At 64.8% G+C, this 57,185-nt stretch carries 51 protein-coding genes and 1 riboswitch (2 of these 52 only partly in view); of the genes, 20 read left to right on the top strand and 31 right to left on the bottom strand.

Annotated features, from left to right (window positions below; translation table 11 throughout):
- A protein-coding gene (locus FYJ28_RS01600; RefSeq protein WP_055241251.1) for an Hsp20/alpha crystallin family protein crosses the window boundary here: on the bottom strand, positions 1-134 show its 5' end (the start). It extends 277 nt beyond the left edge of the window; 134 of the gene's 411 nt are visible here — the first part of the coding sequence; it begins with the start codon at positions 132-134; the stop codon falls past the left edge of the window.
- Positions 135-414: 280 nt separating this feature from the next.
- Here FYJ28_RS01600 and FYJ28_RS01595 point away from each other — a divergent pair, with 280 nt between their 5' ends.
- From FYJ28_RS01595 to glsA, 3 genes are read left to right on the top strand one after another with little or no spacing between them, the layout of a single operon-like run.
- Positions 415-1,797, top strand: a complete 1,383-nt coding sequence (locus FYJ28_RS01595) for a glutamate decarboxylase (protein ID WP_055241253.1) — start codon at positions 415-417, stop codon at positions 1,795-1,797.
- Positions 1,798-1,809: 12 nt separating this feature from the next.
- Positions 1,810-3,579: a putative glutamine/gamma-aminobutyrate antiporter GadC gene (gene gadC, locus FYJ28_RS01590; RefSeq protein ID WP_229780087.1), complete on the top strand. Its 1,770-nt coding sequence runs from the start codon at positions 1,810-1,812 to the stop codon at positions 3,577-3,579.
- Positions 3,576-4,529 (top strand): glutaminase A, encoded by a 954-nt coding sequence (glsA, locus tag FYJ28_RS01585; RefSeq protein WP_154578050.1) that lies wholly within the window; start codon positions 3,576-3,578, stop codon positions 4,527-4,529. The genes gadC and glsA overlap by 4 nt, the downstream gene beginning before the upstream one ends.
- Before the next feature lie 66 nt (positions 4,530-4,595).
- Here the strand turns inward: glsA and FYJ28_RS01580 are convergent, their stop codons facing one another.
- The 3 genes from FYJ28_RS01580 to FYJ28_RS01570 all read right to left on the bottom strand — a co-directional run bounded on the left by FYJ28_RS01580 (position 4,596) and on the right by FYJ28_RS01570 (position 8,224).
- Positions 4,596-5,369, bottom strand: a complete 774-nt coding sequence (locus FYJ28_RS01580; RefSeq protein WP_154578049.1) for an IclR family transcriptional regulator domain-containing protein — start codon at positions 5,367-5,369, stop codon at positions 4,596-4,598.
- 125 nt (positions 5,370-5,494) lie between these two features.
- Complete coding sequence (locus FYJ28_RS01575) at positions 5,495-7,327, bottom strand: bifunctional sugar phosphate isomerase/epimerase/4-hydroxyphenylpyruvate dioxygenase family protein (protein WP_154578048.1); 1,833 nt, start codon at positions 7,325-7,327, stop codon at positions 5,495-5,497.
- Between the two features lie 24 nt (positions 7,328-7,351).
- Positions 7,352-8,224, bottom strand: a complete 873-nt coding sequence (locus tag FYJ28_RS01570; RefSeq protein WP_055241262.1) for a shikimate dehydrogenase — start codon at positions 8,222-8,224, stop codon at positions 7,352-7,354.
- Positions 8,225-8,404: 180 nt separating this feature from the next.
- Here FYJ28_RS01570 and FYJ28_RS01565 point away from each other — a divergent pair, with 180 nt between their 5' ends.
- Positions 8,405-9,718 (top strand): MFS transporter, encoded by a 1,314-nt coding sequence (locus tag FYJ28_RS01565; protein ID WP_154578047.1) that lies wholly within the window; start codon positions 8,405-8,407, stop codon positions 9,716-9,718.
- Positions 9,719-9,775: 57 nt separating this feature from the next.
- Here FYJ28_RS01565 and FYJ28_RS01560 read toward each other — a convergent pair whose 3' ends face one another.
- Positions 9,776-11,437: an ABC1 kinase family protein gene (locus FYJ28_RS01560; protein ID WP_055241267.1), complete on the bottom strand. Its 1,662-nt coding sequence runs from the start codon at positions 11,435-11,437 to the stop codon at positions 9,776-9,778.
- 246 nt (positions 11,438-11,683) lie between these two features.
- Between FYJ28_RS01560 and FYJ28_RS01555 the strand changes: the two genes are divergently transcribed.
- Complete coding sequence (locus FYJ28_RS01555) at positions 11,684-13,927, top strand: glycoside hydrolase family 3 C-terminal domain-containing protein (RefSeq protein ID WP_154578046.1); 2,244 nt, start codon at positions 11,684-11,686, stop codon at positions 13,925-13,927.
- A 13-nt stretch (positions 13,928-13,940) separates the two neighbouring features.
- Here FYJ28_RS01555 and FYJ28_RS01550 read toward each other — a convergent pair whose 3' ends face one another.
- The 3 genes from FYJ28_RS01550 to FYJ28_RS01540 all read right to left on the bottom strand — a co-directional run bounded on the left by FYJ28_RS01550 (position 13,941) and on the right by FYJ28_RS01540 (position 16,833).
- On the bottom strand, positions 13,941-14,387 hold the full coding sequence (locus FYJ28_RS01550) for an acyl-CoA thioesterase (RefSeq protein WP_082413545.1): 447 nt from the start codon (positions 14,385-14,387) through the stop codon (positions 13,941-13,943).
- A gap of 107 nt (positions 14,388-14,494) precedes the next feature.
- Positions 14,495-15,541, bottom strand: coding sequence for an SDR family NAD(P)-dependent oxidoreductase (locus FYJ28_RS01545; RefSeq protein WP_195840575.1), 1,047 nt, complete (start codon positions 15,539-15,541; stop codon positions 14,495-14,497).
- Positions 15,542-15,747: 206 nt separating this feature from the next.
- Complete coding sequence (locus FYJ28_RS01540) at positions 15,748-16,833, bottom strand: ATP-dependent DNA ligase (RefSeq protein ID WP_154578044.1); 1,086 nt, start codon at positions 16,831-16,833, stop codon at positions 15,748-15,750.
- A gap of 72 nt (positions 16,834-16,905) precedes the next feature.
- On the opposite strand from FYJ28_RS01540, the gene folP reads away from it, so the two are divergent.
- Positions 16,906-17,859: a dihydropteroate synthase gene (folP, locus tag FYJ28_RS01535; protein ID WP_154578043.1), complete on the top strand. Its 954-nt coding sequence runs from the start codon at positions 16,906-16,908 to the stop codon at positions 17,857-17,859.
- Positions 17,856-18,626, top strand: a complete 771-nt coding sequence (locus FYJ28_RS01530) for a pyrimidine reductase family protein (RefSeq protein ID WP_154578042.1) — start codon at positions 17,856-17,858, stop codon at positions 18,624-18,626. Before folP ends, FYJ28_RS01530 begins: the two co-directional genes overlap by 4 nt.
- On the opposite strand, the gene lpdA is transcribed toward FYJ28_RS01530, so the two are convergent.
- The 4 genes from lpdA to FYJ28_RS01510 all read right to left on the bottom strand — a co-directional run bounded on the left by lpdA (position 18,623) and on the right by FYJ28_RS01510 (position 25,521).
- Entirely contained in the window at positions 18,623-20,023 is a 1,401-nt protein-coding gene (gene lpdA, locus FYJ28_RS01525) for a dihydrolipoyl dehydrogenase (RefSeq protein ID WP_055241281.1), read from the bottom strand. The genes FYJ28_RS01530 and lpdA overlap by 4 nt on opposite strands.
- Before the next feature lie 115 nt (positions 20,024-20,138).
- On the bottom strand, positions 20,139-21,644 hold the full coding sequence (locus tag FYJ28_RS01520; RefSeq protein ID WP_154578041.1) for a carboxylesterase/lipase family protein: 1,506 nt from the start codon (positions 21,642-21,644) through the stop codon (positions 20,139-20,141).
- Positions 21,645-22,293: 649 nt separating this feature from the next.
- Entirely contained in the window at positions 22,294-23,931 is a 1,638-nt protein-coding gene (abc-f, locus tag FYJ28_RS01515; protein WP_154578040.1) for a ribosomal protection-like ABC-F family protein, read from the bottom strand.
- 66 nt (positions 23,932-23,997) lie between these two features.
- Positions 23,998-25,521: a carboxylesterase/lipase family protein gene (locus FYJ28_RS01510; protein WP_154578039.1), complete on the bottom strand. Its 1,524-nt coding sequence runs from the start codon at positions 25,519-25,521 to the stop codon at positions 23,998-24,000.
- 224 nt (positions 25,522-25,745) lie between these two features.
- Between FYJ28_RS01510 and FYJ28_RS01505 the strand changes: the two genes are divergently transcribed.
- Positions 25,746-26,402 (top strand): SDR family oxidoreductase, encoded by a 657-nt coding sequence (locus tag FYJ28_RS01505; protein ID WP_154578038.1) that lies wholly within the window; start codon positions 25,746-25,748, stop codon positions 26,400-26,402.
- Between the two features lie 76 nt (positions 26,403-26,478).
- On the opposite strand, the gene galK is transcribed toward FYJ28_RS01505, so the two are convergent.
- The 4 genes from galK to FYJ28_RS01485 form a co-directional block, all read right to left on the bottom strand.
- Positions 26,479-27,621, bottom strand: coding sequence for a galactokinase (galK, locus tag FYJ28_RS01500; RefSeq protein WP_326831434.1), 1,143 nt, complete (start codon positions 27,619-27,621; stop codon positions 26,479-26,481).
- A complete protein-coding gene (galT, locus tag FYJ28_RS01495; RefSeq protein WP_326831433.1) occupies positions 27,618-28,751 on the bottom strand; it encodes a galactose-1-phosphate uridylyltransferase in 1,134 nt (377 codons plus the stop codon). Before galT ends, galK begins: the two co-directional genes overlap by 4 nt.
- 3 nt (positions 28,752-28,754) lie before the next feature.
- On the bottom strand, positions 28,755-29,567 hold the full coding sequence (locus tag FYJ28_RS01490; protein ID WP_326831432.1) for a lysophospholipid acyltransferase family protein: 813 nt from the start codon (positions 29,565-29,567) through the stop codon (positions 28,755-28,757).
- 95 nt (positions 29,568-29,662) lie between these two features.
- Positions 29,663-30,508: a class I SAM-dependent methyltransferase gene (locus FYJ28_RS01485; RefSeq protein WP_154578037.1), complete on the bottom strand. Its 846-nt coding sequence runs from the start codon at positions 30,506-30,508 to the stop codon at positions 29,663-29,665.
- Between the two features lie 131 nt (positions 30,509-30,639).
- On the opposite strand from FYJ28_RS01485, the gene FYJ28_RS01480 reads away from it, so the two are divergent.
- Positions 30,640-31,593, top strand: a complete 954-nt coding sequence (locus FYJ28_RS01480; RefSeq protein WP_154578036.1) for an alpha/beta fold hydrolase — start codon at positions 30,640-30,642, stop codon at positions 31,591-31,593.
- On the opposite strand, the gene FYJ28_RS01475 is transcribed toward FYJ28_RS01480, so the two are convergent.
- The 4 genes from FYJ28_RS01475 to FYJ28_RS01460 all read right to left on the bottom strand — a co-directional run bounded on the left by FYJ28_RS01475 (position 31,590) and on the right by FYJ28_RS01460 (position 35,498).
- Entirely contained in the window at positions 31,590-32,342 is a 753-nt protein-coding gene (locus tag FYJ28_RS01475; protein ID WP_055241299.1) for a glycosyltransferase family 2 protein, read from the bottom strand. The genes FYJ28_RS01480 and FYJ28_RS01475 overlap by 4 nt on opposite strands.
- 126 nt (positions 32,343-32,468) lie before the next feature.
- The gene (locus FYJ28_RS01470) at positions 32,469-33,092 is read right to left on the bottom strand and encodes a malonic semialdehyde reductase (protein ID WP_154578035.1); all 624 of its coding nucleotides are present in this window, start codon (positions 33,090-33,092) and stop codon (positions 32,469-32,471) included.
- A gap of 94 nt (positions 33,093-33,186) precedes the next feature.
- Positions 33,187-34,221 carry a non-homologous end-joining DNA ligase gene (ligD, locus tag FYJ28_RS01465; RefSeq protein ID WP_154578034.1) on the bottom strand — a complete coding sequence of 345 codons (1,035 nt, stop codon included), beginning with the start codon at positions 34,219-34,221 and terminating at the stop codon, positions 33,187-33,189.
- 59 nt (positions 34,222-34,280) lie between these two features.
- Positions 34,281-35,498, bottom strand: a complete 1,218-nt coding sequence (locus tag FYJ28_RS01460) for an MFS transporter (RefSeq protein ID WP_229780085.1) — start codon at positions 35,496-35,498, stop codon at positions 34,281-34,283.
- Positions 35,499-35,722: 224 nt separating this feature from the next.
- Here FYJ28_RS01460 and FYJ28_RS01455 point away from each other — a divergent pair, with 224 nt between their 5' ends.
- Positions 35,723-36,139: a VOC family protein gene (locus FYJ28_RS01455; RefSeq protein WP_154578033.1), complete on the top strand. Its 417-nt coding sequence runs from the start codon at positions 35,723-35,725 to the stop codon at positions 36,137-36,139.
- A 30-nt stretch (positions 36,140-36,169) separates the two neighbouring features.
- Here the strand turns inward: FYJ28_RS01455 and FYJ28_RS01450 are convergent, their stop codons facing one another.
- Positions 36,170-36,697 (bottom strand): ABC transporter permease, encoded by a 528-nt coding sequence (locus FYJ28_RS01450; protein ID WP_195840574.1) that lies wholly within the window; start codon positions 36,695-36,697, stop codon positions 36,170-36,172.
- On the opposite strand from FYJ28_RS01450, the gene FYJ28_RS17085 reads away from it, so the two are divergent.
- The 6 genes from FYJ28_RS17085 to FYJ28_RS01425 all read left to right on the top strand — a co-directional run bounded on the left by FYJ28_RS17085 (position 36,690) and on the right by FYJ28_RS01425 (position 41,854).
- Positions 36,690-37,211, top strand: coding sequence for a DUF302 domain-containing protein (locus FYJ28_RS17085; protein ID WP_195840573.1), 522 nt, complete (start codon positions 36,690-36,692; stop codon positions 37,209-37,211). The genes FYJ28_RS01450 and FYJ28_RS17085 overlap by 8 nt on opposite strands.
- A 48-nt stretch (positions 37,212-37,259) precedes the next feature.
- Positions 37,260-37,880, top strand: coding sequence for an L-threonylcarbamoyladenylate synthase (locus FYJ28_RS01440; protein WP_055241319.1), 621 nt, complete (start codon positions 37,260-37,262; stop codon positions 37,878-37,880).
- Between the two features lie 170 nt (positions 37,881-38,050).
- Positions 38,051-39,169 (top strand): alkaline phosphatase, encoded by a 1,119-nt coding sequence (locus FYJ28_RS01435; RefSeq protein WP_195840581.1) that lies wholly within the window; start codon positions 38,051-38,053, stop codon positions 39,167-39,169.
- Positions 39,126-40,382, top strand: coding sequence for a glycerophosphodiester phosphodiesterase family protein (locus FYJ28_RS17080; protein WP_229780082.1), 1,257 nt, complete (start codon positions 39,126-39,128; stop codon positions 40,380-40,382). Before FYJ28_RS01435 ends, FYJ28_RS17080 begins: the two co-directional genes overlap by 44 nt.
- Positions 40,383-40,508: 126 nt before the next feature.
- Complete coding sequence (locus tag FYJ28_RS01430) at positions 40,509-41,162, top strand: hypothetical protein (RefSeq protein ID WP_154578030.1); 654 nt, start codon at positions 40,509-40,511, stop codon at positions 41,160-41,162.
- Positions 41,163-41,596: 434 nt separating this feature from the next.
- Positions 41,597-41,854 (top strand): metal-sensitive transcriptional regulator, encoded by a 258-nt coding sequence (locus FYJ28_RS01425; protein WP_055241326.1) that lies wholly within the window; start codon positions 41,597-41,599, stop codon positions 41,852-41,854.
- A 21-nt stretch (positions 41,855-41,875) separates the two neighbouring features.
- Here the strand turns inward: FYJ28_RS01425 and FYJ28_RS01420 are convergent, their stop codons facing one another.
- The 4 genes from FYJ28_RS01420 to FYJ28_RS01405 all read right to left on the bottom strand — a co-directional run bounded on the left by FYJ28_RS01420 (position 41,876) and on the right by FYJ28_RS01405 (position 47,013).
- On the bottom strand, positions 41,876-43,933 hold the full coding sequence (locus tag FYJ28_RS01420; protein ID WP_154578029.1) for a glycerophosphodiester phosphodiesterase family protein: 2,058 nt from the start codon (positions 43,931-43,933) through the stop codon (positions 41,876-41,878).
- A gap of 41 nt (positions 43,934-43,974) precedes the next feature.
- On the bottom strand, positions 43,975-44,835 hold the full coding sequence (locus FYJ28_RS01415; protein ID WP_326831431.1) for an oxygenase MpaB family protein: 861 nt from the start codon (positions 44,833-44,835) through the stop codon (positions 43,975-43,977).
- Positions 44,836-44,969: 134 nt separating this feature from the next.
- Entirely contained in the window at positions 44,970-45,665 is a 696-nt protein-coding gene (locus FYJ28_RS01410; RefSeq protein WP_154578028.1) for a potassium channel family protein, read from the bottom strand.
- Positions 45,658-47,013, bottom strand: coding sequence for a TrkH family potassium uptake protein (locus FYJ28_RS01405; RefSeq protein ID WP_326831430.1), 1,356 nt, complete (start codon positions 47,011-47,013; stop codon positions 45,658-45,660). Before FYJ28_RS01405 ends, FYJ28_RS01410 begins: the two co-directional genes overlap by 8 nt.
- A gap of 245 nt (positions 47,014-47,258) precedes the next feature.
- Between FYJ28_RS01405 and FYJ28_RS01400 the strand changes: the two genes are divergently transcribed.
- Positions 47,259-48,458, top strand: coding sequence for an XdhC family protein (locus tag FYJ28_RS01400; protein WP_154578027.1), 1,200 nt, complete (start codon positions 47,259-47,261; stop codon positions 48,456-48,458).
- Here the strand turns inward: FYJ28_RS01400 and FYJ28_RS01395 are convergent.
- Complete coding sequence (locus FYJ28_RS01395; protein ID WP_229780081.1) at positions 48,385-49,497, bottom strand: DNA alkylation repair protein; 1,113 nt, start codon at positions 49,495-49,497, stop codon at positions 48,385-48,387. The genes FYJ28_RS01400 and FYJ28_RS01395 overlap by 74 nt on opposite strands.
- 181 nt (positions 49,498-49,678) lie before the next feature.
- Positions 49,679-49,987, bottom strand: coding sequence for a hypothetical protein (locus FYJ28_RS01390; protein WP_055241336.1), 309 nt, complete (start codon positions 49,985-49,987; stop codon positions 49,679-49,681).
- A gap of 253 nt (positions 49,988-50,240) precedes the next feature.
- Here FYJ28_RS01390 and FYJ28_RS01385 point away from each other — a divergent pair, with 253 nt between their 5' ends.
- On the top strand, positions 50,241-50,630 hold the full coding sequence (locus FYJ28_RS01385; RefSeq protein ID WP_154578025.1) for a hypothetical protein: 390 nt from the start codon (positions 50,241-50,243) through the stop codon (positions 50,628-50,630).
- 46 nt (positions 50,631-50,676) lie between these two features.
- On the opposite strand, the gene FYJ28_RS01380 is transcribed toward FYJ28_RS01385, so the two are convergent.
- The gene (locus FYJ28_RS01380) at positions 50,677-51,312 is read right to left on the bottom strand and encodes an MBL fold metallo-hydrolase (RefSeq protein WP_195840572.1); all 636 of its coding nucleotides are present in this window, start codon (positions 51,310-51,312) and stop codon (positions 50,677-50,679) included.
- A 331-nt stretch (positions 51,313-51,643) separates the two neighbouring features.
- Positions 51,644-51,817, top strand: a riboswitch (cyclic di-AMP (ydaO/yuaA leader).
- 3 nt (positions 51,818-51,820) lie between these two features.
- On the opposite strand from FYJ28_RS01380, the gene FYJ28_RS01375 reads away from it, so the two are divergent.
- Positions 51,821-52,726, top strand: a complete 906-nt coding sequence (locus tag FYJ28_RS01375) for a LysM peptidoglycan-binding domain-containing protein (protein ID WP_154578023.1) — start codon at positions 51,821-51,823, stop codon at positions 52,724-52,726.
- A gap of 327 nt (positions 52,727-53,053) precedes the next feature.
- The gene (locus tag FYJ28_RS01370) at positions 53,054-53,566 is read left to right on the top strand and encodes a CarD family transcriptional regulator (RefSeq protein WP_160317933.1); all 513 of its coding nucleotides are present in this window, start codon (positions 53,054-53,056) and stop codon (positions 53,564-53,566) included.
- A gap of 51 nt (positions 53,567-53,617) precedes the next feature.
- Here the strand turns inward: FYJ28_RS01370 and hrpB are convergent, their stop codons facing one another.
- The 3 genes from hrpB to FYJ28_RS01355 all read right to left on the bottom strand — a co-directional run.
- Entirely contained in the window at positions 53,618-56,245 is a 2,628-nt protein-coding gene (hrpB, locus tag FYJ28_RS01365) for an ATP-dependent helicase HrpB (RefSeq protein ID WP_326831429.1), read from the bottom strand.
- A gap of 79 nt (positions 56,246-56,324) precedes the next feature.
- Complete coding sequence (locus FYJ28_RS01360; protein WP_154578022.1) at positions 56,325-56,984, bottom strand: methionine ABC transporter permease; 660 nt, start codon at positions 56,982-56,984, stop codon at positions 56,325-56,327.
- 1 nt (position 56,985) lies between these two features.
- Positions 56,986-57,185, bottom strand: the 3' portion of a protein-coding gene (locus tag FYJ28_RS01355; RefSeq protein ID WP_154578021.1) for a methionine ABC transporter ATP-binding protein. 829 nt of this gene lie beyond the right edge of the window; 200 of the gene's 1,029 nt are visible here — the last part of the coding sequence; its start codon lies beyond the right edge, outside the window — the gene reads right to left on this strand; the stop codon is at positions 56,986-56,988.

Here is a 57,185-nt window from a genome sequence, read left to right as displayed (position 1 = left end):
TCTGCCCGAACTACCATCGCCCCGTTGTCCCGGAATTCCTCCACCCGGAAAGCGGGAACCTCCCAGTCGCCTTCGAAAAGGCGGCGCATGGGTTCGGGAAGTTCAAAGCGGTCTCGTCGGCTTAGTCCAGCCATGGTTTCTCCTCGGGCCTGCCGGGCGGATTGATGGGCTCACACTACGCGCCGCGAACAGCCTCCTCAACGGCTGCTGTCCAACTCTGCTTCCTTAGGCCGGACAAAGTTCCGGTGCCACTGGGCAGGCGTCCAGCACCGGGCAAATACGGGCCAGTTACCTAGTATTAGCATTTTCCCGCGCGTATAGTCTTACCTGCTTGGCGCCCCTGTGCGGACTCGAATAACGCCGTTCACTACGGATTTTCAGCCAGTTGGGACACTCCATAGAGAGGTCGGGCTCATGCCGCAAAACGAGTCACACGAATTCCTCACCGTCAATCCGCTCTTTGCCAGGCCGGGCGAGGCCACGGAGGCATCGAAGTATCACCTCCCGCAGTCGGAGATGGCACCGGAAACGGCCTACCAGATCGTCCATGACGAAACCATGCTCGACGGCAACGCAAGGCTTAACCTCGCGACGTTCGTCAGCACGTGGATGGATGACCACGCGAACCGGCTGTACGCCGAGACCTATGACAAGAACATGATCGACAAGGACGAGTATCCGCAGACCGCTGCCATTGAGCAGTACTGCTGGAAGATGCTCGCCGGGCTGTGGCACTCCCCCGACCCGCAGGGAACCATAGGCACTTCAACAATCGGCTCCTCGGAAGCCTGCATGCTTGGCGGCCTGGCACTGAAGCGTCTTTGGCAGCACCGGCGCCGTTCTGAGGGGAAATCGACAGAGAAGCCCAACCTGATCATGAGCTCGGCGGTACAGGTGTGCTGGGAGAAGTTCTGCAACTATTTCGACATCGAGGCCCGGCTGGTTCCGATCTCCGAGGAACACAAATGCCTGGACGGATTCGAACTTGAGAAGTACGTCGACGAGAACACCATTGGCGTCGTCGCAATCATGGGCGTGACCTACACCGGCATGTACGAGCCCGTAAAGCAGATCGCCGCGAAGCTTGACGAGATCCAGGCTTCAACCGGGCTGGACATCGCGATCCACGTGGACGGCGCTTCGGGCGGCATGATTGCCCCGTTCATCCAGCCTGACCTCGAATGGGACTTCAAGATTGAACGGGTCCATTCCATCAGCACGTCAGGGCATAAGTATGGGCTGGTGTACCCCGGCCTGGGCTGGGTGGTCTGGCGGGACCGGCAGTGGCTTCCGGAGGACCTCATTTTCTACGTGAGCTACCTCGGCGGCGACATGCCCACCTTCGCCCTGAACTTCTCCCGCCCGGGAGCACAGGTTGTCCTCCAGTTCTACTTGTTCCTCCGGCTTGGATTCGACGGGTACAGGAAGGTCCAGCAGGCTTCCCAGGACGTGGCGCTGTTCCTCTCCCACGGCATCAGCGAAATCGGTCCGTTCGAACTCTGGAACGACGGCTCCGACATCCCTGTGTTTGCCTGGCGTCTCAAGCAAGGCCATACCGACCGCTGGACCCTGTACAACCTGGCCGACCGGCTTAGGACCAAGGGCTGGCTGGTGCCTGCATATCCAATGCCTGACAACCTCAGCAACCTCACGGTCGAACGGATTGTGGTGCGCAACGGCCTCAGTATGGACCTGGCCGAAAGCCTGCTCAGCGACATTAGGACAGAGACGGCGTATCTGGAGAATCTCAGCGCCCCCATGCCCTCCGAACAGGAACATCCGGGATTCCACCACTAGGAGGTGAGCGGGATGAGCGATTCCACTGCATCGGCTGCATCGACTGGCCCGGCGGGCCGGAAGAGCCGGGCAAAGCAGAACGCCACCATTACCGTTGGCGCGCTCGCGGTAATGAACATTGTGGCCGTGGTCAGTCTGCGTGGCCTGCCGGCTGAGGCAGAGTATGGCCTCAGCTCGATTTTCTACTACGTTTTCGCTGCCCTGGTTTTCCTGATCCCGGTGTCCATTGTGGCAGCCGAACTTGCAACCGGGTGGCCGGAAACCGGCGGCGTCTTCCGCTGGGTCGGGGAGGCCTTCGGTCCTCGATGGGCTTTCCTGGCGATGTTCATGCTCTTCATCGAGGTGACCATATGGTTCCCCACCGTGCTCACCTTCGGCGCAGTGTCCCTGGCATACACGGGCACGGACCAGAACATCGATGCGCAGCTGTCGGGGAATAAGGCCTTCGTCCTCGCTGTCGTGCTGGTGGTGTACTGGCTGGCCACGTTCATTGCCTTCCGGGGTGCGGCGGCATTCTCCAAAGTTGCGCAGTGGGGCGGGATTGTCGGCACCCTGATTCCCGCAGCGATCCTGGTGGTTCTTGGATTCTCCTACTACTTTGCCGGCAACACCCCTCAGATCCAGATGGGATGGGGAGAGGTCATACCGGACTTCTCCAACTTCTCCAACGTTGTCCTGGCAGCCAGTATCTTCCTCTTCTATGCCGGCATGGAAATGAACGCCATCCACGTCAAGGACGTAAAGAACCCGACCCGGAATTATCCGCTGGCAGTGCTTATTGCCGCTGCAGGAACAGTCATCATTTTCGTCCTGGGAACGCTCGCCATTGCCTTTGTGGTGCCGCAGGCGGACATCAACCTGACCCAGAGCCTGCTGACCTCCTATAACGACATGTTCGACTGGGCCGGCATTGGCTGGGCCTCCCCGATCGTTGCGGGAATGCTGCTGATCGGTGTGCTCGCCGGGGTGGTTACCTGGGTTGCCGGTCCCTCCAGCGGCCTGCTGGCAGTGGGCAGGGCAGGGTACCTTCCACGTTTCTGGCAGCACACCAACAAGCACGGCATGGGAACGCACATCCTGCTCTTCCAGGCGTTTATGGTGACGGCCCTTGGCGTTGTCTACGTGGTCCTGCCCTCGGTTCAGGCGGCCTACCAGATCCTGAGCCAGCTGACGGTCATCCTTTACCTGGTGATGTACCTGCTGATGTTCGCCGCGGCGATCTACCTGCGCTACAGCCAGCCGAACCGGCCCAGGCCGTACCGGGTGCCCGGCGGTGACCTGGGCATGTGGATCTTCGGCGGCGTCGGATTCCTGGGCTCGCTAATGGCCTTTGTCTTCAGCTTCATCCCGCCGGACCAGATTTCCGTGGGGTCCCCGGAAACCTATGTGGGAATCCTGGTGGGCGGCGCGGTGCTGCTCATCATCCTGCCCATGGTGATTTACGCGTTCCGGAAGCCGCACTGGAAGGATCCGCAGGCCGAATTCGTGCCCTTCACCTGGCAGCTGGAACACAAGCACCCGGGGACGGTCAATGAATCCTCGGCACCCACGGCGGAGCTGTCCGCGAAATGGGAGGAGACATTCGACAGCACCGCGGAAACCGGAGCTGCCGGCGGCACCACCGCCGGGACACCCGCCGGGACACCCTCCGGCACCACCGGCAAACACTCCGGGAAACCGTCGCCAACCGGCGCCGGTTCCAGGGGTTCAGGACAGAGCGGACGGACGCGGGTACACCGGCCGCACACCGGGCCGGCAGCAGGCGGGAGTACAGCGGTATGAAAATTGACAAGTCAGCCATCCAGGCGGCCGTCCGAACTGCCCACAGCGACTTCAGGTCGGACCAGGGCGGCCAGAACGCCAGCTACATCCCCTATCTGGCCTCGGTGGACCCGGCGCTCTACGGCATCAGCGTGGTGACGGCCGACGGCGAGGTGTTCGAAACCGGCGACTCGAACTTCGAGTTCGCCCTCGAATCGATCTCCAAGGTGTTCTCCATGGCCCGGGCCATGGACGAGGTCGGGTTGCCGCAGTTCCACGAAAAAGTTGGCGCGGACCCCACGGGCGAGCCGTTCAACTCAGTGATAGCGGTTGCACTGCACGACGACAAGCCTCTCTCACCGCTGGTCAACGCCGGGGCCATGTCCACCGTTTCACTCATCCCGGCGGATGGTCCCGAGCAGCGCTGGCAAAAGATCCTCGAGACGCAGTCAGCCTTCGCCGGACGGGAGATCAAACTCAGCGACGCAGTGAATGATTCGGAGCAGTCCACCAATTTCCATAACCGGGCCATTGCCTGGCTGCTGTATTCAGGCGGAACGATGTACTCGGATCCGATGGAGGCCTGTGACGTTTACACGCGCCAGTGTTCCACCCTTGTTACCGCGGTGGACCTGGCCACCATGGGTGCAACCATCGCGGCCCGGGGAACCAACCCGCTCACGAAGAAGGCTGCGATCACCCACACGGACATTGTTCCGCCCATGCTGGCGGAGATGACCATGGAGGGGCTGTACACGGCCTCCGGAGACTGGGCCTACCGTGTCGGACTCCCGGGGAAGTCCGGCGTGGGCGGGGGTGTCCTGGCCGTCATGCCGGGGGTGCTGGCCATTGCGGCGTTTTCGCCGCCGCTGGACCCTGCCGGCAACAGCGTCCGTGCACGCAAGGCAGTGGCTCAGATCGCCTCGGCACTGAACCTCAACCTGTATAACGCCTCCGACTACGCAACGTAGCTCCGGGGACAACAAGACGGACTGCGGCGGGGACAGGCGAACGGGTCCCCGCCGCAGTTCCCTGTCCTAGCCGGTAAGACGGATGCTGTAATCGGCACTGATGTCCGCTGCGGCCTGCCTGAGGCGGGACAGGAGCACACCTTCCAGTGCTGCCTGGCTGTAGGACTGGTGCAGGGAGACGTTGGCGGCGGCAACAACCCGGCCTGCCCGGTGCACCGGAACCGCGACACCGCTGAGCCCTTCCTCGTACTCTTCGCGGACCACCGACCAGCCGCGCTCCCGCACACGCGTGATTTCCTCCAGCAAAGCGCTGTGCGAGGGGATGGTGGCTGGGGTCAGGCGCCGGATGTCCGAACGCTCCAGGCGGTCCTGGAGATCGGCGTCGTCAAGGGCACCCAACAGCACCCGGCCCATGGAAGTAGCCCAGGCAGGAAACCTCGTGCCAACGTGCACTGCCACACTAACCAGCCGAGGCGAGGTGATCCGGGCTACGTACACCACGTGGACGTCATCCAGGATGCACAGGGAAGCTGTTTCCTGCAGGTCTGCGGACAGCGGCTTCAGGTGTGGCTCTGCCAGAGCAGGCAGTGTCAGGTTGGACAGGAACGCAGAGCCGATGGTCAAGACCCTTGGCGCCAGGGAAAAGCGTGTTCCGTCCGTTGAGAGATAACCAAGTTCAGTGAGGGTTAGCAGGAACCGCCGGGCCGCAGCGCGGCTCAGGTCTGCTTTTGCGGCGACCTCGCTGACGCTCTGCAGCGGCTGCTCCTCCGTAAAGGCCCCCAGCACGGTAAACGTCTTCTCCACGGATTTCACGTACCAGTTCCCGTGTGTGCCGTCCATCCCGGTCTCCCCCTGCTGCTGCACTCCTGCCGGGCCCGGCCCGAACGCTCTGGAAGTGATCCTAGCCCAGAGTGCTACGCGTGCCCGGGACCGGTGGGGGCTAAACGAACAGGTCAGGACCGGGTTTAGGCGTCTGCGAGGTACTGGGCGGCGAGCCGCACCGGCGCGTTCGGCGCCCCGTAGCCTTCGTACGATGGACGGCGCTCAACTACCTCGAAGAACACGTTCCCCACCGTTGAGGTGTAGAAGTGCAGGAACTCGCCGTCGGCATCCCGGTCATAGAGCAGGTTCAGTTCAGACAGTGTGGCGAGGAAGGCCGGTTCCAGCCCGAACCGTGCGTCAAGGTCCTCATAGTAGTTGCCGGGAACGGGCAGGAACTCCAGGCCGCGGGCGGCCGCGTTCCGGGCCACCTGGACCAGGTCGCTGCAGGCGAACGCCACATGCTGGGGGTAGCCGGAGCCGTTGCCCTCGCTGTTGAAGACCATCGGCGCGATGTTCAGTGCCATGCGCACGGCGCCGTCGCTGCTTCGCATGACCTGGCTGCGGACCAGGCCCATCGGGCTGGGGACTTCGACGCTGGGCCGCGGTGTCAGGCCCAACGTCGATTCGTAGAACAGCACGGCTTCATCGAAGTGCTGCCAGGGCTGGGAGAGGTTCACGTGGTCCAGGGCCGTGATGGAGCCCGGTGCCGGTTCAGGGGTGCCTGCGCCGAACTCCCGGATCCAGCCGGGACCAGAAGGCTCGGCTTCGCAGAGGAAGATCTCCGTGCCGTCGGGGGCGGCTACTGCCTGCAAAACCTCTTCATTGGCCTGGCTGCGGCGGGGCACGGCCGTGGCTTTGAGCTGGAGCGCCCGTGACGCGGCTGCGACAGCATCCGGAACGTCCAGGCCAATGGCGGAGATGCCGGGTTCCATGCCCTGGGCATTCTGGCTGTTGATGATGACCCGGGCACCGTTCTGGGTCCACAGTTCAACAGCCTTGCTGCGGTGGGTGCCCTGGCTGGTAAAACCAAGCTGGTAGAGCAGCGTGCGGATGGGCTCCGGCTGCCCGGCCTTCACTTCGGCAAAATTGAATCCCAGCGGCTCGCCCACGCCGGGCAGGGTGGCCAGCTCCATTGTGGCTTTCCCGGTCCCGGTATCGCGCAGATGGATGGAAGTCTGCTCGGCCAGCCGTATGAGGGACCGCATGGCATCGACGGCGGTGCGTTCCTCCGCTGCCTGCCTGAAAACGTCATTGAAGATCTCCAGGGACACCGGCCCGTTATAGCCGCTGCGGACCAGATGGCCCATAAAGTCCACCAGGTCGAAGGCACCTTCGCCCGGGAAGACCCGGTAGTGGCGGCTCCAGGAGAGGACGTCCATTGACAGTTCCGGAGCGTCCGCCAGCTGGACGAAGAAGATCTTCTCCGCGGGGATCTGCTCGATGGCCGCGGGATCCCACCGGCGGGAGAGAATATGGAAGCTGTCCAGGCAGGTACCAACGTTGGGGTGGTCGGCCAGCTCGACGATGCGCCAGGCGTGCTCGAAGTCGCTTACATAGCGTCCCCAGGCAAGGGCTTCATAGGCCAGCCGTATTCCATACCGGGCAGCAGCTTCACCCATGCGGCGCAGCTGGGAGGCAGCTACCTCGTCGTCGTCGACCGTGGCTGTGGCCACGTTGCTGCACACGAGCATGGTGTCGATTCCGAGCCGCCGCATGAGCTTGAACTTGGCTTCGGCCCGGCGGAGATTGTCTTTCAGGAGTTCCTCAGTGACGCCCTCAAAATCGCGGAACGGCTGGTACAGGTCCAGGGTGAGTCCGAGACGTGCCGCAAGCGCCCGGATCTGTTCCGGTGTGGAGGGCGAGACCACCAGGTCCTGTTCGAAGATTTCGACGCCGTCGAAACCCGCCGCTGCACAGGCGCGGAGCTTATCTTCCAGGGTTCCCGAGAGACAGACGGTGGCGATCGACGTGCGCATGGTGGAGTTCCCTTCAGAACCGGCTCAGAGGCCGCTGTTGACCATTTCGAGGAAGTGCGCCCGCATGCGGGCCGAATCCGGGCGGATGCCCGTGATGAGTTCAAAGGCATCCACAGCCTGGCCCACGGCCATGTAGCCGCCGTCCAGTACACGGCAGCCGAGCGCTTCGGCAGTGTCGATGAGCTGGGTGCGGACCGGCCGGTAGATCACGTCCGCCACCCACATTTCGGGCCGGAGCAGGCCTGCCTCAACCGGCATTCCGGGGTGGGAGTGCATGCCGACCGGCGTTGCCTGCACAAACCCGTCCGCGGCAGCAAGGAGCCCCGGCAGATCTGCACCGGTTCCGGCAGTGACGGAGGCATCCGGGAAGAGTGCGGAGAGTGCCTGGACACGTTCCCGGACACGCCCGGGGTCAAGGTCCACCAGGGTAAGGGTGCCTACCCCTGCCTTGAGCAGCGCGTAAGCGACGGCAGCGCCGGCCCCGCCGGCTCCCAGCTGGACGACCTTCTCCAGCGCCGCACCGGGAAGTCCTGCCGAGAGTGCCCGGCCAAAACCTGAATGGTCCGTGTTGTGCCCGATAAAACCGGAGTCTGTCACCAGCACTGTGTTGACGGCGCCCAGCCGGGCTGCGTCGTCGGAGACCTCATCCAGGTGCTCCATAACGAGCTGTTTGCAGGGGTGGGTGATATTGAAGGCGTTGAAACCCAGGTCGCGGCCGTAGCGCAGCAGGTCCCCCACCTCAGTACCGCTGCGTCCGTTTACCGAAAGGTCCACCGGACGGTACATGTACCGCAGTCCATTTTCGAGCGCCTCACGCTCGTGCATCGGCGGGGTAAGTGACGCCGTAATCCCGTCGCCAATCAGCCCGACGAGCCAGGATTCGGTGGTGGTGCTCAAGTGGTTCTCCCTTCGATACCCGTGGCGGGCTAGGCCCACGGTACCGGCCTGTTCATAAAATGCACAACTGTGCGACTAGCGCACAATTATGTTGCATGTCGATATGGCACGGGTTACATTGTGGTGTTCGTATGAAGCACTGCTGTGCGCACTCCGCACACATTTCCCTGGAGGCCCTATATGAGCGCTGCACCGACGCAGTCCGCCCAAGCCACCGCCAAGACCCCGAAGAAGGCCGCCGCGGCGAGCTTCATGGGCAGCGCGGTCGAGTACTACGACTTCTTCATTTTCGGCACCGCCGCATCGCTCATCTTCCCGCACGTGTTCTTCCCGGACGCAGACGCCCAGGCAAGCATCATGTCCCTGGCAACATTCGGCTTTGCCTACATTGCACGTCCGGTGGGCGCCGTGATCCTTGGACACTTCGGTGACCGCGTAGGCCGCCAGAAGATCCTTATGTTCACCCTTGTCCTGATGGGTGCTTCCACCTTCCTGATCGGCTGCCTGCCGGACTTCAGCACCATCGGCTGGTGGGCTCCTACCCTGCTGGTGCTCTGCCGTCTGGCCCAGGGCCTCTCTGCCGCCGGGGAGCAGGCCGGTGCCAGCTCCATGACCCTTGAGCATGCTCCCGACGGACGCCGGGCCTTCTTCACTTCCTGGACCCTCACCGGCACCCAGGGCGGACAGATCCTCGCCGCCATGGTCTTCATTCCCGTCATGGCGCTGCCTGATGACATCAAGTACGGCATTGGCTGGCGAATCCCCTTCTGGCTGAGCGCCGTCGTCGTCATCGTCACGTACTTCATCCGCCGCACGCTGCACGAAACGCCGACCTTCCAGGAAGCGAAGGCGAACAACCAGATCGCCAACCTGCCCGTCGGGGACCTGCTCAAGCACCACTGGCGCGACGTCCTGCGCGTGATCTGCTGCGCCTTCATCGCGGCAGTCTCCACTGTCTACGGCACGCTTGCCATCAAGTACGGCACTGAGGTGGGCAATGTCGACGCCGCCATCACCCTTTGGCTGGTCGTGGCCGGCAACATTGCAGCTCTCTTCACCCAGCCGCTCTTCGGCATGGCTGCAGACCGCTTCGGCCGGAAGCCGGTCTTCATTTACGGCGCACTTTCAAGCGCCGCAGTAATGCCGTTCTACCTGCTGTCCATGGAGTCCGGGAACTCGCTGCTGCAGTTCGCCCTCTCCGTGGTGGTCTTTGGATGCGGGTACGCGGCAGCGAACGCCGTCTGGCCGTCCTTCTACGCCGAAATGTTCAGCGCCCGGGTCCGCTTCTCCGGGCTGGCCATCGGTACACAGCTGGGCTTCCTGATGGCAGGATTCGCCCCCTCGATCGTGGCAGCGCTGGGCGGCCTTGAGCCCGGCGGCTGGGTGGTCATCAGCTGGTTCACGGCAGCGGTCGCGGGTATTGCATCAATTTCGGCCCTGACCGCGAAGGAGTCCTTCCGGATCCCGACGGCCGAACTTGGCCTGAAGAAGTAGTCACTGCAAAAGGCGGCCGGCCCACCGGGCCGGCCGTCTTCAATTAAGCCGCGTTTCCTAGCCTGCGTCCAGCCGTCGCTGCCTGCGGGCTGACCAGGCCAAATATCCTCCCAGCGCTCCGGTGGACGCCAGGCCGGCGCCCATGAGCGGTGCCTGCCAGCTGCGCCAGCGGGAAGGATCGCCCAGCGTAAGCTCGCCCACCCCGCGGATAAACGCCGCTGCAAAGATCGCGGCAACCATCCGGTTTCCAACGCGTTCCATGCGTTCCACCAGCGGCAGGAGGTCACCGGCCCGCAGGTGAACCTCCATGCCTTCGAAATCGAGGGTGTTGATGAGCCGCTGCAGCTGGCCCGGCAGCTCTGTGCCGAGTTCCAGGAGTTCCCCCCCGGCTTTGCCCAGGCGCTTGGCGTACGCCGCGGGGTTCAGCTGCTGCATCGTCATGCGCCGCGCATAAGGGGCCAGCGTCTTGCCCATGCTGAAATCCGGATCCAGCACCTCCCCCATGCCCTCCGTCATGATGAGCATCCGCAGCAGCAGTGCCACCTCGCCGGGGAGCTGGAGGTGGTGGGTCCGGATGATTGCCAGTCCGCTTGAGATGATCCGTCCCACGGGGGCGTCCCCGAGCGTGCGGTTTGAATAGAGCCGGATCAGCCCCGCAAGGTCCACCCTGAGCTTGATCCTGTCCGGCCGCGAACGCGAGACCGTCATCCTCATCAGTGCGGTGGCCATACGTTCGGGGTCCTTGCGGATAACAGCAACAAACAGGGCTGAGAGCTGCCCCCGCATCTTGTCATCCAGCTCCCCGACCATCCCGAAGTCGATGAGACCGATCTGTGAATTCGGCTGTACGAAGATGTTGCCCGGATGCGGGTCGGCATGGAAAAAGCCGTCTTCGAACACCATTTTCATTTCCGCGTTCGCTGCCGTAACCGCCAGCTCCTTGCGGTTGAGTCCTGCCGCTTCGAGGGCCTGTGTGTCAGTGACCTTCATGCCGTACAGCCGCTGCATTGTCAGTACCTTGTGCGTGCTGTGTTCCCAGTAGATCCGCGGAATCACCACGTCCGGATCGTCCTGGAAGTTCAGGGCGAAGCGGTCGGCGTTGTGGCCTTCCTGAACGTAGTCCATTTCCTTGCGCAGGGTATCGGCGAATTCATCCATAAAGCCCTTGACGTCATAGTCCCGGGCGGCCTCCCAGTGCCTGCTGGCATGGCCAGCCAGTGACTGCAGGATGGAGAGGTCCGTTTCCACCTCGGGAACGATTCCCGGCCGCCGGACCTTCACGACGACGTCGGAACCGTCCTTGAGCGTGGCGGCATAGGCCTGGCCGATCGAGGCGCTGGCAATGGGCGTGGTGTTGAACTCTGCGAACACCTCCAGCGGGTCAGCCCCCAGTTCCTGCTGCAGTTCCGCGCGCACGTCCTCCCAGGCTGCCGGCGTCGCCCTGTCCTGCAGCTTCGCCAGCTCATCCATATAGGGCGGCGGGAGCAAATCCGGCCGGGTGGAGAGCAGCTGACCGAGTTTTACGTAGGTGGGACCAAGCTCTTCCAGGGCCCGGCGCAGGTAGGCGGGGCTGGCAAGGCGGCCGGAATCGGTACCATCGGTGCCGCGCCGGCGGAACGGGAGCCTGGATTCCAGCCCTGACACCGAGACCAGATAGCCCAGGCCGTTGCGGTAGAGAATCTCAGCCATTTGCCGGTAGCGGTCAAAATTGGTCTTCATTGCCTTCTCTCCGTAGGACCTGCTGTTCCCGCGCTGAGCCCGGACGGGGAAATCGGGGCACACCCGCCCCCGCCCGTACTAGGGAACGATAGCCCCGCCGGCGGACGGACAACAGGGACCGCGCCGGCCCCGGAGGCCACCACCGCCTTCCGGCTGCGCCATCAGTACCGGCGGCTTCCCCTGGAAGTACCCGCCGCCTACACTCAAGCCACCCAAACGCGGTACGCCAACCACTCAGGAGCACGCATGCCCTCGGAGATAAATGGCCTGGACCAGGCTGAAAAAGCCGAGCTGCTGAGCGGCTCCGGCATGTGGGAAACGCCGGGCTCGGAACGGGCAGGCATCCGGTCCCTGGTGCTGACTGACGGCCCAAACGGAGTGCGGCTCTCAGCCGCCGGCGACACCGGCCCCGGACTTGGCGAGTCCCGGCCCGCCACGTGCTTCCCGGCCGAATGCGCCACTGCCAGCTCCTGGGATCCGGAACTGCTTGAAGAACTTGGCCGTGCCGCGGGCCTTGAAGCGGCTGCGCTGGGCGTCGATGTGCTCCTGGGGCCGGGACTGAACATCAAGCGTTCGCCGCTTTGCGGGCGGAACTTCGAATACTTCTCAGAAGACCCCCTGCTCACCGGCTCACTGGGCGCAGCGTGGGTGACCGGAGTCCAGTCCTGCGGGGTCGCGGCGTCCCCCAAGCACTTCGCAGCAAACAACCAGGAGTCTTACCGGATGACCGTGGACGTCATCGTGGATGAGCGGACGCTCAGGGAAATCTACCTCCGCGGGTTCGAAACTGTGGTGCGCCGCTCGGCACCGTGGACGGTCATGGCCGCCTATAACCGAATCAACGGGTTCCACGCTGCACAGGACCCCTGGCTCCTGAGGCAGGTCCTGCGGCAGGAATGGGGCTTCGACGGCGTGGTGGTTTCTGACTGGGGCGCCGTCACGGACCGGGCTGCAACGCTGGCGGCAGGCCTGGACCTGGAAATGCCTTCTTCCTCCGGTATAGGTCCGGCCGAGCTGGTGGCAGGCCTGGATGCCGGGCTGGTCTCCCCGGACGACGTCGAGGCGTCCCTGGCCCGGCTGCGCGAGCTGGGCCGCCGCACTGCGGACAAGCCTGCGGCTCCCCCGGACCTAACAGCCCACGACGCTCTGGCGCGGAACGCCGCGGCCCGTTCCATGGTGCTGTTGAAGAACGACGGCGCCCTGCTGCCCTTCAGCTCCGCTGCAACGCTGGCTGTTGTCGGTGAACTGGCGCGGACACCCAGATACCAGGGCAGCGGCTCTTCCCGGGTAAACCCAACCCGGCTCAGCACGGCCTGGACCGCGCTTTCGGAACGCATTCCCGGCTCCGTGTTTGCGGCCGGCTATCTTCTGGAGCCGGGCGCACCGGACGAGGACCTGATTGCCGAAGCAGTCCGCGCCGCCCGCGGGGCCGATCAGGTAGCAGTGTTCCTGGGACTGCCGGACGCTGCCGAGACCGAGGGGCTGGACCGCAGCACGCTTCAGCTTCCGCAGGCCCAGCTGCGCCTGCTCGAAGCCATAGCCGAGGTTCGCCCGGACGTGGCGGTGGTCCTCGCCAACGGCTCCGTCGTGGCCACTGACTGGGTGCCGAAAGCGGCGGCAGTACTGGAGACCTGGCTGCCAGGCCAGGCCGGCGGAGAGGCAGTAACGGACGTGCTGCTCGGGGACGTGAACCCGTCAGGGAAGCTGGCCGAGACCTTTCCCCGCCGCCTGGCGGATACCCCGGCGTATGGAAACTTCCCCGGTGAGGCCGGCCAGGTCCGCTCCGGCGAAGGCCTGCTGGTCGGCTACCGCTGGTACGACACAAGGATGGTGGAGCCGGCGTTTCCGTTCGGCCACGGCCTGAGCTACACGGAGTTCAGGTATTCCGGCCTGGAGGCCACAGTCTCAAACCGGGGCGGGGAAGAGGAAGTGCGCGCTGTCCTGCAGCTGGCGAATACCGGGGCCAGGGAAGGCGCCGAGGTGGTTCAGCTCTACGTAGCAGCACCGGCGGGAGGAGCGCCACGCCCCGTCCAGGAACTGCGTGCGTTCAAGCGGGTAAACCTTGCGCCCGGGGAAACACGGACTGTTGAGCTGGTGCTGGCACCGGGCAGCCTGGACCGGTTCGACCCTTTGACGGGACTATGGGCAACGGACCCCGGGACGTACGAACTCCGTGTAGGGTCCTCTTCCCGGGACATCCGGCTGACAGCAGCATTCACGCTTGCGGCCGTGGCACCGAAGCCGCGGCCTACGGCGTCCTCCACGCTGGCGGAGTGGATGGAACATCCGCTGGCAGCTGCCGTGCTCGCCGAAGCCTTCGGCGCAGGCGCCGGTGATCCGGGCGCGGCCGCCTCGATGCTCACACTGATGGGAAGCCTCCCGCTTGACCGGCTTGGCCGTTTTCCCGGTTCCCCGCTGAGCGCGGAGAACGCGGCTGCCCTGGCCCGGAAGCTGGCAGAGCGGGCGGAGCAGCAGGAGGGCAGCACCTGAAAGGTGCCTGTTCCTAGAGCTGGGGCTGGGTCTGCGGCGGGAAAGCCGGAAGGTGGTGGGTCGGCAGCCTGTCGCGGTCGTAAGTGACCGTTGTGTACCCGTGCGGGGCAGGGCGGCCGTTCTCATCCAGGTTCACAAAGACAATGCGTTCGATCGTGAGGATGCTGGAGCGCGTAATCATGTTCCGGACCTCGGCCCGCATGGTCAGCGACGTGTTTCCAAACTTCGTGGCGCACAGCCCCATCTCAATCAGGTCGCCCTGCTGAGCCGAGCTGACGAAGTTGATCTCCGACATCAGTTTGGTCACGACCCTGCCGTTGCCCATCTGCAGGATGGCGTAGATGGTGGCTTCCTCATCGATCCAGCGGAGGAGGGACCCGCCGAAGAGTGTTCCGTTCGCATTCAGGTCTTCCGGCCTGACCCACTTGCGGGTATGAAAATTGATGTCACCTGATTCCATAAGACTCAGGTTATCCCCGCTCAATCACCCGTATGGGACCGCTGTGAGGGCCCCCACGGACGCCTGCGTCACATCCGGTCTGCCCGTGTGATCAGCGTAACCAGCTCCTATCCCAGTCCCCAGCCTTCATCCGCGGGCAGCACAGTCCCGGTCACGGCCACTGCGTCGTCACTGAGCAAATAGGCTATCGGAGCCGCTACCGACGCAGCTTCAAGATCCGCCGGAATCAGGGACGCCGCGGGCGACGGTCCCAGTCCGCCCGGGAATCCGTAGTTTGAATCCAGTATCGCGCGGGTGGGCATGGGCGCGACGGCGTTCACCCGCACACCCCGCGGCGAATAGCTGTATGCCGCGCTCCGGGTCAGCCCGATCACCGCATGCTTTGCCGCCGTGTACGCCGCTCCTGCAACCGAGCCGCGCAGCCCTGCCTGTGAGGTCAAATTCACTATTGATCCTGCGCCCCGGGAGAGCATTATCGGCAGCACTTTGCGGGTCAGGCGGAACGGGGCCGTGACGTTGAGGCGGAAGATCCGCTCCCACAGATCGTCATCGACCTCGTGCAGCGGGGTCATGTCATCAGCCACCCCGGCTATGACGGTCAGTCCGTCAATGCGGCTGCCGGCGGCCGCAATGATCCGCTGGATGTCTGCCTCGCGGCTGATGTCTGCAACCACTCCAGTGATGCTGTGCGCCGCCGGGTTCTCCAGGAGTGCTTCCATGCGGAGGGTATTGAGCTCGACGGCGACTACCGCTGCATCTTCCCGGGCGAGCCGCAGCGCTGTGGCCCGGCCTATTCCGGACCCGGCACCGGTCACTATGAACCGCTTGCCGCTGAAACGCCCCGGGATGACTTTCTCCGTCCAGTCCGTGGGAGACGGAGGCGGTGCTGACGGAAACAGATGCGCAAGCTCCGGGTTGGGCGGAGTATCGGAAATCCGCTGGTTTGCCGCTTCGACCAGCAGATCCAGTTGTTCCGCGGTCACTGTTCCACGGGAAAGTGTGATCACCGAGGACAACGGCAGGGTCTGAATTGCGTAAAGCGCGCGTACGTCCGGACCGCGCCGGGCAAGGACATCGATGAGGATGGCCCGTCCGCTGGGATGTTCCAGCCACTCGGAGATCAGGGATTCGGTGTTCAGCTGGCTGGGACTCATTTCGCTTCCGTTCCCGAACGGTTTCGCCGCTGCCGTCCGCCCGCGTCCTCGGCGCACCGGCTGCTCTGGGGGCATTAATCCACTCAGTAACTATCCCACGCGTGGCTCTCCCGGGGACAGGAAACTGTCCGTTTGAAGGCCCTGCACGGTATGTTCCCCGGGGGGACCAGGACGGAGGGCGGCCCGGTGCCGAGAAGCCCCTGTGGTCAGGAAGCAGCTGTCCCCGGCTTCTGGAGGACACCGGCCAGGTCGTAGCTCACCGGTTCCTCAAGCTGGTCGTACCCGCACGTCTCCGGGTCCCGGTCCCCGCGCCAGCGCAGGAAGCTTGGCGGATGACGGAACCGGGGACCTTCCATATGGTCGTATGCCACCTCGACCACCCGCTCAGGACGCAGCGGCGTGAAGGAAAGGTCCCTGGATCCGGTCCAGCGGCTTCCCTCGGAGCTGCGCGGGGTCCTGGTTGCTGATTCGCCTTCCCCGGCGCTCCACGGATGGGAGGTGTCCCAGGTAACCAGGGGCTGCAGTTCATCGAACAGTTCCCTGCGGCGGGCCATGGGGAAGGCGCCGATCACGCCGACATTCGCGAGGACGCCGTCGCCGTCGTAAAGGCCCAGCAGAAGTGACCCGATGCGGTCATCCCCGCTCTTGTGCACGCGGTACCCCGCCACCACGCAGTCCGCCGTACGCCGGTGCTTGATTTTGGTCATGGAACGCTTTCCGGGTTCATAGGCGCCGTCCAGGTCCTTGGCCATTACGCCGTCGAGGCCTGCCCCCTCGAAGCTCTCGAACCAGTTTCCGGCAGTGGCGCTGTCCAGGGTCTGGCGGGTCAGGTGGAGGCGTCCGCCGGCGGTGCGCATTACTGCCTCCAGCTCCGTCCGGCGCTCGCCGAAAGGCGTTCCGGTGAGGTCGCGGTCCTCAAGCGCCAGCAGGTCAAAGGCAACGAAAGACGCTGGAGTCTGTTCTGCCAGCATCGCCACCCGGCTCTCTGCGGGATGGATCCGCTGCTGCAGCAGGTCAAAGTCCAGACGCTTTCCCCCAGGCTTGATGAGGATGATCTCCCCATCCACTACGCAGCGCTCCGGGAGGCCCTGCCCAAAGGCTTCCACCAGCTCGGGAAAGTACCGGTTCAGGCTTCGTCCGTTACGGCTGGTGATCTCGACTTCATTCCTGTCGCGGAACACGATGGACCGGAAGCCGTCCCATTTGGGTTCGTACGCGAAGTTGCCCTCCGGGATGCCCTTGGCCGAACTTGCGAGCATGGGTTGAACCGGAGGGGTAAGCGGCAGTTCCATTGGAGTGTTTGTCCTTTGCTCAGGGGAGGCGGGCGGAATCGGGCCTGGCTGTCACCACCGTAGGATGCATTTATGAGTCTGAACAGCGCTGCCCGGCAGCGCATTGCTTCCCCGTACGGTCCGTATCAGCCTCCGCTGATGTATCCGGTTCACCGGATTGGAACCCGTTCACTGGACTTTCGGCGGGAAGTCGCCCTCATGGCGATCATTAACCGGACCCCGGATTCGTTTTACGATGCCGGGCGCACCTATGGTCTGGAGGCCGCCCGTGACGCGGCTTTGCGGGCAGTGGCCGACGGCGCGGACTGGGTTGATATTGGCGGCGTTCCTTTCGCCCCCGGGCCGGCCCTGGACGCGGGCGAAGAGGCTGCCCGGATTGTGCCCGTGATTCGTGCGGTTCGTGAGGCGTCTGACGTGATCATCTCCGCGGACACTTTCCTTCCGGCCGTGGCCGAGAAGGCGATCGAGGCCGGCGCAACCGTCATCAACGACACCACAGGGATGCACGACCCGGACATGGCCAGGGTTGCCGCGGATGCAGGTGTCCATCTGGTCATTACCCACAGCCTGGCAGCTCCGCGTACCGTGTACCCGCGGCCGCAGTACGGCGACGTGGTGAATGAAGTTGCCGAGTTCCTGCACAGCCGCGCCGAGTATGCCCGGGAACTCGGGGTACCGCCGGAAAAGATCATTGTTGATCCGGGCCACGACCTGAACAAGAACACCCTGCACTCACTCGAGCTGACGCGCAGGCTCGCGGAGATTGCGGCAATTGGGTACCCGGTGCTGGCCGCGGTTTCCAACAAGGACTTCATCGGCGAGACGCTGGACGAACCAAAGTCCGGCCGCGTGGAGGGATCCCTGGCAGCAGCGGTGGCCAGCATCATCAACGGCGGCAGGATCCTGCGGATGCACAACGTCCGGGCAGCATCCCGCGCCATCCGGATGACTGAGGCAATTCTGGGCTGGCGGGAACCCGCGCTGCTGCGCCACAACATGGGTGAGCGAAATGAGCCGCAGGCATGAGTCCGGCGCCTATCACCGCTGCAGGCTCGGATGTGGAGCTCAGCGACGGGCAGCTGCTGGACGCCTACGCCTGGCCCCCGGAACAGCCGGATGAACGCCCGCGGTTCCGCTTCAACTTTGTGGCTTCCGTAGACGGAGCCGCGAGCTGGAAGGGACGTTCCGGTGCCTTGGGTGACGACGCCGACCGCCGGGTTTTCGCACTGCTCCGCAGCACTGCGGACGTAATCCTGGTCGGTGCCGGCACCGTGCGGTCCGAGGGATACGCCGGGGAACTGCTGCCGCTCCAAACGCAGTCGCTGCGGACGGCTCAGGGATACCCGCCCCATCCCGGAGTTGCCGTTGTATCCGGCTCGCTGGATCTGGATCCCCGTTCGGACTTCTTCACGGCGGCTCCGGTTCGACCCCTGGTCATCACTGCAGCCGCAGCTTCGTCCGCACGCCGGGCGGCGCTTGAACGTGTCGCAGACGTTGCCGTGGCAGGCGCGCGGACGGTTGAACCGGAGCTGGCTGCGCAGGTCCTGGCGGAGCGTGGCTACAAGCGGGTACTGTGCGAAGGCGGGCCTCAGCTGTTCGCCACGTTCCAGTCGGCGGGGCTTGTGGATGAACTGTGTCTTACCCTCTCACCGGCCTTCGCTCCGGGCACGGCAGGCCGCATCACCTCGGGCACACCGGAAGCGCCGCTGCAACCACTCCTGCTGCACCACGTCCTTCGCTCGCAGGACACACTCCTGCTTCGCTACACGGCAGGGAACTCCCGTCCCCGCTAGAAGTTGATCATGTGGCCGGTTAGGCCGTGGAAGGCTTCCTGCAGTGCCTCGCTCAGCGTCGGGTGGGTGTGGACGTTCCTGGCAAGCTCGGCCGCCGTGAGGTCCCATTTCTGCGCCAGAGTCAGTTCCGGCAGCAGTTCGGAGACGTCAGGGCCAATGAGGTGTCCGCCCAGAAGTTCGCCGTACGCCGAGTCGGCAATGAGCTTCACGAAACCAACCGGCTCCCCCAGTCCGTGCGCCTTGCCGTTGGCCGTAAACGGGAAGGTGCTGACCACCACGTCGTGCCCCTCGTCCCTTGCCTGCGCTTCAGTCAGTCCAAAGCTGGCGATCTGCGGCTGGCAGAAGGTGGCGCGCGGCATCATGCGGTAATCCCCAAGGGGCATGGTTTCGGCTCCCGCAATGGTTTCCGCAGCTACCACCCCCTGCGCTTCGGCGACGTGCGCCAGCTGCAGTTTGCCCGTCACATCACCAATCGAGAACAGGTTCGGCACGCTGGTGCGCATGTAGTCGTCGATTGCGATGGCTCCCCGGTCCGTGACTTCAACGCCGGTGCTCTCCAGGCCGTAGCCGTCCAGCCGCGGAGCAAAGCCCACTGACATCATGACGCGGTCGGCTTCGAGGCTCTGCTCCTTGCCGCCCTTGTCCGTGTATTTGACCGTGACTGAGCTGCCGTTGTCCTCCACGCTCTCAACCTTCGCGGAGGTGTGGATTGGAATGCCGAGCTTCTTGTACTGCTTGGTGATTTCCTTGGACACATCGGCGTCTTCGTTGGGCAGCGCGCGGTCCATGAACTCGATGATGGTGACGTCCACCCCGTAGCTGCGCAGGACGTAGCCGAATTCCATGCCAATAGCGCCGGCCCCGACAATCACCATTTTGCGCGGAAGGTCCCGGCTGAGGATCTGGGTTTCGTACGTCACCACGTTCTCGCTGAGCTCCACGCCCGGCAGCAGCTTGACCGTTGCGCCCGTAGCGATGATGGCGTTCTCGAAGGTGATTTCCTCGGTCTTCCCGTCCGAAAGCGTCACTTCCATGGTGTGGGCGTCCTTGAAGACACCCCGGCCGTCGTACTCGGTGATCTTGTTCTTCTTCATGAGGAAGTGCACGCCCTTGACCCTGCCGTCCGCCACCTGGCGGCTGCGGTCGAAGGCAGCACCGTAATCGAAGCTCACCTCGCCGTGCATACCAAAGGTGTCCGCCTGCCGGGTGAAAATCTGTGCGAGCTCTGCGTTGCGAAGGAGCGCCTTGGACGGGATGCAGCCAACGTTCAGGCACACCCCTCCCCAGTATTTCTCTTCAACGACAGCAACACTAAGCCCAAGCTGTGCGGCGCGGATGGCCGCCACGTAGCCGCCTGGTCCGGCTCCGAGGACAACGACGTCGTAATGTGCACTCATGCTGGCTCCTCAATGGTGGACATAAAGGGTAGCTAAATACTTCGGCACGGGAGTTGAATCCTAAGCCTGCTTAACACTCTCACGGCTGCAGCCCGGACTGAATGCACCCGGCACCTCAGATATAGCCGCGGTACCCCTCCCAGGCCCGCCGCCGTTCGGGAAAGGGATCCGACTCTATCCGGTCTTCACGGTCGAAGATCCGGGTATGCCGGTCCTTCTCGTCGTACCGCGGCCAGTCCTCGCCGGGCAGATGACGGTGGGCGAGGCTCAGCAGGGATCCCTGGAACCTGGCGGAGAGTTCGCGGAGCTCCTCCATGCCGCCCAGCAGGGACAGGGCACGCATGGTTCTTTCGTTGGTTTCACCGAACATCACCGGTACGTCGAAGGCATGCGTGGCTCCGAAGCCGAGAAGGTTCATCAGCCTGGTGGCGTAGTCGTAGCGGTAGGTCCAGGTGGGCGCGACCCTGGAGTGCCCTTCTGCCACCATCTGGCTCGGATACCAGAAGACCAGGTCACCGCTGATCTGAACAGACCGGTCCCGGGAAGGATAGCCGGGATAAGCGGCCACTACTCGGGCCAGCGCATCCGGATCGGTCCCGGCGAACATGCGTTCAAGCCGCGCCGGCGTCGACGGAAGTATGTTGTCCAGCTTGGCGAAAAGGGCACCTTCGTGGGCCATGGTTCCCAGCACCAGGGGCTTGGGCGCAGACTCTCCTCCCAGGAACGTGTCGATCGGGTGAAGGGGCAGGAACTCGCCGTCTATCACAGGCGACACGCTAAGGCTGCCGGGCTGCTGCACCGGACCAACCTTCGTGGTCAGGTGACGGATGGCGTTGACGAGCTTTGCCGCGGGCATACGGCTCAGTGCCTCTGCGGCGTCGGCTTCGTTAACCCGCAGTATTTCCAGCAGGTCCAGGGCCCAGCGCTCATGCATGTCCGGGTAATAGGCTCCGGAAGGCGCAGGGCTTTGCGCAAAGGCCTTATGGAAGTAGGGGGCAGCCGCAGGAATGCACATCAGGGCAGTCACGGAGATGCCGCCGGCCGACTCCCCGAAGATAGTGACGTTCTCCGGATCTCCGCCAAACGCTGCAATATTCCGCTGCACCCATTGCAGAGCCGCGACCTGGTCCCGCAGCCCGACGTTTGAGTCGAACGGGCGCTCCGGGGTGGAGAAAGACGTAAAGTCCATGAACCCCAGGGCGCCGATCCGGTAGTTGAGGCAGACGTAAACTACCTCCCCGGTTCGGACAAGGTTGGCTCCACGGTAGGTCCGCACCGCCGAGGACCCGGAACTGAAGGCGCCGCCGTAAAGGTAGACGAGCACGGGGAGACCGGACTTTTCCGGCTCCAGCGGGGCGCTCACGTTTACCGTCAGGCAGTCCTCGCTCATCAGGGGCCTGCGGCGTGAACCCGTTAGCGCAATTCCGCGGGACTGGGGCGGTATTGCTCCGAATTCCGAAGCGTCCCTGATGCCGGTCCAGGGCTGCGGCGGCAAGGGAGCGCGGAGCCGAAGATCACCCAAAGGCGGTGCCGCGTAAGGGATTCCCCGCCAGGTGCGTACGCCGTCGTCTACTACGCCGCGGACCCAGCCGTCTGCTGTTTCGACTTCAAGTGCTGACATCTCCAGGGACATTCTTTACCTGCTCTCGCCGAGCGGCGCATCGCTGCGCTTTTCGCGGCTGGTTGCCGTCAGGCAAGGCACCTGGCCCCGCTGGAGCAAAACCGCCGCGCCGCCGGCCCGCTTTCCGAACCGGTTCCGCGCTTATCTACGATAGGCCGGTGGCGGGACAGGAACCAGTGCACAGCACCAGACAGAGTCCGCGGTGCGCCGGTTAGGCAAGGCCAGGTTCGGCCAGGGCAGGTCGGCGAACTAGGACTGCTGCGGCACGAGGACAAGGCGCGCGGGCCGATGTTCCCTCTGCTGGAGATAGCGGTGGACTGCTACCTCTTTGAGGCATAGAAAAGCCACCGCAAAGACGTTAAGCATGATTTTGGCCGGCGTGCTCCAGTCGGTTAGCACACACAGCATCCACACTGTCAGCAGGACCGGTATGTCGATCATGCGCAGTGAAGCCGGCGTCCTGGTGGACGGCCGTTCCTGAGACCTTGGCTGAGCATGCATCCATGCGCTCATCGAAGCCATAACAACTTCTTTCCCCCGCGATACGGCAGCGCTGCTGATCATCCATGAAGGCAGCTGCCACCCTTAGAAAACTATTATCACATCTTTCACACTTGTCACACACCCTGGGGCAAGATGTCAGCTCTGGCTACTTCTCCGTCACGGTGCCGTTGCTGACGTTCCACATCCGGTCCAGGCGGACGTTCTGCAGCATCCGGCGGTCGTGGGTAACCAGCAGCAGCGTCCCGGTATACGTCTCAAGTGCTTCCTCGAGCTGTTCGATCGCCGGAAGGTCCAGGTGGTTGGTGGGCTCATCGAGGATCAGGAGGTTCACCCCCCGGGCCTGGAGCAGTGCCAGGGCTGCACGGGTACGCTCGCCCGGAGACAGTGCGCCCACGGCCGTTCCGGACTGATCTGCCTTGAGGCCAAACTTGGCGAGGAGGGTGCGGACTTCACCCGCATTCATTTCAGGCACGCAGGATTCGAAAGCAGCCGCCAGCGGCTCCCGGGCTGCCAGCTGGGTACGCAGCTGGTCAATTTCGCCGAGGGCAACCGAGGATCCCAGCGACACAGTTCCTTCGTCCGGGCTGAGCGTACCCCGCAGCAAGGCAAGCAGAGTCGACTTACCCGCGCCGTTTGGGCCGGTGATTCCGATCCTTTCGCCCGCGTTGACCTGCAGTGAAACCGGTCCGAACCGAAAACTGCCACGCGATACTGCGGCCTCATTGAGCACGGCCGCCACTGACCCGGAACGCGGTGCAGCCGCTATAGAGAACTGCAGCTGCCACTCCTTGCGGGGCTCTTCAACTTCGTCGAGCCGTGCAATCCTGGATTCCATCTGGCGAACCTTCTGCGCCTGCTTTTCGGAAGACTCCATACTCGCCCGCCGCCGGATCTTGTCATTGTCCGGTGACTTGCGCATGGCGTTGCGCACGCCCTGGGAGCTCCACTCCCGGGTGGTCCTGGCCTTCGAAACCAGTTCGGCCTTGCGGCCGGCGAACTCGTCGTAGGCCTCGCGTGCGTGCCGGCGGGCAACGGCCCGTTCTTCAAGGAAGGCATCGTAACCGCCGTCGTACACGGCGACCTGGTTCTGGGCAAGGTCCAGCTCCACAATCCGCGTGACACACCGGGCCAGGAATTCCCGGTCATGCGAAACAAGCACTACGCCACCCCGAAGGCCCCGGACGAACTCCTCCAGCTTCGCGAGGCCGTCAAGGTCAAGGTCGTTCGTGGGTTCGTCCAGCAGGACGATGTCAAAGCGGCTGAGCAGCAGTGCTGCGAGGGCCACCCGAGCCGCCTGGCCACCGGAGAGACCGGTCATCAGGGCCTCGGTGCCGACGTCCAGGCCAAGGTCGGCCAGAACGGCAGGCATACGCTCGTCCAGGTCTGTGGCCCCGGAGGCCAGCCAGGTGTCCAGGGCGGAGGCGTATTCGTCCTGGGCCTGGACCGATTCGGACTCCAGCCCCTCGGCTGCAGCCTCCATCGCAGCTGTAGCTGCGGCGGCACCTGTGCGCCGCGCCACGTATTCGGCGATCGTCTCACCCTCAACGCGCTCGTGTTCCTGCGGCATCCAGCCCACGAAGGCGTCCGTAGGATGCCGTTCCACAGTCCCTTCGAACGGGACACCTGCTCCGGCGAGGAGCTGGAGAAGCGTTGATTTTCCGGCCCCGTTGGCGCCGACAATGCCAATAACATCGCCGGGGGCGACAGTGAGTGAAAGGTCGGAGAACAGGACCCGGTGGGCGTAACCACCGGACAGGCTGCGGGCAACAAGGGTGGCGCTCATGGCTTCAATCTTATGCGGCTATTCTCCTGTCACCGCGCGGGCCTAAAGAGGCGGCCCTCCCAGCCGCTAGCGGTACCCCTGGTAGCCGTCCCAGGCCCGCCGGCGGACTGCCCGCGGGTCCAGTTCGATGCGGTCGTACCGGTCGAAAATCTTGGTGCGGCGCGTGCTCGAATCGTAGCCGGGCCACATTGGACCCGGCATACCTGTCCGGGCGAAGCGCAGCAGCGCGGAGCGGAACCTGTGCCCGACATTCATGGTGGTACGCCGGTTCCCCAGGCTGAGCAGGGCCCGCGCCGTGCCGGTGTCGTAATTGCCAAAGACAGCAGCCAGGTCCAGGCCATGGGTGGCACCGAGTCCTGCGGCCCTCGCGGCTCGCGGCGCATAGTCGAAGCGGTAGGACCAGGTCGGTGCATAGCCGGAGTGTGCCTGGGCGGCCTGCACGCTGGGATACCAAAAAACGGCGTCCCCTCCCAGCTCCACTGCCTGCTTCCGGTGCGGAAACCCCCGGTATGCCGCTGTCACCCGGTCCTGCGCCTCCGGGTCGGTCAATTCGAACATTTTCCGGATCCGCTCCGCGGAGGTGGGGAGGATGTCATGGAGCCGGTCGAACATGGCTCCCTCGTTCTCCATGGTGCCGATCACCAGCGGAACCCGGTGGGCGCGTCCCTGCTCGAACGCATCCAGGGGATGCAGCGGGAGGAAAGATCCGTCAACCACCGGGGCGAGGCTCAGCGCCCCGGGCTGGGCTTCGGGCGTGATTTTGCTGCTCAGCTCATCTCCTGCCTTAACGAGGGACGACGCCGGCAGCGTCGCCAGAGCTTCCACAGCACCCCCGGGACCGGTCCCCAGCAGCCCGAGGAACTGCTCGGCCCACTGTGACGCCAGTTCCGGCCCATAGGCCGCCCCCGGCGCGGGACTCTGCAGGAACGCCCGGTGGAACAGTCCGGCGGCGGACGGAACGCACATCAGCGTCAAAGCGGACATGGCGCCGGCAGATTCGCCGAATATGGTCACGTTTTCCGGATCCCCGCCGAAGCCCGCGATGTTCCGCCGGACCCATTCAAGGGCTGCCACCTGGTCCGCCAGGCCAACGTTGACGTCGAAGGTACGCCCGGCTGTCGAGTACGCCCGGAAGTCCATAAAGCCCAGGGCGCCAAGACGGTAGTTCATCGATACGAAGACAACGTTGCCCTCGGATGCCAGCCGGGACCCGTCGACCATCTCCATGGCAGCTGACCCGGTATTGAAGGCGCCCCCATGGAAAAAGACCAGGACAGGCAGGGGCGAATCTGCCGGCTGGGCGGGGGCGGCAACGTTGATGGACAGGCAGTCCTCACTCATTGGTGTCTTGGCGGCCGCACCCGGCAGCAGCCTGCGCACCCGCTGCGGGGCCCATGGTCCGTAATCACCCGCCTGGCGTACACCGGTCCAGGGGGCCGTACGCTGCGGCAGCCGCAGCCGAAGTTCTCCGACGGGAGGCTTCGCGTACGGAATGCCTCTCCAGACCCTGGCGGCTCCTGCGAGCCGCCCGAGGACCGCCCCCTCTGCAGTCTGGACGGTGAGATCAGCTTCCGCGGTGGCAGTAGACATGTACTTCCTTTCGCCTTGGCCCCTCGGCGCTGGCCGGCCAGCCCGGGCACCTTTGGATATTAGTTCGCACCGCCTGCACAGACCATCCCCTTCACCAATACCGCCTCCGCTTTCCCCGGATCTGTCCGGCACCGGTATTCCCGGTTCCGCCCGCGGCTGAAGATCCGGCCCCGCAACCATCAGTATGCTTATGCTTCCTGTACGTACCCGACGAAAGGAGCACCATGGCACGCGTGGCAATCATTGGCGGACATGGCAAGGTGGCACTTCAGCTGGCGAAGGACCTCGCAGCGAACGGGCACGAGGTGTCCTCGCTGTTCAGGAACCCGGACCACGTGGAGGAAGTTGCTGCCACGGGCGCAGCACCGATTGTGGCCGACCTCGAAAAGCTTGACACTCCTGAACTGGCGGAGCGCCTGTCCGGGCACGACGCCGTTGTCTGGTCTGCCGGGGCGGGCGGCGGTTCCCCCGAGCGCACCTATGCCGTGGACCGCGACGCTGCCATCCGTTCCATGGAAGCCGCTGAGCAGGCCGGCGTCCGGCGGTACGTCATGGTGTCCTACATGGGCGCCGGCAAGGACCACGGAGTGGACCCGGACAACGGGTTCTACGCCTACGCCGAGGCGAAGGCAGCGGCTGACGACCATCTGCGCCGCAGCGGGCTGGACTGGACCATCCTTGGCCCCAGCGCGCTGACCGATGACCCCGGCACCGGCCGGATCAGTGTTGGCGGCGGCCAGGACGGCAGTGTCTCCCGCGCCGACGTCGCAGCTGTCGCTGCCGAAGTGCTTGAGCAGCCAGGGACCGTGGGCCAGTTCATCGAGTTCATCAACGGGGATACCCCTATCCGTGACGCCGTCAGCGCAGTGACGAAGGCTTAGCAGACCATAAGCAAAAAGGGGCGGGCCGGCCGGAGTTATCCGGCCGGCCCGCCCCTTTTAACCCCGTTCCCGCGCCTTAGCTTTCGCGCCGGGCACCGGCTCCCGGATTGACAGCGAAAACTTCCGGGACCGTGTATCCGGCACGTGCGAAGACGCGGGTAACGGCCCGCTCCACCGAATCAGCCCCGGCCTCGGTGACCAGGGCCAGGGCTGATCCGCCGAACCCTCCTCCGGTCATCCGCGCACCTGCCGCGCCGGCTGCCATGGCAGCCTCCACCGCCAGGTCGAGTTCGGGGCAGGAGACTTCAAAGTCGTCCCTGAGCGACTCGTGACTGGAAGCCAGCACCGGCCCCAGGGACCGGATAGGCCGTCCCGCTTCCAGCTGCCCGACGGCGGTAAGCACCCGGGAGTTCTCACTCACCACGTGCCTGGCCCGCCGGTAGGCACGCTGGTCCATACCCTGGGCGGACAGCACCAGATCGGACAGGTCCACGTCCCGCAGCGCTCCCACGCCCAGCTCTTCCGCGGCCCGCTCGCAGTCCCGCCGGCGTTCCGCGTAGCCCCCGGAGTCGTGGGCGTGGCTGACTTTTGTATCGATGACGAGCACTGTCATGCCCTCGCTGCCCAGGTCCAGTGAAACCAGGCGGCTCTGCCGCGACCTGCAGTCGAGGAACAAGCCATGCCCTTCGCGGGACAGCAGGGACGCAGACTGGTCCAGGATTCCGGTGGGGGCCCCGGCAAAGTCGTTCTCCGCCTGCTGGCAGATCAGCACCAGCTCTTCACGCGGCAGGTCCGCGCCGGCCGCTTCGGCGAAAGCCAGGGCTGCAGCACATTCAATGGCGGCGGAGGAGGAAAGGCCTGCTCCAACCGGGACATCGGACTCCAGCAGGATGTCCATGCCGGGCACGCGGACGCCCCGCTGCCCAAACGCCCAGTGCACCCCTGCCAGGTACCGGCTCCACCCGGAGAGGACTCCGGGGGCCAGGTCCGCTGCCGCAATCTCCGCCGGTTCCCCCGGCGCTGTTGTGGCCAGCCGGAGCACTCCGTCCTGCCGCTGGGCAGCCGCGACGCGGGCCCGCCGGTCGATCGCCATCGGGAAGACGAAGCCGTCGTTGTAGTCCGTGTGCTCCCCGATGATGTTGACGCGCCCCGGAGCCGACCACACGCCGTCGGGCGCGTATCCGTAGAGTTCGCTGAACGCTGCCGCGGCGGTGCTCACGGTTTTCCGCCTGTCCCTGCCGGGTCCACCAGCACAGCGCGGAGGCGGGCGGCGGTTTGTTCCGGGGTTACATCTGAAATGAAGGCGCCCATCGCGGCTTCAGATCCGGCAAGGTATTTCAGTTTGTTCTCTGCCCGCCGGGGCGAGGTTACCTGGAGATGGAGGCGGTACTTCTCCCGGCCGGGATGGTCCACGGGCGCCTGGTACCAGGCTGCGATGTATGGAGTGGGCGTCGGGTACAGGCCATCGATCCGGCGCAGCACATCCCGGTAAACCGCTGCGAGTTCGGTCCGTTCATCCTCGGTGAGCGAGGGCAGGTCCGGCACGTGGCGGTGCGGCACCACGTGGACTTCTATGGGCATCCGCGCCGCGTAGGGGACATACGCCGTCCAGTACTGTCCATGTGCCACGATGCGCTCCCCTTCCTGCCCGCGGGCAAGGAGATCCGTAAAGAGATCCCCGCCGGCAGCAGCGTGGTACCCGGCCAGGGATTCGAGCTGGCGCTGCGTTGTGGGGGTCACGTACGGGTAAGCGTAAATCTGGCCGTGGGGATGATGCAGGGTCACGCCGATGTCGGCGCCCCGGTTCTCGAAAATGAACACCTGGGCTACACCCGGCACCTTCGAGAGTTCGGCTGTGCGGTGGGTCCAGGCCCGGATGACTGTCCGGATCCGCTCCAGGCCCAAGCCGGCGAAGGACCCCTGATGGTCCGGGGAGAAGGCGACCACTTCACAGCGGCCGGCCGCGGGTGCCTCAGCGCCGGCAGGGTCCGGCAGGGATCCGGCGGTGCCCGGACCAAAAGCGGGAAACCGGTTTTCGAAGACCGCGACGTCGTACTCCTGCGCCGGTATTTCGGTGGCGCGTCCGGGCACGGAAGGACACAGCGGACACTCTGCGGCCGGAGGCAGGTGCGTGCGGTTTTGACGATGCCCGGCGTAGGAAATCCAGTCTCCCAGCAGCGGATCAAAACGCATAACCGGAGTATCCGGCCGCGGAGGCAGGGACCGGGTGTCCGGTGGAACTCCACCCTGGCGCAGACCCGCACCGCCGTCGTGGAAGTACAGGAGCTCCCGGCCGTCAGCGAGGTGCGTCCGGGCCGGTTCGAATGCCCCGGATCCTGCCGGATCCACCGGCTAGCCCGTGATCTTGTACTTGGCGCGGTCTGCTTCGTCCAGCAAAACCTGGTCCTCGGGGGTCATTGCCGACCCGCCGCGGCTTACCGGCATCCACCAGGCACCCACGGGGGCCTTCTCGGGATAGGTGTCGATGCACTGGTCAATCCCCTCCTGCAGGATCTTCTGGAGGCGGAGAGTCTCCTCGGCGACCGGTGCGGCCGGATCGATCCTCAGGGGCTCACCAATATGGATCCGTACCGGTGTTTTCCAAACAGCCTTCAGGCTGAGGCCGTGCCCGCGGGTGAGCATCCGGTGCCCGCCCCAGACAGAGACCGGGATGATGGGCACACCGGCTTCAGCGGCCATGCGTACTGCTCCGGTCTTGAGCTGCCGGACCTCAAAGCTGCGGCTGACGCCGGCTTCCGGAAGCACGGCAAGGTAATCGCCCTTATGGAGTTTCTCGACTGAAATGGGGTACGCCGCTCCGCCGTTGGAACGGTCCACCACTATGTGTTCGCACCAGTCGCAGACGGCTGCCACGAACTTTTTGCGGGCGGCTTTCTTTGTGACCAGGAAGCGCATGTGGACCTTGAGCTGCTTCCACAGAAGGTATTCGGCGAACACGAAATCCAGGTAGCCAAAGTGCGTAATGGCCACCACTGCTCCCTTGCCGGGAACCACCTGGCGGTTCATCCCCCGGATGACCTCGTCCTTGGGCAGATGCTCCAGGCCGGACGGAATCACCTTGACCCGGAACAGGTTCACTGCTGCGACTCCGGCGAAGACGATCGAACGGTAAACATACTTGTTAGGCCGGCGTTTGGCGGGCACAGTCGGCTCCTTGGCTGGGGACGGTAACAGCAACTGCAGTTTATCCCCTGCTCCCGGCGAGCGGAAAAGCACCATCATCCCGTCCGCGAAGTACTTTAGCGCCCTTCGCCGGCGGTGCCCCGGAGCAGGAGATACTCCCAGTCCATTTCGATCCCGTTGTCTGCGGCGCGGGCATGCCGTTCGGCCAGGGATGTGAGTTCGCGGTCCAGGGCGGCTGTGCGTTCGATGTCCTCCCCCAGTCCGCGGTAGACCCCCATCACCGGCCCGAAGTTGGCTTTGAAGAACTCCAGGAAGTGTCCGGGGTTCTCAAACCTGTCCACTGTGACCATCTGCTGCCGGCCCTGCCAGTCCTGGACGCCCCCGCCGAATAGCCCTGAAACGTAGTCCTGGCGGCCCCAGAGCGGCGGTCCGGGAACTGCGGCCTGCGGCGGCTGGTAATCACGCATAATCGACATCAGTTCACCGACGAATCCCTCGGGGGTCCAGTTCAGCAGCGCGATCGTTCCGCCCGGACGGCAGACCCGCAGCAGTTCCGCGGCAGCGCGCTGGTGGTTGGGTGCGAACATCACACCAACACAGGAGATAACCGCGTCGAACGTCCCGTTATCAAAGGGCAGGTCCTCGGCGTCGCCCTCCACCCACTCGAGGTCGATGCCCTGGGAGCCGGCGATCGCCCTCCCGGCTTCCAAAAGTTCAGGGGTGAGGTCCAGTGCCACTATGTCGGCCCCGGCGAGGGCAGCGGGAATTGAAGCGTTGCCTGTACCTGCCGCGATGTCCAGGACGTAGTCGCCGGGGCCGATACCGGCTTCAGCAGCCAGCACCGCACCCAGTTCGGGAACAACCTCAGCAGCAACACTCTTGTAATCGCCCAGCGCCCACATCCGGCGGTGCCTGTTTTTCAGCTCGCTGTCCGGCCCGGGCTGCGGATGGGATGTTTCCATGACTGGTTCTCCTGCACACTGCAAGACGTCCGGACCGGTCCGGCCCGCTGGGCCAATTCTGATCTTGGTACCAAAGAGTGTAAAGGCTCCCCGGATCCTTCCTGCAGCAGCGCTGCTGGCTATCGTTAGGTATGGCCCTTCCGGAAGGTGACGCGCCAAACGCGTTCGACGCCGCTGCTTCCGGCGCTGCCGCACCGCCCGCGGCGGAACTGGATTCACAGCTTGGTTCCATCGACTGGTCGGTCCTGCCCAAAGGTTCGGTGCGTCTGGGCCTGACGGTTCCCAGTGGAGTGCTTGCCGCCGACGCCATGGGTGATCCAGGATGTCCGCCGGTGGTCCTGGTGCCCGGCGTCATGGGTTCCAAGGAGGATTTCTCCCTGTTGATGCCCCTGCTTGCAGCACAGGGCTACTACGTCCTCGCCTACGACCTGGCCGGCCAGTACGAGTCCGCAGCTGCGGGACCGGAGAATCTCACTCCCCCAAGGGACCACTATGACTACGACCTGTTTGTGGAAGACCTTTATGCAGTCCTGCAGACCCTCCGGGAGCCCGCCCACGTGCTTGGCTATTCCTTCGCGGGGGTCATTGCCGAACTGGGGCTCCTGCGGTATCCGGAGCTTTACCGCACCCTCACCCTGATGAGCGCCCCGCCGGAACCGGGCCTGGCTTTCCGCTCGGTCAGCATTCTGGGCAGGTTCGCTCCCCTGGTTTCCGGCCCCGCCAGTGCAGATCTCATTGTGTGGGGGGTCAAGCGGAACTTCGCCAGGGTTCCTGCCTCGAGGATGGATCTTGTGCGCCGGCGCTTCCAGGTCACGCGCCGCCAGTCAATTCGGGACATCATTACCCTGATGCGCCACGTTCCTGATGTTCGGGCACAGCTTGCGGAACAGGCACTGCCCAAGCTGGTGGCAGTCGGGGAACACGATGTCTGGCCGAACCGGGTACATGCCGGATTTGCCCGGGCAATCAAGGCCCGGCTGGCGGTTTACCGGGGTGGGCACAGCCCGTGCGAGACCGCACCAAACCAGCTGGCGCGGGACCTGCTGGCGCTCTACGCGGACGGGGCGCCGCCGGCTGTCGGTTAGGCGCGGCCGGGACCGTGCTCTGTTCGCCACCGGCGCCGCAGCCTCCGGCGTTCCACCGGGCCCTGCTGCTCGAAGTCCGTGCGGAAGGTTGTCCATGCCATGGAGAGCCGCCGCCCCAGGCCCCTCCAGCTTTCCAGCGGGCGGGCCGAGACCCCGACCCGCAGGGAGTCCACCCATAGGACGTCCATGTCCGGGGCAATCTGCCAGCTCAGATCCAGATCGTCATGGATCCGGCTGCCGGACCGGTGCATTCCCTCCCGCAGCCGTTTCCACATGGACGCGTGCAGGGCGAAGTTTGAGCCGAAAATCGGCGGATGCCCCATAAGGATGTTCATTGACCAGCGGTAACCCGCTATGTAGAGGTTCTCAGCTATCCAGCGGGTGAGCCGGTTGCCGCCGTAGAAGTTGCCGGGGCCGGTAACTGCCGTCATGGGACCGGCGTCCTCCACCAGCTCTTCCATCCGGGCCAGCCAGTACGGCGGCGGCACGGAATCGGCGTCCAGCCGGGCGAGGATGTCCCCTTCAGCCGCGTCGAAACCGCATGCGGTTGCCGCGGCCACACCCGGGAGGGCCTCGACTACCCTGCGCACACCCGCCGCTGCGCACACCCCGGCCGTGTCATCCTCGGAGCAGTTGTCCACCACCACAACCTCGTCAGGAACGCGGGTCTGCCTTGCCAGGGCTGCCAGGCAGACGGCAAGGAACGGGGCGTCGTTATGCGCGGGTATTACTACTGAAATGGTTGCCATATCCCCTGCCCTCCGGCCTATGACATCCTCCCACCGCCGCTGTCCGGAGTGGAAGGAGAAGCGGGGCGAACACGGCCGGGGCAGCAAAAAGGGCCGGCAGGTGCCGGCCCTTTTTGCTGCGGAGGGCTACAGGGTGGTGGTCACGGCCTCGTAGTCGTAGCGCGGCAGGCGGTCGAACCACGGGTTCTCGCCGGGCTTTCCGACGTTGACAACCATAAAGGTGCGCTGGCTGGTACCGGCGTGGAACTCAGCATCAATCGCTGCGGCGTCAAACGCGCCCATGGGTCCGGCAGCCAGGCCAGCGGAACGGACAGCCATGATGAAGTAGGCAGCCTGCATGTGGGCGTTGTTGTTGCCCATAACCGTGCGCAGCTCTTCGTTGCCGTCGAACATGGCCTTGCGCTCTGCAGCGTGGGGGAAGAAGGTCGGGAAGCCTTCGTGCCATTCAGTGTCGAAGCTGAGCACGGCAACTGCGGGGGCTGAAGCGGTCTTGCCCTGGTTGCCTTCGGCCATGTGCTTAACCAGGCGTTCCCGGGCTTCCGGGGAGTTCACCCAGGTGATGCGCATCGGCTGGATGTTCATCGATGTGGGACCCATCTTCGTCAGTTCGTAGATGGCCCGCATCTGCTCCTCCGTGACCGGTTCGGAGCTGAAGGTGTTGGCGGTGCGTGCTTCCAGGAACAGGGTGTCGAGGGCTTCGCTGCTGACGACGGCGTGGTCCTGGAGTGACTGGGTGGCGCTGTTGCTCATGAAGAAGAACTTTCTTTTTGGCGGAGTTACTCGAGGTGCTTAACACCGCCGCCACCCGGCCCCTTCCCAATCGACCGGGTGATGATCCTCACACCTACGATTCTTCGGGCAGGTCCATCTTCCTCCGGCTCGGCTGGACCCGTGGAGGCTCACCGGGCATCTTCGGGTAGTCGGGAGGAAACGGGAGCTCGCCGAGCCCGCTTTCAAGGTCCCGCTGCCACCACTGGAGCAGCACGTCAATGCTGCCCGGACGGTCGCCGAGGTCTGCCCATGGGTCCCCTGTGTCCGCCAGCCTGTCCGGCACCGTTTCCACCGTGAAGGAACGCGGATCCACGCTCTCAAGCTCGTCCCAGGTGACCGGTGTGGAGACCGGCGCGTGCGGCAGTGCCCGCGGGCTGTATGCCCCGGCCATGGTGCGGTCGCGGTTGGCCTGGTTGAAGTCAACGAACACTTTCTCGCCGCGTTCCTCTTTCCACCACGACGTCGTCACCTGCTGTGGCATGCGGCGTTCAAGTTCCCGGGCGGCGGCGATAACGGCGTGCCGGACGTCCTGGAACTCCCGCACCGGTTCAATGGGCGCGAAGACGTGCAGCCCCCGGTTGCCCGAGGTCTTGATATAGGCCTCGAGCCCTGCTTCAGCGAGCACCTCCCGAAGGGCGGCTGCGGCCGGAACTGCGTCGTCGAAGTCGGTTCCGGGCTGCGGATCCAGGTCGATCCGAAGCTGGTCCGGGTTATCCGAATCTTCGGCACGGGAGGGCCATGGATGGAACACGATGGTATTCATCTGCACCGCCCAGACGGCTGCGGCGGGTTCGTCAATAACCAGCTGCGGATGGGAACGTGCACTTGGGTACACCACCATTACGTCCCGGACGTAGTCGGGCGCTCCTTTGGGCGGGTTCTTCGAGAAGAACTGTTCACCGTCTATCCCGCCCGGGAAACGCTGCAGTGACAGCGGGCGGTCACCGTTGGCAGCGACGAATGCCCCGCCCACGGCAACCATGTATGTGGCCAGATCCAGTTTGGTGAAACCGGACTCCGGCCACAGCACGCGGTCCGGGCTGGAGATGCGTACCTCGCGGACGCCGTCGGGACCGGGCACGGAAATGGTAGTTGCTTTCGCGGCCATGCAGGCAGGCTACCTGCTGGCCGCAGGCATGTCAGCGTTTCCTGCGGTGCTGTGGCCGGTCAGGGCCTTGACGGCCGGCGGGCTGAGCGGCCGTGGACAAAGTGGTACAGGATCATTGCTGCCCCGACAACCACCGCCAGGACCGCGTACATTCCGGTGAATCCGGTCAGGGGGATGAGCAGGCCCAGCAGGAACGGTCCAAGTCCAATTCCGGCGTCGAGCATCAGGAAGAACGTGGAGGTGGCGATCCCAATCCGGTGGTCCGGAGCCACAGTGACGGCGATGGCCTGCGCGGTGGGCATCAGCGCTCCGAAGCCCATGCCCACGAAGGCGCCGGCAATTGCCAGGACGGTGCTGTTGGGCGCCCATGCCAGCAGCCCCAGCCCCACCGCGAAGGAGGCCAGGATCGGGTAGACGACGGCGTTGTCACCGCGGGTGTCCTGCAGGCGGCCGACCACGAAGCGGGAGACGAAGACTACGCCTGCGTAGATCAGGAAAAAGCCCGACGCCGCTGCCACCATGTCCTGCTCCTGTGCGTAGGAGTTCAGGAAGGTCAGCACTCCCGAGTAGGCGACGCCGGCCACCAGCATCACCGATGCGATGGCTGCCGCGCGGGGTTCCAGGACGTCAGCCGGGCGCATACGCCATTTCGCTGCGACTTCAGCCGGACTGAGCGTGCGTTCGGGAAGCCGCAGCGCCAGGGCAACCAGCAGGGATGCTGCGGCACACGCTGCCGTGACCATGTAAAGCACGCCGTAGCTGGTGCGGTCCACGAGCAGGACTGCGAGGAACGGTCCGACGGCGGTGGCCAGGGTGTTGGAGATCGAAAAGTATCCGGTCCCCTCTCCGCGGCGGCCTGCGGGAATAAGCGCCATGACAGAGGCGGAAAGCGCCGTGCTGGCCAGTCCGAAAGCGGCACCGTGGATTACCCGGATGGCAATGAGGATTTCCAGGCTGCCTGCCGGGGTATAGAACAGCGCAGCAACTGTATAGAAGAGCAGGCCGGCCAGCAGCATCCTGCGCCGGCCAACGAAGTCCAGGAACTTTCCGGCGAATACCCGCGCTGTGAGGGCGCCAAGAACGAAGGAGCCGGCCGTCAGCCCGGCAGCGGTGTCAGAGGCCCCGAAGCGGTCAACGGCATAAAGCGCCATTGAGGTCATCAGAAGGTAGAAGACGAGTGAGATAAAGAAGTTCACCGCGATGGCAAGGCTGAAGGGCTTGCTCCACAGCCGGCCATCTCCGGCGTCGCCCCTGGTGGATTTGCCCTGCTGCGGCAATGTTCGCTCCGTGTCCGTTGATTCCCTGTTAGGTTGCCTAACCCAACTACCCAACGCTACTCCCGCGGGCGCGGCCGAGCGCACTGCGTGACGGCCCGCTCCGGGCCGGGCGGGTGGGATTTCGCGGACTTCCCGGCACCCTCTTCCCCGCCGGTGTGGCCAAGTGCATACTTTTCGGACACCGGTGCTGCGCCGCACCCACCATCCCCACGAGAGGACCTGCCATGCCCAGCCAGATGAATCCCTACCTGAGTTTCCGCGACAATGCGGCGGAGGCCATGGCGTTCTACCAGGACGTATTTGGCGGAACCCTGGAGAGCTCCACCTTTGGCGATATGAACATGGCCGAAGACCCGGCCGAGGCCGGCAAGATCATGCATTCCTCGCTGACCACGGACAAGGGTTTTGTCCTTATGGCCTCTGACACCCCGGACAGCATGAACCTGCACGAGGGCAGCAGCTACTCCATTTCGCTTAGCGGCAACGACGGCGACGAACTGCGCGGCTACTGGGACAAACTGCTGGACGGCGGACAGATGACGATGCCGCTGGAGCGGGCTCCGTGGGGTGATGTTTTCGGGATGCTGACCGACCGTTTTGGTACCAGCTGGATGATCAGCATCGAGGACGGCGGTTCGTAGCGGCGGCTGCGGCGTTCCGGGCGGAGGATCCTAGCGCCAGCGGAAGAGCCGGACGGCAACCGCAGAGAACAGCACGGTCCAGAGAACCATCACAACGACGGGAACCAGGTCCAGCGGTTGTCCGTACCAGGCTGCCGTCAGGCTCTGTGCGGCAGCGCCGAGCGGGGTGTATCCTGCGACGGCGGCTGCCGGCTCCGGCATCAACGGCCCGGGGGTCCACACTCCTGCGAAGAACAGTGATGCGAAGAGGATGAGGGTTCCAATCCCGTTGGCACTCTGCGCGCTCCTGGCCCGGGATCCGACGACGGCGCCCAGGGCGAGCATCTGCACGGATCCCAGCAGGAACACTGCAAGCGCCGCCAGTGGAACCTCCGGAGGTCTCGCACCGAGCGCCCACACCGCGATGACGGCCGCGAGGGCTGCCCCAGCCGCGAGGGAGGCCGTACTAACGGCAAGCTGCGCACCCAGGACCCGGTGCGCGCCGGCCGGAGTCGCCCCGAGCCGCCGGAAAAGTCCCAGCTGCCGGTAGCCGCCCAGCGTTGAAGGAAGGTTGGACAAACCCACGCTGGCCATCACCACGCACAGTGCCATTGGAACGAAGAAGTCCAATGCGCTGAATGGACCCGGCTCCATTCAGCGGATCGCGGGTCCCCGGGATGAGCAGCCCCTGCAGGGCCAGCAGTGCAGCGGGAAATCCCAGTGCCATCAACAGCAGGACCGGAGACCGGAGGAAGAGCCGGACCTCCGTGCCCAGCTGAACGATTCCGACTTCGCGGCCCAGCTTGGCGCCTCGGCACCGGACTGGATGCTGGGCTACCGCATTCTGGGGACGTGCAATACGGCCCTGGCCGGTGAGGCCATGGAACTGGACCGTGCAATCGGGGTTGCGGTCCCCTGCAACGTAGTAATCCGTGAGGACCCGGGCGGGGCAGTGTCCGTAATTGAGGCCCTGAACCCCGAGTCACTGGTTGACCTCGCGGGACAGGAACAGCTGGCACAGGTTGTCTCACGGACCTCGGATGGACTGCAGGCGGCCATGCACACCCTGAGCGAGTCTGCCGGCCCGGTTTAAGCGGACCAGTCCGGGCAGGTGCTTTCACCGTCCGCGTAAGCTCATCCCATGGCCAGATACTTTGATGTTCATCCTGAGAATCCCCAGCCCCGCACTATCAGCCAGATCACCGCCATGCTGCGCGGCGGCGGCCTGATCGCCTACCCCACCGATTCCTGCTACGCACTCGGTGCCCAGGTAGGCAACCGCGACGCCCTGGACCGCATCCGCAGCATCCGGGACCTTGATCCCAAACACCATTTCACCCTGGTTTGCCGTGACTTCGCCCAGCTGGGCCAGTTTGTCCAGCTGGACAACGACGTCTTCCGCTCGTTGAAAGCAGTGACACCGGGGAGCTACACGTTCATTCTTCCTGCGACGAAGGAAGTGCCGCGCCGGCTGCTGCATCCCAAAAAGAAGACGGTGGGCGTGCGCATCCCGGACAACAAGGTGGTCCAGGCCATTCTCGCGGACCTCGATGAGCCGATTCTTTCCAGCACACTGCTCCTGCCGGGCCAGGAGGAGGCATTGACCGAGGGCTGGGAAATCAAGGAACGCCTGGACCACGTCCTGGACGGAGTGGTCGACTCGGGCCACTGCGGTCCGGATCCTACGACCGTGGTCGACTTTTCCTCGGGTGTTGCCGAGGTGGTGCGCCACGGAACCGGAGACGCGTCCCGGTTCGAGTAGGCGCTGCCCTGCCTCTGGTTCGCCCTGGCTCTGAAGCCGCAGCGATCCTGCGTGCCCGGCCCCTATATTCCCGGCTGCTGTTGACACTCCCGCAGTGCTCCCGAAGGGTGAACGCACTTGATTGGGGGGATTGCGTCACCACTCGCACACTCTGAGACGGGAATCCATAAATGAACAAGGGAAGACTGACAGTAACGACGGCGATACTGGGCGGATTGATCCTCTCCGGCTGCAGCGGAGGGTCCGGCCTTGCCGGCGACCCGACGGAAACCCCAGCCGGACAGACAGACCTGCAGCCGGCGGGGAACAAGAAGGACCGCGGCCCCAAGAAGCCGAGACCCGATGAACCGCAGGCCGCCAGGAACATCATCCTGATGGTAGGCGACGGCATGGGCACGGCCCAGCGCAACGCCATCCGGCTCTCTCACGTTGGACTTACCGGTGAACTGGTGATGGACTCGCTGCCGGAACTTGGCCTGGTGCACACCAACTCGGCTGATCCGGAAACCTTCGTCACCGACTCGGCTGCGGCGGCAACCACAATGTCCACCGGAGTGAAAACATACAACGGGGCAATCGGCGTCGACCTCAATGGACTGCCGGTGCCTACGGCGCTGGAGATCGCAGCTGCCCTGGGCAAATCGACAGGGCTGGTTACCACTGCCCAGGTAACGGACGCCACGCCGGCGGCGTTCGGTGCCCATGTGGCGGACCGCGGCGCGCAGAGCGAAATTGCCCGCCAGTTCCTGGAGTCCAGCCGGCCGGACCTGATCCTGGGCGGCGGCGAGGACCACTGGTATCCGGCCGGAAACCCCGGGATGCACCCGGACAACCCGCCTGAGGATCCGTCCGAGGAAAGCACCGGCACCGTCAACCTGGTTGAGCAGGCACAGGCCGACGGTTATGAATACGTCTGGGATGAGGCAGGGCTCCTCCAAGCCCAGGGCCCGAAGGTGCTCGGACTGTTCGCCAACGAGGAAATGTTCCAGTACGGAGACGACCTCGAGGAGATCTACGAACCGACGGTTCCGTTGACCACCATGACGCAGAAAGCGCTGGAGCTGCTCTCCACCTCCGCACCGCAGGCCCGGCACGGCGGCGGGCACGGCGGCGGGCACGGCGGCGGAGGAGGACACGGCGGGGGCGGCGGAACCGAGGGCGAGGGATTCTTCCTGCTCGTGGAGGATGAGGGCATCGACTCGATGTCCCACGTCAACGATGCCGAGCTGACCATTAAGTCAGGCATTGCCTTCGAGCAGTCCGTGGCAGTGGACCCGGGACTTCGCTGAGGCAGACGGCAACACTCTGCTGATTGTCGTCGGCGATCATCAGACCGGCGGCATGACCATCGAGGCGTTCAACGACGACCAGGATGAGTCCGGCGACGGGATCTCGGCGGAGGACGGACCGCTTCCCGTCGCGAACTCAGACCAGGTCTTCAGTGTTGACTGGACAACCGACGGCCACACGGCCCTTGACGTCCCGCTCACCGCCATGGGACCCGGGTCGGAAAGGCTGGGCGGGTTCTACGAGGACACGCACATTTTCGACGTGATGGTTGAACAGATGCGGACCGGCGCCAAACGCTCCGCCCTGGACCTCCAGTCCCACCGCGGAGGGCGGGGCGAGTACACCGAGGAATCGCTGGCTGCATTCAGGCATTCGCTTCAGCTGGGCGTGAGCACGCTGGAACTGGACACGCACCTGAGTGAGGACGGCGCCGTCGTCGTCTGGCATGACGACGTCATCCTGGCCACGAAATGCCGTGACACTGAACCTGCCGGCGCCAACGACCCTGACTTCCCTTATGTGGGCGACCGGGTTGCAGAGCTGACGCTGGCGCAGCTCAAGACCCTGGACTGCGGCTTCGCACAGCTTCCGGGGTATCCCGAACAGCAGGTCGTTGAGGGGAACCGCATCGCGGAGCTGAAGGACGTTTTCGCCCTGGCCAAGGAGCTGAGGGCCCGGAATGTTGGCTTCAATATCGAGACAAAAGTTGAGGACGGCCGTGCCGGCGGGCCGGGAATGGAAGCCCTTGCCCGAGCCGTGGTGAATGAAGTCCGCAGGTCCGGTATGTCAGACCGGGTGACTATCCAGTCCTTTGACTGGTCAGCTTTGAATCTGGTTGGGCGCCTGGCTCCGCGGCTGCCCCGCGTTGCGCTGGTTGCCGCACCCGGGACACTGGAGATTGGCCAGCCCGGAGCTGCGCCGATCCTCGGCGGAATCGATATTGATGACTACGACGGTTCTGCCGTCAAGGCCGCTGCCGCCCAGGGTTACGACGTGATTTCACCGATTTACACCTCCGTCACCCGGCAGATGGTTGCCGAGGCCAGGGAGGCGGGGTTGAAGATCGTGCCGTGGACGGTGAACGAGCCTGCGGTCATGAACTATCTGATTGACCTCGGTGTGGACGGCATCATCACTGACTATCCGACCAGGCTGCGGCTGGTGATGGAGCAGCGCGGGATCCCGCTCCCCCGGGCCTACGGCCGTTCCTAGCCTTATCCGGGACTGACCGGCGACGGCGGCTTCCGCGCCCGGACGGGCCGGGGCCGCCGTCGTTCTGTGTGCCGGATGAGTCACTAGACTGGAGGGTGCCCTGCCCGCACCATCGAAGAAGCACCTATGTCCCGTGGAAAGCACCATCCGCCGCGTCCGAAGCCTGCCAACAGTGAAGATTTCCTGATTGCGGCGGACCTTAGGAAGGAACGGGGATGGACTGAGACGCAGATCAGGACTTTCCTCCCGGAACCGGACCGCACCGCACGCAATCCGTTCTCCAGGAAGGCTGCGCCCATGAAGCTCTACTCCCGGGAGAGAGTGGAGGCCGTTGAAGCCACAGAGGATTTCCGCAGGGCCCGGGAAGCATCGCGTAAGCGCCAGCTGGCTGCTCGGGAACGAGCGCTGGCGAAGAAGAAGGAGGCTGTTGCTGCGGCCAGGGCTTTGGAGCTGCGGATTGATCCGGAACCATGGGACGAAGTCCAGCAGCTGGCTTTGGATCACTACAATTCCCGGTTGCGCAGGAATCAGTCTCCGGCTGGCCCACGGACGTCTCAGGCGCGGCGTGACCGGATGACCGTGAACTACCTCCGTCACAGGCAGACCTCCTATGAGGAGGAGCTGAAGGAGTTCAAGGGCGTTGTTGGCGTGGGAGAAGCGTATTTGATTGTGCGGAACCGGATCCTGGACCTGATTGCCCAGACGTATCCGCCCCTGCAGGCGGAGTGTGAGCGGCAGAAGTTTGATGCTCCCGAACTGCCCGATGGAGTTGTCCTCTAGGACCGGCGTTCCAGGCCGGGAGCCGGCGCGGTCCGCCCGTACGCGCCGGCTTCACACCCGCATGATCAGCGGGCCCCCATGGGCGCGGTGCAGTCTCCCGGTGTGCCTTACCGGCCGAAGAGTTTGGCCAGCCAGCCGGCATTTTCGGGCTTGGGCTTGGGCGCGTTCCGGTCGCAGGTGCAGCGGTCAGACTTCGGGATATTCCGCATGACTTCCTGCACATGGTTTCCACACCCTGCCCAGGTCGATTTTCCGCAGCTACGGCACTTTACGGCACGGCACATGGTTTTCTCCTTGCTATGAATCGTCCACCAGGGCGTTTGCCTGGCAACAGCACCACTATGAGGGATACCCCTAGGGGTATGCAAATTACCCGCCGGGGTATAACATGTACGGGAGTCAGACACCCGCATCACGCAGCACAGGAGACACAAATGCAGCTAGACAGCGAAGACACCGGCCCCATCATCAACCGTCTCAAGCGCGCCCAGGGACAGCTGGCAGCGGTCGCACGCATGCTGGAGGAAGGCCGTGACTGCAAGGACATTGTCACTCAGCTTTCGGCAGTCTCGAAGGCCGTGGACCGTGCAGGTTTTGCGATTATCGCCTCGGGCCTTGAACAGTGCCTGACCAGCGACGACCCCGCGGTGGACCGTGCAGAGATGGAAAAACTCTTTATGTCGCTGGCCTAGCTCCGGCGCCCCCCCGCAGCCCTAGAAAATCACCACGAACCGCATAAGCGCGTCATACAACTTGCTGCTCATGGGCTCATTGGGTCCCATCTGGTTCCGGTCCTGCAAAGCAAGATCGGGATGGTCCGTAATGATCCCGTCCACACCATCACGCAGCATGTTCCGAATGGCCTCCGGTCCGTTCACTGTCCAGACGTAGAACTCCTTGCCGTCTTTCCATGCCGACTCCCGAACAGCATCGGTATATGACGCCTCCTCAACCACAATGAAGTCGGCAGTGGTCTCCGGCGCGGCTACACCAGCAACAGCCATAGTCAGGCCCACGTACAAACCGGGACGCAGGCGCTTGAGCTCCTCAGCACTGTCTTTGTCGAGCGAGTGGTAGATGTTCTCTTCGAGTGCTTCCAGTGATTCAAGCTCGGCAACCAGGCGCTCCACATAGTCCTCAGTCTCCCCGCCGTGCATCTTCATCTCGATTAGCAACGGCTCCCCAATCTCCTGGGCGGCCCGGACGTAATCGGTCAGGGACGGGATCAAGTCGGTATGGCCAAACTGGTCCTGCACAGTCATCGACGTAAGTTCAGCGAGCGTCAGATCCGCCACAGCAGCATTCCGGCCCGCCAGGCGCTGAAGAGACGCGTCATGCATCACCACAAACCCGCCGTCAGAGGTCTGCATGACATCCATCTCCACCATGTCGGCACCAGCCGATGAAGCCGCACGCAGCCCGGAGATCGTATTCTCCGCTCCCCCGCCGCTGAACCCGCGATGACCCAGAATCAAGGCCTGGGGAACCTCCCGCAGTCCCTCCATCACAGGAATGTTCAGGGTTCCCAAAATCAGGGCAAGCACGACGGCGGCACTGGCCGCACCGGCTCGCGCGGCGCCGGAGCGGGTGCCATGGCGGGCGCTGGACGTCGCGGCTGCGCGGACGCCGGAGCCACCACCCCGGCCAAGCCCGTGGACGCCTGTGGATTCAGTGCCGGTACCGGCTTTTGCGCTGTCAGCGGTCCCGCCCGCAACACCGCCGTCGTCACCTGAATGCCACGTGACCTTCCCCGGAAGCAGCGGAAGACTGCGTTCGGTGAGTTCGATCAGCATGCCCGCAATAAACATGACGAAACTGCCGGCAAGAACAACACCAGCCACCTGTGCGGTTCCAAGACTGTACGCAGCAACACGGGCTGCACCCGCAGGCAGGAACAAATCGGCAGCAAGGGTGGGGAGCAGGGACAGGAAAACCAGAGCTGCGCCGGCCAGCAACGCACCGGCCGTTGCCGCCGCACCCGCAGCCAGCAAAGCAAGCGTGGTCCGGCTTGTCACCTGCCAGCTAAGCCTCATGGCTTTGCCGCCGGCAACTCCTCCCAGGGCAAAGAACGGAACCGCCAGCGAATAACGCAGCGCAAGAGTACCCACAACCATCAGGAAACCCACGTAAGCCAGGGTTCCCGGTGTGGACTTCAGCATCTCACCCGAGACGAAATTCGGAACGGCAATTGAATGCGTAAGGACTGAAAATAGACCGGCCTGGGTTAGGGGAACCACCAGGAACAGGTAAACCCCAAGAGGAAGGGATCCCAGCCGCGGAAGGCGCTTCAAGACGGGAAGCATCCCGCGAAACAGCGCTGCAGGGCCAAGACTGAGACCGGAACGCACCCGCCCGGCAGCCACCACCAGCACGCTGAGCTGCAGGGAAACCGTTGCCACCGCGAGGACACAAATGGCCGCAATCCATCCAAGTGAACGCCCGTTGCCGAAGGCCGAGGCCAAGGCTGCAGAATCCACTGCATGGACCCCGGCAGCAGCAAGTGCCTCGGTAAACATCCAGTGGATCAGCGGGGAGATGATCGCCAGCGGCACGGCCTGGCTCAGCGCATACACCAGAAGCAGCCGCCAGCCGCCCCGCCTGAGGATCGACCAGCCTGCCTTCAGGAGGGCGGGGAACAGAACGCGGCTGCGCAGGCCGGCCGGCCACTCCTGAAGGCCCGCCCGTCTGGCCAGCCGCGGAATTCCGGCGGCACGCTGCGAAAGGTTCGGCCGGACCTTCCCGCCCGGGCTTTGCCTGTTGTCAACGGCCATGAACGCACTGAGCCCGGGTATAAAGGGACCACACTTCGTGCCTACTTGCCTGCACGGTTGCGCACCTTTCGGTACGGATGCGTGTCGACTTTCGTGGTCAGGCCAGTAATCACGTTCTCGTAGGAGTGGTTACGGCGCGCCGCCGCCATCATTCCCCTGGTGGTCCTTGCCGCACCGCGCAGGTTCATTGGCCGCCCGGCCACACCGTAAAGGAGCAGCGCCCAGTCCGGCAGGAGGGAAAGTATCCCGTCCTGGATAACGATTCCCGTCCAGACCTTCACCGGATTGCCCCGGAGCGACGGCTTGCGGATCGCCCGGCTCACTTCAGCGGCGGGAAGGGAGAGCGCCAGCCAGTGGCGCTGGTCGTCAATGTACTTCTCCAGGTCGGCACAGGTCGCAGGCAAACGGGCCGGGTCAATCCCGACCAGCTCGGCAGCAATGTGCTGCTCGACCACAAACTGGTCACGCTCCTGGGCGGTGAGACTGGGCCCAAAGGCATCTGCAGCACGCAGCACGGCGTAGACCAGCGTGTTGTGGGTCCAGTCCATCCAGTCACCGGTCTTGGCACGAAGCGTTTCCCCGGTAGTGGGATCCTGCCAGTTGGCGTGCTTGTGCATGCCCCGCACGGCGCGTGCAGCGGCGTCGGCGTGCGCTTTGTCGCCGAAGATCGTGGTGTCGATGTACTGCCCCGTGCGTTCCCCCCGGGCAGCGGCATCCTGGCCGGTGACGCTGACTTCGGAGAACAGCCGCATCATGCCGGGGTTCAGGGCCTGGAGCAGCAGTGCTGCGATTCCGCCAAGCTTGGAAGACGGATCAGCATAGAGGCGCCAGCTGATGCTCTCCGGACCAAAGTAACCGTCGTCCTGCCGCGGCTGATCGGTTGGACGGGCTGTCTGTGTCACATTTGCTCCTCATGCAGGTCAGGACGGGTTCCGGATGGCCAATCAAAATTGGACTACGTCCAACTTGCGTTGAGTATATAAGCACGGCCCCTGGACCCGCGTCATGACTGCGACACAATTGGGGCATCCGCCGGTTACAGGCGGCTAAAGGCTTCGGCCTTCCCGGTGGGGCCGGCAACCAGGAGTTCGTCGCCCTCTTCGAGGACTATGTCCGGCTCCGCGAACTTCCATTCGCCGTCGGACTTGCGCAGCGCCACAATCACCACGCCGTAGCGGCGGCGCACTTCCGCCCCGTGAATAGTGGAACCAGCCAGGAACTGCCGGGGCGAGGTCTCGACCACCGCGAAGTCCCCGCCCAGGGGGATGTAGTCGAGCATGCTGCCCTGGACCAGGTGGGCAACCCTCCGTCCCATGTCCTTTTCAGGAAAGATGACGTGCTGGACACCCAGCTGCCGCAGGACCGTACCGTGCGCTTCGCTGACCGCTTCGGCCCAGATCTGCGGGACTCCGAATCGCAGCAGCAGGGATATGGCCAGGATGCTTGCACCAACGTCCTGCCCTATGGCAACCACCACCCGGTTGAACTCGGGAATTGAGAGCTGGCGGAGCACATCCTCCTGGGTGGCGTCCGCCATCACCACATAGGTCAGGCGTCCGTCCAGGCTCTGGACCACCTGCTGTTCCCCGTCAATGCCCAGCACGTCGATTCCGCTGGCCATGAGTTCGAGGGCGAGTGACTGGCCGAACCTGCCCAGTCCGATCACTGCCACGGCGTCGGACTCGCGGATCCGCGCCGACTCCCTTCCGGTAAAGATGTTGAGCCTAGCCAATGATCGGCCTTTCCTCAGGGAGTCTGTACTTGAGCCTGCGCTCCTGAAGGGCAAGTGCCGACGCCAGCAGGATGGGCCCGAGTCTTCCTGTGAACATGAGTACCACCAGGATCAGCTCCCCCGCTACGGGCAGGGCGGAAGATACCCCCGCAGACAAACCAACCGTCCCGAAGGCCGAGACGGTTTCGAAGAGCAGACGATCCATTGAGTAGTCCGTGAGCGCCATAAGGGCTGCGGTTGACACCGCAATCAGTCCGGCCGCAACGAGCACGACTACCAGCGCCTGGCGCGCAGTGTAGGCGGGCAGTGCCTTGCCCAGTGCGCTCACTTCCGGGTTGCCGCGTGCCTCAGCCACGACGACGAACACGAGCACCGCAAACGTTGTTACCTTAATGCCGCCGCCGGTGCCCGCAGGTCCGGCCCCAATGAACATCAGCACATCCATGCCCAGCCAGGACAGCGGTTCCATCTGGGCTACATCAATCGAACTGAATCCCGCGGTCCTGGTTTGCACCGACATAAAGAAGGCTGCAAGCACGCGCTCCGGGCCGGACATTCCCCCAAAGGTGTCCGGGTTGTTCCATTCGCTGGCGGCTATGAACACGCTTCCCGCAGGCAGCAGGATCAGGGTTCCCCACACCACCAGCCGTGTGTTGATGCTCCAGCGCAGCGGTTGTCGCCAGGCCCTCCGCAGCTGGACCAGCACGGGAAAGCCCAGCCCGCCAATAATCACTGCTGCCGCCACCGGAAGACAGATCAGCGGGTCTGAAGCGTAGGCCTCAAGGTTGCCTTCGAACAGCGAAAAGCCGGCGTTATTGAAGGCCGATACGGCGTGGAAGGCTGCCAGCCAGAGCGCTTCACCGGGTTCCTTTCCGTATCCGAGCCAAAAACGCACTGCGAGGACCAGGGCAATTACCGCTTCCGTTCCCAGGGATATCTTGACGACGCCGGCGACCACCTTGGGGGTCCCGTCCAGTTCCTGACTCCGGTTTTCTGCAATCGCCTGGAGCCTTGAACGGAACGTGAACCTGCCAATAACGGCCAGCCCCACGATGGATGCGAACGTCATGACACCCAGTCCGCCGATCTGGATCAGCGCAAGGATGACCACGTGCCCGAAGGTGGACCAGTACACGTGGGTCTCGACGACGGACAGTCCCGTCACGCACAGCGCAGAGACCGCCGTGAACAGGGCATCAGTGAAGGAGGCGCTGCCGGGGGCCGCATCGGAGACAGGCAGCATCAGCAGTCCCGTTCCGCAGAGGGCAGCGGCCACAAAACCGAGGAAGACCACCTGTGAAGGACGCGAGACCCGCCCGCGGTGTCCCTGCCTGGGGTGTTCAGCCACACACTGACAGTACGCCCGGGCCCCCCTCCGGTCACCGCCGCGGCGGCCTATCCGGTTCAATCAATCCGGATCCGGCCGCCCCGGGGGCGAAACGCAGCGAAGTCCCGGTTGCCCAGCGCAGCTCCGGTTGTAGAGTGCTCTACCAAAAGCCGCTGGATTAACTACGGGTACACCCCGCTGCTGGCCCGCCGACACCCGGCGGGCAGCCAGGCAGGGGTGCGGGCGGGGAGAGGAGCAGCTGAACCATGCACGAGCTCCACCGGACACTGGCCGCAGAGTGGGAAGCGGGCCGGACTGCTGCACTGGCCACCGTGGTGCGGACTTTCGACTCCGCACCCCGACCTCCCGGAGCACAGATGCTGGTAACCGGTGACGGCGCGGTCGTCGGCTCCGTGTCCGGGGGCTGTGTGGAAGGCGCTGTGTACGAACAGGCGCTTGACTGCATTGCCGGCTCCGGACCCGTTCTGGCAAGTTTCGGGGTCAGTGACGGTGACGCCTTCGCCGTTGGGCTGACCTGCGGCGGAACCATGGAAGTCTTCATCGAGGCACTCCCGCCCGCGCAGTCTGCGGTCCTCGGGCCAGCGCACGCCGCGGTTGGGTCCGGTCTGGGAACAGGGATTGCGACCATAATCGAGCACCCGGACCCGGAGCGGCTGGGACGGAAACTGGTGGTCCTGCCGGAAGGGGTACTGGGCTCCCTGGGAAGTCCGCGGGCAGACCAGGCCGCGGCGGACGACGCGGCAGGCCTGATTGCCGGGGGCCGCAGCGGTGTGCTCACCTACGGGCCTGACGGGGAACGGCTGGGTACCGGGATGTCTGTCTTTGTCAGCGCCTTCGCTCCGCCTCCCCGGCTGCTTGTGTTTGGCGCGGTTGACTTTGCCTCAGCACTTTCCCGTCTGGGCGCTTTCCTGGGTTATCAGGTAACCATCTGCGACGCACGTCCTGTCTTTGCGACGGAAAGACGCTTCCCGGACGCAGCCAAGGTGGTTGCCGCCTGGCCCCATGTCTATTACCAGGAGCAGCTCGACGCCGGGCTAATCGATGCCCGATGCGTGGTCTGTGTCCTCACCCACGACCCCAGGTTCGATGTTCCTCTGCTGGCAGCAGTCCTTGGCGGGCCCGCGGTTGCCTACGTTGGTGCCATGGGATCGCGGCGCACCCACCGGGAACGGCTGCAGCGCCTGGCGGAGGCGGGAATCAGCGCCGAAGAGCTGGCGGTTCTCCACAGCCCAATCGGCCTGGACCTTGGGGCACGGACTCCCGAGGAAACCGCCGTATCCATCGCCGCCGAGTTCATCGGCAAGGCCTGGGGAGGATCAGGCATCCCGCTCCGGCTGCTCGACGAACGGATCCACCACCAGGAGCGTCCGCTTACTGCCCGGATGGATCAGCCGCTTCCGCCAGCTCAAGTTCAAACGTCAGGCCGCCGTACCGGACTCCGTTGACCTGCAGTTGGAGGGAATGCTTGCCGGCATAGTGGCGGCGGGTGGTCATCTGCCGGAATTCATGCGCAGCGCCCAGTGTCCGGCGCTCCCCCGGGGCCAGATCCAGCACGGCCAGTTTGAAAACCTTGGGCGCAGTCTGCCCGTTCGCCTTGACGTAGTGGACTACGTAGTCGACGGCGAGACGGGCTGCAGTGCTGCCGGTGTTTTCGAGGGTGCAGCCAAATGTCATTCGGCCGGGAAGGCTCAGCCGCGCAGTTGGGGACTCCGGTCCCTCGACGGTGATTTCTGCCGGGGTGAATCCCAGCAGAGCCAGGGCGTTTGGATCCGCCTTCTTGATCAGGGTTCGGAGTCCGTGGCGAATGACACGGAGGGTGGCCGGTGATGCCGTTTCCTGCCACCGGGCCGCCGTCTGCACAGTGATTTCGGGCGCATGGCGGGAGATGTCGTTCAAGTGGTTGGCGACCGACCGGCGTACGTCCTCGCTCGGGTCGTCATGGAGTGCATCAAGGATGGGCAGGGTGGCCCGGGGGCGTTCAGTGAGCGCAGGGACGCGAATAGCCCACGGCAGGTATGGCCTGGTGCCCTCGCTGGCAAGGCGCCGCACCCTCGGGTCCGGGTGCACAACCCAGCGCCCAACTGTGTCCAAAGCACGGTTCAGGTCCGCCTGAAGCAGTCTGCGGATGGCGAACTCACTGGTCAGCCTCGGCGTCAGTTCAGCCAGCAGCTCGAGGACGTCGTCAAAAGCTGAACTGCTGCCGTCGGCAAGGGCCAGCGTGACGGCCGACTCGGATACCGGCCACATAATCCATCCTTCAAAACCCGGGTCCTGCAGGGCGGACCGGTAGGCCGCAGATGCCTTGGCGTAGGAAGGGTATGCGCCGGCCAAAACCCCGGCCAGCAGGTCGGTGCGGGACCGCAGCGAAAGCGGGTCGAGCGCTGGAACGGACTCCATCAGCTTCTGCAGCCCATGCACCGGCGCGGCGGCGGCCAGGCACCGGTGCAGGACGGCGACTTCGGCCGGTCCCAGCAGGTTGTCCATTGCGCCCATTGTGTTCCCCCCGCTGCTGCCTGCTCTACTGTCCGATTCCCGGATTCATTCTATCGGTGCCGAAACCGCAGGGAGCGGGCGGCACCGGGACTCATACGGGACGGCCTCGGCATCCCCGTGGTGCCGATCCCTCGCGGCCCGGACAAGACGGCCGGTCAGCCCGGCGCCCCGGTTAGAGGTCAACGTCGGTATAGCAGCCGCGTCGGCCGATCCCGGCAGGCCGGAGTACGGCTGGTTCCCGGCTGGACGCTTCCGGAAAGGCCGCCGTGTAATTGTCCACTGCCGGATCGCGGCGGGAACGGATCCCGCCGTCGAACTGCGTGGTGTAGGACGGCAGGACGGAGCGGAACTCTGCCTGGGGCTCTGCTGCTGACGCAACTGGCCCGGCTCCGCCAAAGCGGGCAACATAGCTGCCGCCGAGGGCCGGCACGCGGGTCTGCGGGGAGGTGATGCCCGGCGCGGATTTCTTGGTTTTGAACACGATTCTCCTAAGACAGCAGTCTGTTCCGGGCAGCACAAAGTGCGCCGCCGGGACGGCATGGGTTTTAAGTCGGGGCAGCCGGCACTGGCATGGCCTCGCTGCGGGTCCGCCGCCGGCGTGCATCGGGGCGGACGGGAACGCCGAACGGATACGTTCTGCGTGATGCTTCGAGATTAGCAGTTATTCTGAATCATTCATAAATAGCCCCCGGCGAGTGACGCCGCCCTCACGATGCGGCGATAGAGTTGAACCCATGAGCACTAAGCCCGCCAGGGCCAGCAGGAAGATCTTTCTCCTCATCCCCTTTGGTGCGGTTGTCGGGATGGGACTGGGCCTCCTCAACTTCCAGCTCCGCCTTGCGGACACGGTCGAATCCGGGGATGCTGCCCGCTTCATCCTCTGGACTCTGATTGGCGGTGCCGTACTGGGCGGTTCGTTCACCTGCTCCGCAAGCGTTGCAGCGCACCTCAGCGCATCCGCCGGCCGGAGCCGCGCTTTCTGTGCCGGTGCAGCCGCCCTCGTGCTCGGTTTGTGCTGGCTGCTTCTTGCCGGCGTCTCCGGCATTTCCGGCCTGGCACTGGTGGCCGCTGGTGTGCTCACTGCCGCCGCAGCGGGTTGGTTCGTCTGGTTCAGCACCAAATAAGGCGCCAGAACCTCCCCTCTGGCGGCTCGAGCCGGCCGGCAGGGGCCTAGCTCCCGTACGGCCCGCCAAGCAGGCGTGCCAGCGACTGCACGGGAGAAGCAATCTCCGCGCCGTGAGCGAAGAGCATCCGTTCGGGCTCCAGGGCGGCAATTCGCTCCAGGGATTCCTCCGCACGCGCCGCATCAGACGTAAATGCTTCCGGGCTGCGCTCAACTCCGCCTTCAGCACTTACGGCTGCGTCGCCTATAAACAGGGTTCCGGAGCCTTCATGGAACACGCTCACGTGCCCCGGGGTGTGGCCGGGCGTGGCGAAGATCTGCAGGTCCTGAACATAGTCGCCCTCGCCCAGGCCCTGCACCCGCCGCGGAGCCCGGATGTCAGGTGAATCGGGCCCACCGGCATAAATGGCAGCCATTGGCGCCTGCTCGGCAATCGCGAACAGCGAGCCCACGTGGTCCATATGCAGATGCGTCAGGATGATGTCCCTAACGTCTCCGAATGAACCCCCCAGCGCTTCCACCGCCTCAGCAATTCCCGACTCAGCGTCGGGCATTCCTGTGTCAATGACCACAATCCCTCCGGGTTGCGCCACGGCATAGCAGCGAACATCCATAACCATGGGATCAGGACCGGCAACGCCGGCCGGAATGACGATCTCGCGGACGATTTCCTGGACTGGCAAGCGGACTCCGCTGCCACTGGGTTCCTGAACCACAACCGCTCTCCTTCGCCGGAATACGGGGGTACTTAAGGGTAGTCCTGATCGATGGAACCGCCACCCTGTGCAGCAAAACGCGGAGTGTGCGGGCGGTTTAGAAATGTGGATCGCAGACCGCCGCCGGGCTGGTAGTCCTGTGCCGCATGTGACTGAGGAAGACAGCAGGCTGTCTATTAGCATGGTGATCCAAACAACACAATGGCAACACGCCGCCGTTACCGAATTGCAACCAAGATGAATTTCCGTGTAGTGTCCTTGGCATGCCGCAAACCTGATGCGGCGCCCCCAGGCTCGTTACCTAACTCTGCCGCTTGCCCGGGGTCCCTTTTGCACTACGACGGCAGGGGCGGGGGAACCAATTTTTTGGGTCCTTTGAATCCTTGGGGTTAAGCCGACCGGATGAGACCGGCGGCCGGGTGACTCCCATCCGAACCCGACAGCTCACCTCGCAGGTATAGGGAGAGGTAATACCTTGTCTTCTAAGAATCGCGGACGTCACTGCGCTGAGTCCAGCATCTGGACCACCATCGCAAAAGCAGCACCGGGCAAAGCCCGCACCGTTACCGGCACCGCAGCAGCGGTTGTGGCAGGCTCCGGCCTGATGTTCGGCATGGCAGCTCCGGCCCAGGCCGGCGTCGTTGCCAATGACACAGCCGCCCCGGCTGCAGCAGCCAGCTTCGTTGCTCCCGTGGCAGAAACCGTCGCGGCACCGGCAGCCGAAACCGCTGCCCCCGCTGCGGCAACCACCCACACCGTAGTCTCCGGCGACACCCTCGGTGAAATCGCCGCCGCTTATGGAGTCAGCCTTGACAGCGTCTTTGCGCTGAACGGACTGGGAATGGAATCCATCATCTACCCGGGTGACGTGATCACTGTCTCCGGTGAGGCTGCAGCTGCCCCGGCTCCCGCCGCCTACACCGCGCCGGTGGAAACTTACACCGCTCCGGTCGAAGCCGCTGCTCCGGCCGCCGCCTACACCGACCCGGGAACCTACACCGACTACAGCAACGTCACCACCCAGGCCGCTGTTCCCGCCGCAGCACCCGCTGCAGCGTCAGGCACCGGCGCGATCATGCTCAGCTCTGCCTACGCCCAGCTGGGCGCCATGCAGGACTGCACCATCCTCGTCGAGCAGGCACTGCGTGCAGCAGGCCACTCGGTGGGCGACCTGGCACCGGCACAGCTGGCCGCCTACGGCACCCCGGTATCCAACCCGCAGCCGGGTGACATGATCTACTACGCCAACGGCGGAGCAGGTGTCCCTCACATCGCCATCTACATCGGCGACGGCCAGGCCATCCACAGCGGAATGAACGGCAACCAGACCGTTATCGCCACCGCCAACCTCGGCTCCGGCCCCGTCTACTACCGCGCATAGTCCGCGCAGCCGGGCGCGCTGGCACCCAGCCGCCTGCACCGAAGTGCCCTTCCCGGAACCGGGAGGGGCACTTCGGGTTTAACCGCCTTACGAACCGGACGGGATTGGCACGCACACCGGTACATCGGCCGAAGACATGAAATAATGGAAACTGCCAGACTCGCGGCTGCCGGAACCTTCACCCATGTGCTGGTACCGCATCCGCGCTTCCGTCACGATTGCCCAGCACGCCCGGGCGGGTGGCGGGACGACCGTCCCCCGAGCGCCTTTCCAACCGGGCCGCCGCGGATGTCGGGTCAGGTATCGACGCAGCCAGAGGTAACCACATTGACGTTTAACGTAGGCCAAACCGTAGTCCACCCCCACCACGGTCCCGCAGCAATTCTCCGTCTCGCCACACGTAAAGTGCGCGGCGAGGAGATGGAGTACCTCGTACTGGAGGTTCAGGCCAACAAGCTTGAGGTGTGGGTGCCCATGGCCAAAGCCGCAGAAGTTGGGCTTCGTCCGGTGCTGAACGGCCCGGAACTCCAGAAACTCATGGAAGTGCTGAAGGCCGGCGCAGACGCCGAAGAGACCCAGTGGTCCCGCCGCTTCAAGGAAAACACCGAGCTGCTGGCCAGCGGCAACATCACAGACGTAGCCAGGGTGGTCCGCAACCTGACGCTCAGGTCCCTGGACAAGGGACTTTCGCACGCTGAGCGGGACATGCTCAGGCATGCCCGCCGTCCGCTGCTCACGGAGATTTCCCTCTCGCTCGGCGTAAGCGAGGATGAAGCATCCGCTGTTCTTGACGGCGTGTGGTCGGGTTCGGCGGACTCACTGTCTGAGCCCGTCACGTAGCCCCCTGTTCTTCACGCCGTGCAGGCCGTCACCCCGGGGTGGCGGCCTGCACTACATCCGGGCCTTGGTCCTGGCAGTCGCAGGTGCCGTCCAGGGATCCTCGGGCCAGGGGTGCCGCGGGTAACGGCCGCGCATCTCCGCACGGACCTGCGAGTACGGACCGGACCAGAATGATGCCAGGTCATCGGTCACCGCCAGCGGCCGACCAGCCGGCGAGAGCAGGTGGAACTGCAGGCGCACCCTGCCGTCAGCGATCCGCGGAGATTCCGCCCAGCCGAAGCACTTCTGGAGCTTGACTGCCAGCACCGGCCGTCCGGCGTCGTCCTCCACGTCCGGATAACTGATCCTTTCCTGGGTGCCGCTTGGCACCAGGATCCGTTCCGGGGCAAGGGCGTCGAGTCCGGATGCCTCCGGCCAGGGCAGCAGGCGCCGCAGCGGCTCCAGCAGATTCACATCGGAGGCCCGGGCGCCTGAAGCCAGAGCTTCCAGTTCCGGTCCCAGCCAGTCATCGAGGCGGGCCAGCAGAGCCCTGTCGCTGACGTCAGGCCAGGGCGCCCCAAGTTCACGGTGAAGCAGTGCAAGCCGCCGCCGCAGCCCCTCGGCCGCCGGCGACCAGCCAACAGCCCCCAGCCCCTGTTCTGCCAGCGCCCGTGCCACTGCACCGCGGCCCTGCGCCGCGGCGGGCCGGACCGGCGTGGATGCAAGTTCGATGGCACCCAGCCGCCGCACGCGCCGGGCACTAACCTTGCCGCCGTCGAACCGGGCGATGATTTCTTCCTCAAGCAGGTGTGATGCGGCGTCCTCCGCTGTACCGTCATCAAGCGGCGCAGCTGCCCTGATGACGGCGCCGGTGCCCGCCGCGGCTCTGCCTGCTGCCCGGGAAACGTCCGCCACTGCCAGCCACTCGTGCCCCCGCAGCGGACTGTCTGCCGGCAGCCCTGCCCTTGTCCCGGAGGCAAGCAGGTACTGCTCGTCCGAAGCTCCGGCCACCCGCCGCGCAACCCGGTCCGGGAAGGCGAGGGCCACCAGATAACCGACAGCTTCCCCAGCTCCAACACGCTGATCCGACGCCGTCGGGGCCTGGGGGGACCTCGCGAACTGCTGCAGGCGCCGGACTTCGCGGCTGAAAGCACGGGAGCCCGGGTCCTTTCCTGAGCGCAGCGCGGCAAGCAGCCGCACCAGGTCGGCACCTGCGGGCCGGTAGTCTCCGGCGAGCATGGCCGTGATCTCGGCTGCGCTGCGTGCACCCAGCCGCGGTGAACCGTCGACAAGGGCCCGGGCAAGCCGCGGGTCAGCAGGGATGCGTGCCAGTGCCTGCCCGGTGTCTGTGGCGCGTCCCTCCGCATCGACGGCACCGATGCTGCGCAGTACGGCTTCAGCGTCTTCCAGCGCAGGGGCCGGAAGCGTCTGCGGCAGGGGCAGCCCGCGCCCGCCCGGAGTTCCCCAGCAGGCCAGGACCAGTGCCGCAGCCGTGAGGTCCGCTGCGGCTGCCTCCGGCGCGGGCTGGACCGGAGCCGCGGCATAGGCTGCCTCGGAGTAGGCCCGGATCACGGTGCCGGGGCCTTGTCTGGCCGCCCTGCCTGCACGCTGCTGTGCCGAGGCCCGGGAGCAGCTGACCGTGACCAGGCCACTCATGCCGCGGGCGGCGTCGCGCCGCGGCTCACGCGAGAGGCCGGAATCGACCACCAGCCTCACCCCGGGAACTGTCAGGGATGACTCAGCCAGGGAGGTGGACACGATGATGCGCGGCAGGCCGCCCGGTGACCGGCCGGAGACGGCCCTGTCCTGCTCCGCCGCAGGCGCCTGGCCGTGCAGCTCAAGGACCTCCGTGCCGGTTCCCAGTTCCTGCCGCAGGCGCCGGGCCACGTGAGCTACTTCCCGGGCACCCGGGGCAAAGACCAGTGCATCAGTTGTCGGGTCCTCAGCCAGCGCCAGGGCATGTCCGCGCGCTGCGAGACCGGCCAGCGCATCCAGGAAACCGGGGGTGATCCCCCGCTCATCCAGCCGTTTCCCGGCAGGCGGCTGCCACCTGACCTCCAGCGGATACAAGGCGGACGGGCAGTCGATGACCGGTGCGGGAGTTTCCGGGGAAGCGATCAGCTCTGCGAATCGGCCGGCATCCAGCGTGGCGGACATGGCAACCAGTGTCATATCCTCACGCAGCTGCCGTACCTCGGCGAGCATCCCGATGAGGAGATCGGTTTCCAGCCCGCGTTCGTGGACTTCATCCAGGATGACGGCGGCTGTTCCGTCCAGGCCCGGGTCTGCCAGCAGCCTCCGGAGCAGGATCCCCGGGGTGACGAACTCGACCAGGGTCCGGCTGCCGGCGTGGCTTTCCCCCCGGACGGTGTAGCCCGCCCGCTCCCCCACAGCGCTGCCGTCGAGGGCCGCCAGCCGGCGGGCGGCTGCACGCGCAGCGACCCTGCGCGGCTGGGTCACTACGACGCGTCCGGGCACGCCGGCCCCTGCCACAAGGTTGGCGACCAGCGGCGGCATCAGGGTGGTTTTGCCGGTTCCGGGCGGGGCCTGCACGACGGCGCTGCCGGCACAGGTGCTGCCGGGCGTCAATGCGGCGGCGGCAGCAGGGAGGGCCTGGGCGAACACGAGTCCCCTGCCAAGCCTGGACAGATCAAAGGGTCCCTTGGGAAGCAGGTCGGCGGCGGGGAATGCAGTGTTCACCTGCCTATTGTCTCCCGCCCGGCCAACAGACCCGTCAGGCTGTTGCCCATCATCCGGCCGGAATCAGCCGCCGGGATGGTCAGCGCCGCAGGACTTTCCGTGCGGTCTGGTTGCCCAGGAACTGGACCAGCTGGACCAGGACGATGATCACCGCCACGGCTGCCCACGTCACCACGGGGTTGAACTGGCGGTAGCCGTACTGGATGGCAAAGTTGCCCAGGCCGCCGCCGCCGACGTACCCGGCCACCGCAGACATGTCCACGAGTGCCACGAAAATGTACGTATACCCCAGGATCAGCGGTCCAAGCGCCTCGGGAATGAGGATCGTCAGGATGATGCGCCTCCGCCCTGCTCCCACGGAACGTGCTGCCTCGATCACCCCGGGCTGCACAGTCAGCAGATTCTGCTCCACAATCCGGCTGATGCCGAAGGCCGCTGCCAGCGACAGGGTGAAGATGATGGCGTTGTTGCCGATTCCGCTGCCCGTAACTGAACGCGCCAGCGGCTGGGCCGCGGCGAGGAAGATGATGAAGGGAATGGGCCGGAAAATATTGACCAGCACGTTCAGGGTCCCAAAGACGGCACGGTTGGCCAGCAGGGCACCGGACCGGGTGGTGTACAGCCCCAGTCCGATCAGCAGGCCGCCTATCCCGCCGAACAGCAGGCTCAGGCCCACGATGTACAGGGTTTCTCCCACAGCGGTCCACAGCTGGGGCGTCAGGGGTATCAGGTCTTCCATGTCAGCCCAGCTCCGTTACCTTGATGCCATGCCCGACGGCGGCCAGGGCGCCGTCGATCGCCTGGTCGGCGCCCTTGAGCGCCAGGGTCAGATGGCCGAACGCCCGGCCTGATATGTCATTGATGCCGCCGTACACCAGCTCAAAACCGACGCCGGCAGCTGCAAGTTCCAGGAACACCGCAGCCTGGGAACTGTGCCCGT

Source organism: Arthrobacter sp. BL-252-APC-1A, assembly GCF_009696625.1.
Classification (GTDB): Bacteria; Actinomycetota; Actinomycetes; order Actinomycetales; family Micrococcaceae; genus Arthrobacter_B.
The sequence above is the reverse complement of the archived record's forward strand: the minus strand, read 5'-3'. Positions and strand labels throughout refer to the sequence as shown.

Coding starts and splice junctions, on each gene's coding strand:
- FYJ28_RS01595 (WP_055241253.1), top strand. CDS start 415: ATGCCGCAAAACGAGTCACACGAATTCCTCACCGTCAATCCGCTCTTT.
- gadC (WP_229780087.1), top strand. CDS start 1,810: ATGAGCGATTCCACTGCATCGGCTGCATCGACTGGCCCGGCGGGCCGG.
- glsA (WP_154578050.1), top strand. CDS start 3,576: ATGAAAATTGACAAGTCAGCCATCCAGGCGGCCGTCCGAACTGCCCAC.
- FYJ28_RS01580 (WP_154578049.1), bottom strand. CDS start 5,369: ATGGACGGCACACACGGGAACTGGTACGTGAAATCCGTGGAGAAGACG.
- FYJ28_RS01575 (WP_154578048.1), bottom strand. CDS start 7,327: ATGCGCACGTCGATCGCCACCGTCTGTCTCTCGGGAACCCTGGAAGAT.
- FYJ28_RS01565 (WP_154578047.1), top strand. CDS start 8,405: ATGAGCGCTGCACCGACGCAGTCCGCCCAAGCCACCGCCAAGACCCCG.
- FYJ28_RS01560 (WP_055241267.1), bottom strand. CDS start 11,437: ATGAAGACCAATTTTGACCGCTACCGGCAAATGGCTGAGATTCTCTAC.
- FYJ28_RS01555 (WP_154578046.1), top strand. CDS start 11,684: ATGCCCTCGGAGATAAATGGCCTGGACCAGGCTGAAAAAGCCGAGCTG.
- FYJ28_RS01550 (WP_082413545.1), bottom strand. CDS start 14,387: ATGGAATCAGGTGACATCAATTTTCATACCCGCAAGTGGGTCAGGCCG.
- FYJ28_RS01545 (WP_195840575.1), bottom strand. CDS start 15,541: ATGAGTCCCAGCCAGCTGAACACCGAATCCCTGATCTCCGAGTGGCTG.
- FYJ28_RS01540 (WP_154578044.1), bottom strand. CDS start 16,833: ATGGAACTGCCGCTTACCCCTCCGGTTCAACCCATGCTCGCAAGTTCG.
- folP (WP_154578043.1), top strand. CDS start 16,906: ATGAGTCTGAACAGCGCTGCCCGGCAGCGCATTGCTTCCCCGTACGGT.
- FYJ28_RS01530 (WP_154578042.1), top strand. CDS start 17,856: ATGAGTCCGGCGCCTATCACCGCTGCAGGCTCGGATGTGGAGCTCAGC.
- lpdA (WP_055241281.1), bottom strand. CDS start 20,023: ATGAGTGCACATTACGACGTCGTTGTCCTCGGAGCCGGACCAGGCGGC.
- FYJ28_RS01520 (WP_154578041.1), bottom strand. CDS start 21,644: ATGTCAGCACTTGAAGTCGAAACAGCAGACGGCTGGGTCCGCGGCGTA.
- abc-f (WP_154578040.1), bottom strand. CDS start 23,931: ATGAGCGCCACCCTTGTTGCCCGCAGCCTGTCCGGTGGTTACGCCCAC.
- FYJ28_RS01510 (WP_154578039.1), bottom strand. CDS start 25,521: ATGTCTACTGCCACCGCGGAAGCTGATCTCACCGTCCAGACTGCAGAG.
- FYJ28_RS01505 (WP_154578038.1), top strand. CDS start 25,746: ATGGCACGCGTGGCAATCATTGGCGGACATGGCAAGGTGGCACTTCAG.
- FYJ28_RS01485 (WP_154578037.1), bottom strand. CDS start 30,508: ATGGAAACATCCCATCCGCAGCCCGGGCCGGACAGCGAGCTGAAAAAC.
- FYJ28_RS01480 (WP_154578036.1), top strand. CDS start 30,640: ATGGCCCTTCCGGAAGGTGACGCGCCAAACGCGTTCGACGCCGCTGCT.
- FYJ28_RS01475 (WP_055241299.1), bottom strand. CDS start 32,342: ATGGCAACCATTTCAGTAGTAATACCCGCGCATAACGACGCCCCGTTC.
- FYJ28_RS01470 (WP_154578035.1), bottom strand. CDS start 33,092: ATGAGCAACAGCGCCACCCAGTCACTCCAGGACCACGCCGTCGTCAGC.
- ligD (WP_154578034.1), bottom strand. CDS start 34,221: ATGGCCGCGAAAGCAACTACCATTTCCGTGCCCGGTCCCGACGGCGTC.
- FYJ28_RS01455 (WP_154578033.1), top strand. CDS start 35,723: ATGCCCAGCCAGATGAATCCCTACCTGAGTTTCCGCGACAATGCGGCG.
- FYJ28_RS01440 (WP_055241319.1), top strand. CDS start 37,260: ATGGCCAGATACTTTGATGTTCATCCTGAGAATCCCCAGCCCCGCACT.
- FYJ28_RS01435 (WP_195840581.1), top strand. CDS start 38,051: ATGAACAAGGGAAGACTGACAGTAACGACGGCGATACTGGGCGGATTG.
- FYJ28_RS01430 (WP_154578030.1), top strand. CDS start 40,509: ATGTCCCGTGGAAAGCACCATCCGCCGCGTCCGAAGCCTGCCAACAGT.
- FYJ28_RS01425 (WP_055241326.1), top strand. CDS start 41,597: ATGCAGCTAGACAGCGAAGACACCGGCCCCATCATCAACCGTCTCAAG.
- FYJ28_RS01420 (WP_154578029.1), bottom strand. CDS start 43,933: ATGGCCGTTGACAACAGGCAAAGCCCGGGCGGGAAGGTCCGGCCGAAC.
- FYJ28_RS01400 (WP_154578027.1), top strand. CDS start 47,259: ATGCACGAGCTCCACCGGACACTGGCCGCAGAGTGGGAAGCGGGCCGG.
- FYJ28_RS01395 (WP_229780081.1), bottom strand. CDS start 49,497: ATGGACAACCTGCTGGGACCGGCCGAAGTCGCCGTCCTGCACCGGTGC.
- FYJ28_RS01385 (WP_154578025.1), top strand. CDS start 50,241: ATGAGCACTAAGCCCGCCAGGGCCAGCAGGAAGATCTTTCTCCTCATC.
- FYJ28_RS01360 (WP_154578022.1), bottom strand. CDS start 56,984: ATGGAAGACCTGATACCCCTGACGCCCCAGCTGTGGACCGCTGTGGGA.